The sequence below is a fragment of the Bdellovibrionales bacterium genome, from assembly GCA_019750295.1.
Taxonomy (GTDB): domain Bacteria; phylum Bdellovibrionota; class Bdellovibrionia; order Bdellovibrionales; family JAGQZY01; genus JAIEOS01.
Window position 1 is genome coordinate 1 of record JAIEOS010000021.1, and the last position, 57,671, is coordinate 57,671.

At 44.9% G+C, this 57,671-nt stretch carries 57 protein-coding genes (2 of these 57 only partly in view); 17 read left to right on the forward strand and 40 right to left on the reverse strand.

Annotated elements, in window-relative coordinates:
* A partial coding sequence (locus K2Q26_05840) for a catalase (GenBank protein ID MBY0315018.1) occupies positions 1–1,314 on the forward strand: 1,314 nt, incomplete at its 5' end.
* A 32-nt stretch (positions 1,315–1,346) separates the two neighbouring features.
* On the opposite strand, the gene K2Q26_05845 is transcribed toward K2Q26_05840, so the two are convergent.
* Positions 1,347–2,258 (reverse strand): hypothetical protein, encoded by a 912-nt coding sequence (locus K2Q26_05845; protein MBY0315019.1) that lies wholly within the window; start codon positions 2,256–2,258, stop codon positions 1,347–1,349.
* 216 nt (positions 2,259–2,474) lie between these two features.
* Between K2Q26_05845 and K2Q26_05850 the strand changes: the two genes are divergently transcribed.
* Together K2Q26_05850 and K2Q26_05855 are read left to right on the forward strand one after the other, a co-directional pair.
* Positions 2,475–3,395: an FkbM family methyltransferase gene (locus K2Q26_05850; protein MBY0315020.1), complete on the forward strand. Its 921-nt coding sequence runs from the start codon at positions 2,475–2,477 to the stop codon at positions 3,393–3,395.
* A gap of 81 nt (positions 3,396–3,476) precedes the next feature.
* The gene (locus K2Q26_05855; protein MBY0315021.1) at positions 3,477–5,006 is read left to right on the forward strand and encodes a hypothetical protein; all 1,530 of its coding nucleotides are present in this window, start codon (positions 3,477–3,479) and stop codon (positions 5,004–5,006) included.
* On the opposite strand, the gene folE2 is transcribed toward K2Q26_05855, so the two are convergent.
* On the reverse strand, positions 4,930–5,829 hold the full coding sequence (gene folE2, locus K2Q26_05860; GenBank protein MBY0315022.1) for a GTP cyclohydrolase FolE2: 900 nt from the start codon (positions 5,827–5,829) through the stop codon (positions 4,930–4,932). The two genes, K2Q26_05855 and folE2, sit on opposite strands and share 77 nt — an antisense overlap.
* 439 nt (positions 5,830–6,268) lie before the next feature.
* Between folE2 and K2Q26_05865 the strand changes: the two genes are divergently transcribed.
* Positions 6,269–7,672: an OmpA family protein gene (locus K2Q26_05865; protein ID MBY0315023.1), complete on the forward strand. Its 1,404-nt coding sequence runs from the start codon at positions 6,269–6,271 to the stop codon at positions 7,670–7,672.
* Here the strand turns inward: K2Q26_05865 and K2Q26_05870 are convergent.
* The 3 genes from K2Q26_05870 to K2Q26_05880 all read right to left on the reverse strand — a co-directional run bounded on the left by K2Q26_05870 (position 7,669) and on the right by K2Q26_05880 (position 9,069).
* Positions 7,669–7,974, reverse strand: a complete 306-nt coding sequence (locus tag K2Q26_05870) for a helix-turn-helix domain-containing protein (GenBank protein ID MBY0315024.1) — start codon at positions 7,972–7,974, stop codon at positions 7,669–7,671. The genes K2Q26_05865 and K2Q26_05870 overlap by 4 nt on opposite strands.
* On the reverse strand, positions 7,975–8,274 hold the full coding sequence (locus tag K2Q26_05875; GenBank protein MBY0315025.1) for a hypothetical protein: 300 nt from the start codon (positions 8,272–8,274) through the stop codon (positions 7,975–7,977). It abuts the gene before it with no gap.
* A 234-nt stretch (positions 8,275–8,508) separates the two neighbouring features.
* Entirely contained in the window at positions 8,509–9,069 is a 561-nt protein-coding gene (locus K2Q26_05880) for a hypothetical protein (GenBank protein ID MBY0315026.1), read from the reverse strand.
* A 133-nt stretch (positions 9,070–9,202) separates the two neighbouring features.
* Between K2Q26_05880 and K2Q26_05885 the strand changes: the two genes are divergently transcribed.
* Positions 9,203–10,012, forward strand: coding sequence for a TIGR02147 family protein (locus K2Q26_05885; GenBank protein MBY0315027.1), 810 nt, complete (start codon positions 9,203–9,205; stop codon positions 10,010–10,012).
* Here K2Q26_05885 and K2Q26_05890 read toward each other — a convergent pair.
* Positions 10,009–11,121, reverse strand: a complete 1,113-nt coding sequence (locus tag K2Q26_05890) for a hypothetical protein (protein MBY0315028.1) — start codon at positions 11,119–11,121, stop codon at positions 10,009–10,011. The two genes, K2Q26_05885 and K2Q26_05890, sit on opposite strands and share 4 nt — an antisense overlap.
* A gap of 108 nt (positions 11,122–11,229) precedes the next feature.
* Positions 11,230–12,759, reverse strand: a complete 1,530-nt coding sequence (locus tag K2Q26_05895; GenBank protein MBY0315029.1) for a hypothetical protein — start codon at positions 12,757–12,759, stop codon at positions 11,230–11,232.
* Positions 12,760–12,999: 240 nt separating this feature from the next.
* Between K2Q26_05895 and K2Q26_05900 the strand changes: the two genes are divergently transcribed.
* A complete protein-coding gene (locus K2Q26_05900) occupies positions 13,000–13,701 on the forward strand; it encodes a hypothetical protein (protein MBY0315030.1) in 702 nt (233 codons plus the stop codon).
* Between the two features lie 30 nt (positions 13,702–13,731).
* On the opposite strand, the gene K2Q26_05905 is transcribed toward K2Q26_05900, so the two are convergent.
* The gene (locus tag K2Q26_05905; protein ID MBY0315031.1) at positions 13,732–14,457 is read right to left on the reverse strand and encodes a pyridoxine 5'-phosphate synthase; all 726 of its coding nucleotides are present in this window, start codon (positions 14,455–14,457) and stop codon (positions 13,732–13,734) included.
* Between the two features lie 190 nt (positions 14,458–14,647).
* Here K2Q26_05905 and K2Q26_05910 point away from each other — a divergent pair, with 190 nt between their 5' ends.
* Positions 14,648–16,084: a GNAT family N-acetyltransferase gene (locus K2Q26_05910; GenBank protein MBY0315032.1), complete on the forward strand. Its 1,437-nt coding sequence runs from the start codon at positions 14,648–14,650 to the stop codon at positions 16,082–16,084.
* Here the strand turns inward: K2Q26_05910 and K2Q26_05915 are convergent.
* Complete coding sequence (locus K2Q26_05915) at positions 16,081–16,752, reverse strand: iron-containing redox enzyme family protein (GenBank protein ID MBY0315033.1); 672 nt, start codon at positions 16,750–16,752, stop codon at positions 16,081–16,083. The genes K2Q26_05910 and K2Q26_05915 overlap by 4 nt on opposite strands.
* Positions 16,753–16,878: 126 nt before the next feature.
* Here K2Q26_05915 and K2Q26_05920 point away from each other — a divergent pair, with 126 nt between their 5' ends.
* Entirely contained in the window at positions 16,879–19,083 is a 2,205-nt protein-coding gene (locus K2Q26_05920; GenBank protein ID MBY0315034.1) for a GAF domain-containing protein, read from the forward strand.
* On the opposite strand, the gene K2Q26_05925 is transcribed toward K2Q26_05920, so the two are convergent.
* The 4 genes from K2Q26_05925 to K2Q26_05940 form a co-directional block, all read right to left on the reverse strand.
* Positions 19,080–20,780, reverse strand: coding sequence for a HAMP domain-containing histidine kinase (locus K2Q26_05925; protein ID MBY0315035.1), 1,701 nt, complete (start codon positions 20,778–20,780; stop codon positions 19,080–19,082). The genes K2Q26_05920 and K2Q26_05925 overlap by 4 nt on opposite strands.
* 12 nt (positions 20,781–20,792) lie before the next feature.
* A complete protein-coding gene (locus K2Q26_05930) occupies positions 20,793–21,368 on the reverse strand; it encodes a hypothetical protein (GenBank protein MBY0315036.1) in 576 nt (191 codons plus the stop codon).
* A gap of 72 nt (positions 21,369–21,440) precedes the next feature.
* Positions 21,441–21,869, reverse strand: a complete 429-nt coding sequence (locus tag K2Q26_05935) for a SufE family protein (protein ID MBY0315037.1) — start codon at positions 21,867–21,869, stop codon at positions 21,441–21,443.
* A gap of 46 nt (positions 21,870–21,915) precedes the next feature.
* Positions 21,916–22,638, reverse strand: a complete 723-nt coding sequence (locus K2Q26_05940) for a YkgJ family cysteine cluster protein (protein ID MBY0315038.1) — start codon at positions 22,636–22,638, stop codon at positions 21,916–21,918.
* 158 nt (positions 22,639–22,796) lie between these two features.
* Between K2Q26_05940 and K2Q26_05945 the strand changes: the two genes are divergently transcribed.
* Positions 22,797–24,161 (forward strand): S8 family serine peptidase, encoded by a 1,365-nt coding sequence (locus tag K2Q26_05945; GenBank protein ID MBY0315039.1) that lies wholly within the window; start codon positions 22,797–22,799, stop codon positions 24,159–24,161.
* A 141-nt stretch (positions 24,162–24,302) separates the two neighbouring features.
* Positions 24,303–26,303, forward strand: coding sequence for a M13 family metallopeptidase (locus K2Q26_05950; GenBank protein ID MBY0315040.1), 2,001 nt, complete (start codon positions 24,303–24,305; stop codon positions 26,301–26,303).
* A 234-nt stretch (positions 26,304–26,537) separates the two neighbouring features.
* Here the strand turns inward: K2Q26_05950 and K2Q26_05955 are convergent, their stop codons facing one another.
* From K2Q26_05955 to K2Q26_05970, 4 genes are all read right to left on the reverse strand, one after another.
* Positions 26,538–27,353, reverse strand: coding sequence for a TIGR02147 family protein (locus tag K2Q26_05955; GenBank protein MBY0315041.1), 816 nt, complete (start codon positions 27,351–27,353; stop codon positions 26,538–26,540).
* Positions 27,353–28,510, reverse strand: coding sequence for a hypothetical protein (locus K2Q26_05960; protein MBY0315042.1), 1,158 nt, complete (start codon positions 28,508–28,510; stop codon positions 27,353–27,355). Before K2Q26_05960 ends, K2Q26_05955 begins: the two co-directional genes overlap by 1 nt.
* A 138-nt stretch (positions 28,511–28,648) precedes the next feature.
* Positions 28,649–29,173, reverse strand: a complete 525-nt coding sequence (locus K2Q26_05965) for a carboxymuconolactone decarboxylase family protein (protein MBY0315043.1) — start codon at positions 29,171–29,173, stop codon at positions 28,649–28,651.
* Positions 29,174–29,199: 26 nt separating this feature from the next.
* Positions 29,200–29,736: a peroxiredoxin gene (locus tag K2Q26_05970; protein ID MBY0315044.1), complete on the reverse strand. Its 537-nt coding sequence runs from the start codon at positions 29,734–29,736 to the stop codon at positions 29,200–29,202.
* 167 nt (positions 29,737–29,903) lie between these two features.
* Between K2Q26_05970 and K2Q26_05975 the strand changes: the two genes are divergently transcribed.
* A complete protein-coding gene (locus K2Q26_05975) occupies positions 29,904–30,854 on the forward strand; it encodes a LysR family transcriptional regulator (protein MBY0315045.1) in 951 nt (316 codons plus the stop codon).
* On the opposite strand, the gene K2Q26_05980 is transcribed toward K2Q26_05975, so the two are convergent.
* From K2Q26_05980 to K2Q26_06005, 6 genes are read right to left on the reverse strand one after another with little or no spacing between them, the layout of a single operon-like run.
* Positions 30,851–32,086 carry a threonine/serine exporter family protein gene (locus K2Q26_05980; protein MBY0315046.1) on the reverse strand — a complete coding sequence of 412 codons (1,236 nt, stop codon included), beginning with the start codon at positions 32,084–32,086 and terminating at the stop codon, positions 30,851–30,853. The two genes, K2Q26_05975 and K2Q26_05980, sit on opposite strands and share 4 nt — an antisense overlap.
* Positions 32,087–32,107: 21 nt before the next feature.
* A complete protein-coding gene (locus tag K2Q26_05985; GenBank protein ID MBY0315047.1) occupies positions 32,108–33,565 on the reverse strand; it encodes a PAS domain-containing protein in 1,458 nt (485 codons plus the stop codon).
* A gap of 2 nt (positions 33,566–33,567) precedes the next feature.
* Positions 33,568–34,254 (reverse strand): response regulator, encoded by a 687-nt coding sequence (locus K2Q26_05990; GenBank protein MBY0315048.1) that lies wholly within the window; start codon positions 34,252–34,254, stop codon positions 33,568–33,570.
* Between the two features lie 23 nt (positions 34,255–34,277).
* Positions 34,278–34,985 (reverse strand): phosphate signaling complex protein PhoU, encoded by a 708-nt coding sequence (phoU, locus tag K2Q26_05995; protein ID MBY0315049.1) that lies wholly within the window; start codon positions 34,983–34,985, stop codon positions 34,278–34,280.
* On the reverse strand, positions 34,978–35,694 hold the full coding sequence (locus K2Q26_06000) for an ATP-binding cassette domain-containing protein (protein ID MBY0315050.1): 717 nt from the start codon (positions 35,692–35,694) through the stop codon (positions 34,978–34,980). Before K2Q26_06000 ends, phoU begins: the two co-directional genes overlap by 8 nt.
* A gap of 10 nt (positions 35,695–35,704) precedes the next feature.
* Complete coding sequence (locus K2Q26_06005; protein MBY0315051.1) at positions 35,705–36,391, reverse strand: hypothetical protein; 687 nt, start codon at positions 36,389–36,391, stop codon at positions 35,705–35,707.
* A 129-nt stretch (positions 36,392–36,520) separates the two neighbouring features.
* On the opposite strand from K2Q26_06005, the gene dinB reads away from it, so the two are divergent.
* Positions 36,521–37,573, forward strand: a complete 1,053-nt coding sequence (dinB, locus tag K2Q26_06010) for a DNA polymerase IV (GenBank protein MBY0315052.1) — start codon at positions 36,521–36,523, stop codon at positions 37,571–37,573.
* Here the strand turns inward: dinB and K2Q26_06015 are convergent.
* From K2Q26_06015 to K2Q26_06085, 15 genes are all read right to left on the reverse strand, one after another.
* Entirely contained in the window at positions 37,545–38,354 is an 810-nt protein-coding gene (locus tag K2Q26_06015; protein ID MBY0315053.1) for a tRNA threonylcarbamoyladenosine dehydratase, read from the reverse strand. The genes dinB and K2Q26_06015 overlap by 29 nt on opposite strands.
* Entirely contained in the window at positions 38,341–39,081 is a 741-nt protein-coding gene (locus K2Q26_06020) for a TatD family hydrolase (protein MBY0315054.1), read from the reverse strand. The genes K2Q26_06015 and K2Q26_06020 overlap by 14 nt, the downstream gene beginning before the upstream one ends.
* A gap of 93 nt (positions 39,082–39,174) precedes the next feature.
* Positions 39,175–39,333 (reverse strand): hypothetical protein, encoded by a 159-nt coding sequence (locus tag K2Q26_06025; protein ID MBY0315055.1) that lies wholly within the window; start codon positions 39,331–39,333, stop codon positions 39,175–39,177.
* A 40-nt stretch (positions 39,334–39,373) separates the two neighbouring features.
* Positions 39,374–39,640 carry a hypothetical protein gene (locus K2Q26_06030; GenBank protein ID MBY0315056.1) on the reverse strand — a complete coding sequence of 89 codons (267 nt, stop codon included), beginning with the start codon at positions 39,638–39,640 and terminating at the stop codon, positions 39,374–39,376.
* A 179-nt stretch (positions 39,641–39,819) separates the two neighbouring features.
* Positions 39,820–40,275 carry a hypothetical protein gene (locus K2Q26_06035; GenBank protein ID MBY0315057.1) on the reverse strand — a complete coding sequence of 152 codons (456 nt, stop codon included), beginning with the start codon at positions 40,273–40,275 and terminating at the stop codon, positions 39,820–39,822.
* Positions 40,276–40,284: 9 nt separating this feature from the next.
* Positions 40,285–42,348: a sodium-translocating pyrophosphatase gene (locus K2Q26_06040; GenBank protein ID MBY0315058.1), complete on the reverse strand. Its 2,064-nt coding sequence runs from the start codon at positions 42,346–42,348 to the stop codon at positions 40,285–40,287.
* A 57-nt stretch (positions 42,349–42,405) separates the two neighbouring features.
* Complete coding sequence (locus K2Q26_06045) at positions 42,406–44,121, reverse strand: amino acid permease (protein MBY0315059.1); 1,716 nt, start codon at positions 44,119–44,121, stop codon at positions 42,406–42,408.
* Between the two features lie 70 nt (positions 44,122–44,191).
* On the reverse strand, positions 44,192–44,887 hold the full coding sequence (locus K2Q26_06050) for a hypothetical protein (GenBank protein ID MBY0315060.1): 696 nt from the start codon (positions 44,885–44,887) through the stop codon (positions 44,192–44,194).
* 141 nt (positions 44,888–45,028) lie between these two features.
* A complete protein-coding gene (locus K2Q26_06055; GenBank protein MBY0315061.1) occupies positions 45,029–46,189 on the reverse strand; it encodes a cyclopropane-fatty-acyl-phospholipid synthase family protein in 1,161 nt (386 codons plus the stop codon).
* Positions 46,190–46,328: 139 nt separating this feature from the next.
* Positions 46,329–47,174, reverse strand: coding sequence for a DMT family transporter (locus K2Q26_06060; GenBank protein MBY0315062.1), 846 nt, complete (start codon positions 47,172–47,174; stop codon positions 46,329–46,331).
* A gap of 86 nt (positions 47,175–47,260) precedes the next feature.
* On the reverse strand, positions 47,261–47,413 hold the full coding sequence (locus K2Q26_06065) for a hypothetical protein (protein MBY0315063.1): 153 nt from the start codon (positions 47,411–47,413) through the stop codon (positions 47,261–47,263).
* 1 nt (position 47,414) lies between these two features.
* On the reverse strand, positions 47,415–48,572 hold the full coding sequence (locus K2Q26_06070) for a hypothetical protein (protein ID MBY0315064.1): 1,158 nt from the start codon (positions 48,570–48,572) through the stop codon (positions 47,415–47,417).
* A gap of 65 nt (positions 48,573–48,637) precedes the next feature.
* Positions 48,638–49,606, reverse strand: coding sequence for a DUF3445 domain-containing protein (locus K2Q26_06075; protein ID MBY0315065.1), 969 nt, complete (start codon positions 49,604–49,606; stop codon positions 48,638–48,640).
* A gap of 4 nt (positions 49,607–49,610) precedes the next feature.
* Entirely contained in the window at positions 49,611–50,252 is a 642-nt protein-coding gene (locus tag K2Q26_06080; protein MBY0315066.1) for a GNAT family N-acetyltransferase, read from the reverse strand.
* 9 nt (positions 50,253–50,261) lie between these two features.
* Positions 50,262–50,813 carry an NAD(P)H-dependent oxidoreductase gene (locus tag K2Q26_06085; protein ID MBY0315067.1) on the reverse strand — a complete coding sequence of 184 codons (552 nt, stop codon included), beginning with the start codon at positions 50,811–50,813 and terminating at the stop codon, positions 50,262–50,264.
* A gap of 100 nt (positions 50,814–50,913) precedes the next feature.
* On the opposite strand from K2Q26_06085, the gene K2Q26_06090 reads away from it, so the two are divergent.
* On the forward strand, positions 50,914–51,237 hold the full coding sequence (locus tag K2Q26_06090) for a TRL-like family protein (GenBank protein ID MBY0315068.1): 324 nt from the start codon (positions 50,914–50,916) through the stop codon (positions 51,235–51,237).
* A gap of 68 nt (positions 51,238–51,305) precedes the next feature.
* On the opposite strand, the gene K2Q26_06095 is transcribed toward K2Q26_06090, so the two are convergent.
* On the reverse strand, positions 51,306–52,232 hold the full coding sequence (locus K2Q26_06095) for an EamA family transporter (GenBank protein ID MBY0315069.1): 927 nt from the start codon (positions 52,230–52,232) through the stop codon (positions 51,306–51,308).
* Positions 52,233–52,379: 147 nt separating this feature from the next.
* On the opposite strand from K2Q26_06095, the gene K2Q26_06100 reads away from it, so the two are divergent.
* The 4 genes from K2Q26_06100 to K2Q26_06115 form a co-directional block, all read left to right on the forward strand.
* Complete coding sequence (locus tag K2Q26_06100; protein ID MBY0315070.1) at positions 52,380–52,904, forward strand: hypothetical protein; 525 nt, start codon at positions 52,380–52,382, stop codon at positions 52,902–52,904.
* A gap of 318 nt (positions 52,905–53,222) precedes the next feature.
* Positions 53,223–54,386, forward strand: a complete 1,164-nt coding sequence (locus tag K2Q26_06105; protein MBY0315071.1) for an amino acid permease — start codon at positions 53,223–53,225, stop codon at positions 54,384–54,386.
* Positions 54,387–54,619: 233 nt separating this feature from the next.
* Positions 54,620–55,273 (forward strand): hypothetical protein, encoded by a 654-nt coding sequence (locus K2Q26_06110; GenBank protein MBY0315072.1) that lies wholly within the window; start codon positions 54,620–54,622, stop codon positions 55,271–55,273.
* Positions 55,274–55,333: 60 nt separating this feature from the next.
* On the forward strand, positions 55,334–57,671 hold the 5' portion of the coding sequence (locus tag K2Q26_06115; protein MBY0315073.1) for a class I SAM-dependent methyltransferase. The gene runs 29 nt beyond the window's last position; the window shows 2,338 of its 2,367 coding nt (coding positions 1–2,338); its start codon is at positions 55,334–55,336; its stop codon lies beyond the right edge, outside the window.
* Position 57,671 carries a 1-nt sliver of a hypothetical protein gene (locus tag K2Q26_06120; GenBank protein ID MBY0315074.1) on the reverse strand. 1,070 nt of this gene lie beyond the right edge of the window, so just 1 of its 1,071 coding nucleotides falls inside the window; the start codon falls outside the window, past its right edge; only part of the stop codon is in view: it crosses the right edge, with 1 base visible at position 57,671. The two genes, K2Q26_06115 and K2Q26_06120, sit on opposite strands and share 30 nt — an antisense overlap.

The window sequence follows — 57,671 nt, forward strand, 5'->3', positions numbered from 1 at the left end:
GACGAAGCTCAAAAAATAAACGGAAAAGATCCCGATTTCCATCGTCGTGATCTTTGGGAAGCGATTGATAAAGGCCAATTCCCGGAGTGGGACTTCTTCGCGCAAATTTTCGAAGACGACGGAACCGATTCATATAAAGGGGTCGACCTGCTCGATCCTACAAAAATGATTCCGGAAGAAGCGGCGCCACTTATCCATATGGGCACATTTGTGCTGAATCGCAATCCCGACAATTTCTTTGCCGAAACCGAGCAAGTGGCTTTCCATCCAGGTCATGTTGTCCCAGGAATTGATTTTTCAAACGATCCGCTTCTTCAAGGCCGCTTGTTCTCATACACCGACACGCAGTTGTCTCGCTTGGGCGGACCTAACTTCCACGAGATCCCGATCAATCGCCCCAAATGCCCAATGCACAATAACCAGCGCGATGGCATCGGTAGACAAGACATCGTTAAGGGCCGCGTGAATTACGAGCCGAACTCCTTCCAAAAGGGCTGCCCGATGAGCAGCCCCGAGGGATTTAAAACTTATGCCCAAAAATTAACTGGAACTAAAGTAAGAGTTCGCCCCGATAGTTTTTCGGATCATTTTTCGCAGGCCACGATGTTTTTTAACAGCCAAACGGAAACCGAAAAAAACCATATCATCGAAGCCTTTAGCTTTGAGCTCTCTAAAGTCGAAACTGTAAGTATTCGCGAACAAGCCGTGAGCAATCTCCAGTATGTGGATCAGGGTATGGCCCAGAAGATCGCAGAAAACTTGGGGATGGATTTTGCCAAAGTTTCTAAATTAGGTTTACCAAAAAACACAACGTCTCCCGCTTCTAAAATAAATGTAAAACCTATTTTAAAGAGCGCGGATTCTTTAAGTGCCCTTAAATCCTTTGCCGAGCCTGTACTCGAAGGCCGAAAAGTTTGCCTCCTCGCTTTGGATGACGCTGATAAATCAGCGGTGTTAAAAGCCAAGGCGGAGCTCGAAAAGGAAAAGATCACGGTCAAAGTTGTGACCTTTACTCCAAAGAAACGCAAAGAATTGAACGCGGACGAACTGATTCAGATGGCCACATCGGTCGAATTCGACGGAATCATCACGTTCGGTAAAAAAGCTCCCGAGGATAAAAAGCAAAAAATGCTCGGAAATGGATTTATCATGGAAGCATTCCAACATCTTAAGACTCTGTCGTTTGAGTCCAACGCTACAGTAAAAGCGTTGGAAGCCGATGACAAAGTTAAAGGCGATGGAGTGCAATTCACTAAGGCAACAAAAGCCTTCTTAGAAGATCTCAGCCAGCATAAACACTGGACCCGCGAGTAGTCCGCCATCCTGAGCGAAAGCGAAGGATCTCGCTACTCAGCAACCATCAAGCGCAGAGCTCGTGGCAAAGTTTTAACCACGAGAGGCGCCTGCATATGAAAAATCTCACCATCTAGGGCCACATTGTGGGACTTTCTTTTTGTATTGATTTTCATCGATTGAATACAAAACATCTCGACGTTCTCTTCAGCATCGATTTTTCCGACAAATGTATTGTAAATGATTTTAAAGATCGAAAAACGTGAGACATGTTTAAACATCACCACGGCGAGCTTCCCTTGCTGGATGCAATCTGCAACATCAAAGGAAAGATTTCTAAGCTGAAGATCATTGTTTCCGACAAAAATCATGGGCGTCTTGATATCCATTTTTTTATCCCGTGTGGATAAGTCCACATGGAAATTTCGATGCCGGGATAACAGAGTGAGCACCGTAGATACGATGGCCACTAAACGATGGCGACCGAATCGACTCGTATGCTTTTCGCGATTAATGATCGATTTGGCGTAAAGACCCATGGAAGCATTGATCAAAAAAACTTTTCCATTCACTTCACCTAAGTGCACATGCTTTTCGCGTCCCGTGAGCGCGGTACGCAAGGCCTGCTCAGGCTCCTCCGAAATTCCGTGGCCGCGAGCAAAGTAGTTAAATGTCCCCGTAGCTACTGCTCCAAAACGGACATCTTCTGCGACCGCCACCTGGGCCGCCGAACGAATCGTACCGTCACCACCCGCCGCAATTACAATTCCATTGTCACTTTTCGCACCTTGGACTGCACGCTGAATCTCTGCATCGAAATCGACACCGTCATGACCGGCATATACCACAAGCTGATAGCCCAACTCATCGCAAAGCTTTTGCGCCAATTCCGGCACCGTAGCCCCATTCCCTTTTCCAGACTTAGTATTTGCAATCAAATGAACTCGAAAGATTTTTTCAGACATAGAACTGCAAACATAGCAGAAAATCCCAGCGATTCACGGAGACTTTCCATTGCAGCGAGTCTTATTGCAAATTTTTAATCCCGATAAAACGCATTTCTTCCTTGAGAAATATACGGCGGATCGCAACTAGACCTACCGATAGCGCACGTCAAATCACATTATCTTGCGTCCTTAATTCCAGGTATATTTAAGCTTCAACACCGTTTTGAGGTCAACTTGACGAAAAATTATCCACTCGCGCAGTGGCCAGAGCTCCTTAAGAGCCTCACTTTAAAGTTACCCGTTCGACGATCGCAAGTTTCTAATTGGGGAATTCGCCTTTTAGGTCTTAATCACCCCTTCTGTGGTCGATTCATGGGCCAGCCGATCGAAGTTCATCCAATGGAGGCGGCCTCTCGATCGGCTTATTTTCTTGGTTTTTATGAGAGAGAAACCACGGCATGGGCCTTGAATTATTTTCGAAAAGAGCAACCCAAGGTTCTCATCGATATCGGCGCTCACTTCGGATATTTTATATATCTTGCTCTCGCTGAATTAACGGAGAGTTCGATTTACGCCTTTGAGCCCGACCCAAATAATTTAGCTTGGCTTCAAAGAAATATCTCAATGATCGAAACCAGAAACCACATCCAACTCGAGCCCCTTGCCGTGAGTGATCAACCTAGCATCGTTAGATTTACGACCTCTGATAGCGAAAAGCACAATAATCTATGGGCCGGAATAAGCACCCAGGACAAATCCACTGGGAACGAAATCGAGGTCCCAGCGGTCTCGCTCGATAGCTATTGCGAGGAAAAAAAACTTAGGCACGTCGACTTGGTGATCATGGACATTGAGGGTGGAGAGGGATTTGCCGTCGACGGAATGGCAAACGGGATAAAAAATCATCTCTACAAAAATGTTTTGGTGGAATTCCACCCGGAGTTTCTTAAGGGGAAACATTCTCCCGACCGAATTATCAAAAGATTTATCGATGCGGGTTACACAGTCTCCCACTTTCAGTCTCCCTTTGGCCTCGATGGGAGGAGCGACAAAACATCAGGCTTCTATGATCTCTCTTGGAAGGAGTCGTATCTCAAAGAAGTGGATGCGAACGTTCCCTTATCGGGCTGGGAGCACGTTCTATTTTCTATTTAATCCCTTAACCCAGACTAAAGGGTTGGTTTAGTTTAGAGGCGCACATCTACTGAAAATACCGTCGTCATGATACAAATAGGTATGCAGGCAATTCGAGCATACGCAGGACTTTTTCTGCTCGTGTGTTTTTTTATTTTCGGATATCTCTTTGACCAGACTGGATTTAAAACAGCGGCGCTCGTGTCCATGTCCTGCACCCTGTTTGCAATATTTTTTACCCCCATAAAATATTCCATTTCGTTAATTATCATATTCATTTGGTTTCAGGGATTCCTAAAAATTGTTTCTAATTATCATCCGGTGATCCACGTTGGTGCAGATCTCGTCATTATCGCTCTCGTTTTTAGAGTTCTATTCTCTCGCCTGGATCATCAAAAAAATGCACCACCACTGACATGGCTTTTTGCGATTCATTTTATCTGGATTACCATTTGTTTCTTTAACCCTTACTCTCTTGGATTCGTCCCAACATTAGCTGGTGCAAAAGTTTACATCACCATGTTTCTACTTTACTTTTTTGGATATTACTTTGTGAACAATATCAACACCGTTAAAAAAATGTTCGCCTTATTTGTCACGCTGTCGGCAATTCAAACTGTATTTACCATCTATCAAGGCATCGGAGGATCGGCCACCGTGCTTTCCCTCCACCCGGGCTATCGCGCTCAACTCGATCTTTATGTTGGATACGCCTTTCGCCCCTTTGGACTCACAAATCTTGCCGGCGGACCTTCTGTCTATATTTTTTTGGTCCTCCCGTTTATTGCCTATTTCATTTTTTCTTCGAGATCGGTCATTGTAAAACTAATCAATGCGACTTTAATTCCCGCCATGGCTCTGGCTTTGTTTTACTGCCAAGTTCGGTCTGCAATTGGAAAAGGAATTATTGCACTCTTGCTCTTTGTCATCGCTGTGAGTACGAGCCAAATCGCCGTCAGCCATCTTCGTCGATTATATTACTTATTTGCTTCTGCCCTGATCACTGGCGCCTCGGTCTTTAGCCTCAACTACCTGCTCTCACAAACAAAAGATCTGAGTGATGATCAACAATTGGCTCTTGAGCGAAGTCTATCTACTTTCGATGTGCAAGCGATGTCCAAAGCGCGGAAAGGCAATCTCAATCGATTTCTTCTGTACGCTCAGGAAGTTCCCTTTGGTGCAGGTTTTTCCCGAGTGGGAGCGTCCTCCGGTGCGTTTTTAGAAGCTAATAAAGCAGATATTTACTTTCCCAAGAATCATTTCTTTTCCGATAATTTGTTTATCAATATTGTCATCGAGGCGGGAATTCCTGGAGTGATCATTATCACTGCCCTGATTCTTGGAATTATCTATCTGGGATTCCAACTTTGGCGGCGCGAGGAGCGCAGCGAACTCATTGGACCACAGATGGCCATTTTATCCTCACTTGTCGCTATCGCTATCGGCTCTTACGGAGCCGAAGGTATTCTCTACAACCCAGAAAGCTGCTTCTTTTGGCTTTTTGCAGGAGTGATGATGGCAATGCGTGAGCCTGATTTTGAGACCGAAGAAAAGTCTAACGATCTCGTTTTCGAATCACGCCCGTCGCGTTATGAGCATGGAGACTCTCAAGATGCTCAGCTTTTATCTTAAAGTCTTTGATCTCACTAAAGTTGTCCAATGCCGTCTTCATTTTTCTGAGAGCATCTTCGACAAACATTAAATTTTCGCCATTAAGGCGAGCGAACTCTTGCTCGTCTTCGCGCTTCACGGCTGTCTGCACCGGAGTTTTTAGAACGCCTTCGAGAGCATCAATGTACTTTTCAAAATCAAAGGACTGAGCGCTGTCGTTCAACAAAATATGCACTATGGATCGGCTCCTTTGGCTGTGCGGAGAGGACACTTGAGTTTGACGGATCCAATTGGAGATTTCCTCAAGCTTGAGAGCTCGATCTGAGAAATGTTTTAAAAATTCCTTTTCCTTAAGCTGTCGAGCGAGCGCCGCAGAACACGGGCAGGTGCTCGAGTACAAAAGGGAGAATCCCATCTTAAACGAAACTTGGTCTTTGATCTTTTGCGCTTCGAGATGAAATGGATAGCCCTTCCAACCTTCGTACTCGCTCAATAAAGCCTTTCGCAACATCGGTTGACGCCATGAGATTCGGATCTTTGCGCTGTCTGCTAAACCACCCTGCGATTCGATCAATGCACTTAAAGCATTTCGTACCAAATCGACGGATAAGTTTTTTTGCGAAAAAATTTCGCCAATTTTTACATAAAGGCGAGACATGTGAATGCCCTTCGCACTGGGATCTAACACATTGACGTGCACATCCACTTTGGCAAGCGTGGTTTGACCGTAGAATTGGATAGGTAATTCTATGACATCCATACCGACCCAAGTGATCGTGCTACTAATAATAGAACTGGAGTGCGAAGTTACATCTGGCATTTCGCTTTTTGCCGTTTTTTTCATCAACATTCCTCACCTCGGGCAGAGTTATGGTATAACCCTTTCTTTGAGTTTAATCAAACGAGAACTTTTTAACTGATGATATATACAATAGTGAATAATTTCGAATATTTATCGATTAACAGAATGTTTACAGTTATTTGAACTAATTTAATTTTTTGGAGTTTTTGGCGGAGTGACAAATTCCCATAAAAAAAAGGGAGCTTTTTAGGCTCCCTTTTAAAGCAACACTATTGAAATTAAGGAGAACATCAATGGCAAAATCAGTATCGCACTACAATTTTAATTTCTCAAAGCATTGGGCCAAGCATTAGGACCTCAAAGTTAAAAATAATTTCACTGATACTCGCGCTAGACCTTGGTCTCGATGAGTTCAAACCCCGCTATATCTCTCAACATTTCAGGTCTAGTATTGAGGTAAATGAGAGAAGAGCGAGGCATCATGAAACGATCATGGATTTTATTGGCGCTGATATTATCAACACCCCTGGCCTTGGCCAACGTGGTGGGCGTTGATGCACAAAATTTTAACCCGACGACAAGTGGGTTAGACTTTGTGACAGTTCACTCCTCCAAAACTCTAGCGCCCGGCGTAACTAACTTTGGTTTGTTTTTTAATTACGCGCTAAATACCCTACCCAATTACGAAGACGCCACGCAAACTAAATTCGAACCCCAAGATGCGCTCACCTCCATGGATTTAAATATGGGGATCGGATTGTTAAACAACTGGGATATAGGGATCAGCCTTCCGCAAGTTCTTAACCAAACGGTGGACGAAGACAGTACGGTATTTCGTGGACAGTTCGAACAATCGGGCCTTAATGAGATTCGACTGAACAGTAAATATCGCGTTTGGGACGGAACCACTCAGGGCCTTGCGATCATCGGCTCGGTGAACTTTTTCTTGATCGAAGATTATCCTTTCACGGGAGTAAATCCAGGACCCACTTACAATATCGAAGTGGCTTACGATAACACTTTCGGAAATTGGACCTGGGGCGTAAATGCTGGCTATCGTATTCGGGATCCAGGAGATCCCGTGGGCGGCACTCCTCCGATCCCTGTGGACCCTTTTGGAAATATGATTATTGGATCGGCCGCACTCAGCTACTACTTTGCAGATTGGGATCTCAAAGTGATTGGAGAAGTTTTTGGATCCACTCCGACTGAGGAAACGCGCTTTTCCTCGGATCGCGAAATCTCTACGGGAGAAGTCCTCCTTGGTCTTAAGTGGGACGTGCTTCATAATGTGGCCGCACACTTCGGCGCCGGAACAGAAATCTTACAGGGAACTTCTTCTCCCGATGTCCGCGTCTATGCGGGCGTGAATGTCGCCCTCGGTCCTCTCTGGGGATCGACGGAGCCTCAACTCGCCTCCTCCTATGTTCCCGACGAACTTCCGCCACAGCCCGAAGGCACCCTCGATCAAAAAACTTTTAAATACATCGACGAAGAGCAAGCCTTCCTCGCTCCTCCGCCGGCTGCGGGCGCCGAAGAAACTTTCTTGGCGAAGAACATTTTGTTTGAATTTAATGGGACTCAGGTCAATCCTGACTTTCTTCCCTACTTAAAAAATCTTGCCGATTATTTAATGAAAGGCGGAGGCTTCCAACAACTGGTGGTCTTTGGACATACTGATTCCGTGGGAAGCGATGCCTACAACTTAGATCTCAGTTTGCGGCGAGCTCAGGCGGTTAAAGAAGCGGTTGCAAGCTTTCTCCCCCCAGAGCACCAAGGCAAACTTCAGTTTGAAGGCCTCGGGGAACGTTACCCCATCGCGAGCAACAACAATTACCAAGGCCGCGCCCTTAACCGTCGCGTTGAATTTTTCATTAAACGCTAAGCGATCTTAAATACGATTTTAGGATCGATTTTTTCGTTATATGAAATCAGCCTATCAGTCGAAACTTTGTCAATGCGGTGATTGACGATCTCGCTGACGCGAGATTGATCTATATCGAGCACCTGCGCCAGTGCCACCTGCGACAAATTATTTTCGACCATGTAAATCACTAGTTTTTGGCACAAATCCCAGCGAAATTTTTCAGCCGGCGAGGAGCTTGGGCCAACCATCAGGGTACCACTTGTTCTCTTGAGTTTTTTTAGAACTTGCTTTACTTTTTTTTGAGAAGGGTATCGCATCATTCATCTCCGGTAAGCATTGATCACTCCCACATAAGACTCTTCATCATGGAGTATCCAAATTAGTTTATAGAACTTTCTGCTATACTCCATGCGGTCATTCACAAAATAATCGAAACCTTGAGCATCTCGTATGACTGGAAAAAAGATTTTTTCATGCAACTGATCTACAAGAGCCACAATGATTTCATCTGTGACTGAGCCAGAATGCTTTTTTTCGTAGTGAGGATCGATCACAATTTTATTTATGCACCGATAATTAATTCTGATCCTCACCGGAAGCACTCTTCTCGTCGATGCCATAATCGTCTCATGCCTTGCAATATATTGCAAGTTTAATTAGGTATTTTAGTTAATAAACGAAGGAGAGTGTGCAACTTTCAGATCTATTAAAAGGCAAGGTCTTGCTTCAATGAGGCCACCAAATCCAAGATTAGGACAAAAAAACTCCGAATACCCAGACAACACAAAGACACGGCATAAAAAAAGCCACGGGGTCTCCGTGGCTTTTTTTATCTTGAAACGTAGAGCTAGTAATTAGTTATTACCGTTTCCTGCTGGATCAACACCTTGTCCTTGTTGAGCTTTTAAAGTTTTGTATTGCTCAGGAGTTAAGATTTGGATGAACAAAGCTTGAAGTGGGCTGATCGCTAAACCAATCGATTGACCACTGTAAAGTCCAAGCTGAAGAGAAAGACCGTTATCAAGACCCGTGCTTAATACAACTCCGCCTTCAACTGCAACTACAGTTGCGTTCGCGCTAGCACCGATATGGTAGTCACCGAAAAGCTCGTTAGGGTTAACAAGTCCAACAACAACAGAGTGCATCGTCATGTTCACTGGAAAGCTGATTCCAAGACCGATTCCAAGGCGAGTGATCACCATTGCACCTTTTTTAACAACATCTTTTTCGCCGGGAGCTGAGCAAGTGATCGTCACGTCGCTAGCTTCTGAACCACCAGCACTGAGGATAAAACCAAATTGTGCGCCAGACATATTTTCGGCGTGAAGTTCGCACGCCCAAATTGGGCCAGCTACTTTTGCTTGAGCCGCTGCACTGACTAATACCGCTGATAAAAACAATAAAACCTTTTTCATATATTCTCCCTTTATTAAAAGCCTCTTGGGCTTTGTTATGTTGTGCTTAAGAGAAATAGTCTAGACAAACTGGGAGCGATAGATTTATTTTATAAAATAATAAAGGATAATTAACTTTTTTATTAAATTTGATATGATACAAAACTACACAAACTACGTAACCTATCTCAACCACTGGATTAAATCGAATCCCGGTGGCGGGCATGGGGTTCGTAAAAAAATCGCCGAAGTCCTTAGAATGCAAACCAGTTATCTCAGCCAAGTGCTTTCCGGCACGGTCACGCTCAAAGAGGAGTACGTCATTCCCCTAGCGCGGTATTTAAACCTAGATCCTCTGGAGTCCGACTACTTTATGGCGCTTGTCGGTATGGAGCGCGCAAGCTCGGTCGAACTTCGCAGATACTATAAGGAAATTACCGAGCGACTGCGCTCAAAACTCCAACAAGCAGCTCTCAAAGGATCGTCCACCGAGGTCAGAGCCGGCGAGGATATTAGCGAATACTATTCGTCGTGGCATTATAGTGCGATCCATATGATGAGCCTCACCCGGCCGATCTCCGCCGATTATGTTCTGACACAGATTAAAATTTCTAAATCTAAAGTGGATCGCATTTTGAAATTTCTTCTGGCGAATGGCTTTGTCACCTATGAAAAAGGTTTATACAAATACACCCAAAAGAGCATTCACTTGGAACGGAATCACAAATGGGTGCACCAACATCATATCAATTGGCGACTCAAAGCCATCGACCAAATGCAGCTGGATACTGACAAAAACCTGCACTACACGTCGGTGGCCGTGTGTACGGCGAAAGATGCGGAAGTGATAAAAAATAGACTGCACGAGACCATTCGCGAGATTCGAAGAACCATCTCCGAAGCTCAGGACGAGGCTGTTTACGCTTACAGTATCGATTTTTATCCTCTTTTTGCAGAGGATTAATTCGTTCCGAGAAGAAACTGTTGCAGTTGAATGATGTGAGTATGTACAGCGGCAAAGGCTTGATTTTTTTCAGCCCCACAAAATGTCTGCTTAAACTTATTTGTATCGAGAATAAAAGATTCGATGAGATTCAACAAATAAACCACTTCCTCTTCCAGCTGATCTCCTTTGGAAACGGCCGCTTGAACTCCGATGGGATAATTAATCAGATTTTCGTAGAGGCGAGCTAAATTCTTATCGGAAAAGATTTGTACAAAGTTACTGACACTGCACCACTTTTCGGAATTGATTTCCACTTTATTTAAAATATCAAAGAAACGAACCTGATGAATGGAGGAGGCTTGCTCCTCATCAAAGTGCCAGGAGAACATTTTTTGTAAAGTGATGCACTCATCCTCTGAAAACTCGTACATGTGACCAATTTCATGAAGAAATAAAGCCATAATCTGATTCTGAAAGTGATCCACACCCAAATCGCTCAGCTTAGCGACATCAAAACACAGGACAGACCCATCCTGATTCGTCATAAACGACGCATGGGTGTGCGCTGGCAATTGATGAATCTTTGCGCAATCACCATAGACCCATTTCACACTCTTAAGTTTTTCGCGCAATGGGTATAAGTTGATTTGCTGGTAGATCGAGAACGAATCGTTTCCCACCACGGAAAGCTCATTAGAGGTGATTTTGCTATAGAACGAACGAAAAACTCCAAAGGGATCTTGCGCTCCCCCGCTTGAAAATTTCTCTTTATAAAACTGACTATTCCCGGGCTTTAACGGGAGCTCGCTTAATCGTCGAAATGAACGATAGAACATCAATCGCAATTTAGGATCAGATTCAGCTTCGCTAGTAAACGTCTTCTGAATATCATCAAGGTAAGCTTGCACGACTTGGGGATTGGCTTTTAGCGGTGAACCGCCGCCTCCACTGGACTCTCCTCCACCGTGAACGATACCGGACGGAGCGCCTGTGTTTTCATCAGATGAACACCCCACTAACAAACCCAAAACTAAAATGAAAAATAATTTCCCCAACATGGCGGCCAATGTAACAGAAACTTTGAGAAGAGCAATAGGCTCGCCAAAACTAATTCGAAATTGCCCCAAGCTTTTCGATTAAGTACTTTATTTCACAGGATTAATTTTAGACTGTGTAGAAAATAAAAAAGGCGCTGGGGAGCGCCTTCTTTATTGAGCTTGTCATTTTCTCAAAATTTATCTGCGATTACAGTAGTTGATGCGAATCTTAGAGTTCGGTTCGCAACCATCAATATAGATGTAACCATCGCGAACACGGTGCTGCACTTGGCGACCGTCAACATATACGCGAGTTCTGGTCATATCTAACTGATTGAAAGGAACGTTACGGCCATCGCGAGAAATTCTATAACGAGCTTCATCAAGGTTACCGCGAGTGTTCGTTAACTGAGCCAGTCTTTCAGCCGCGCTCGAGTAAGACATCTGTCCACCAGCGATCGCACCTAAGTCTAACGCTACACCTTGAGTTTGTTGGATCAATTCTAACATTCCGTGACCAACACCGTTATCGCCATCGCGTGGAACTTGTGTCTCACCTGTGTAGATATATCCGCTCACAAACACGGGCTTGTTCTGAGCAATGCGAGCTAACTTCGCCTTCACATCGGCGATGAAATCTTGACCAAAACAATGGTCACGATAAGCCGTCTTCTCAGAAACTGTAGCGTTGGCCGAAGGAGAGCAAATGTCATTCTCGTCGCCCATAAAGATCACGCCAAAAGCATTGTTATCTCCGAAAGCGCCGGCGCTCTTCGCCCATTCTAAACGCTCAGGATTTAAAGCAGCAGCCAGGTTATACATTAAGAGTTCTCCACCGTCAGATACGCCTGGAGAATTGTCTGTTCTCATCCCCATGACTTTCTCAACAAGGATGTCGGCCTGACGAGCGATTTGCTCTTGGCTCATGCGAGGAAGGAATTTTACGGTGTGAGGCTCGTTGCTCACTCTGTAGAAAAAGTTGTCCATGCGGTTCTGGAAAGTCACGGAGTCGCGGCTATGGCGAGAGTGTCCAGAGATCACAGAGAACGTTACAGGAATTCGGCGAGCAATCGCGCCCATATAATCATTGATTAACGCGCGAAGAGCTGCTGGTTTTTCGATCGGGAAAGATTTAGATCCATCCACAACTAACCAGATGTTCACGCCGCGAGTTCCGTAGTCAGGAACATACTGCGAGTGATCATAAGTGATTTCATGGCAAGGCTCTTCAGCCACCACTGGAGGGCGTTGAACCGGGCGAGGCTGAGGAATCGGAGCTGGTGGAGGAAGAGGACGAACCACATCGACGGGAGGATGAGCCGGTGGCACATTCACAATCGGTGGAGGTGGAAGAGGACGAGGTGCCGGAGCAGGAGGTCGCACATCAACGATCGTCGTTGTCGGCGGAGGATTCACAATCACAGGGCGAGGAGGAGGAAGCGGAGCCACGATGACTTCGCAAGGGTTACCGCCGCAACCCGTGTTGATGGGTTGTGATGGCACTACCGAAATCGGTGGTGGAGGTGGCAATGGACGAACCGGCTCATTGGGATAAATGGGCTGATTCGGAAATTGCGGACCCGGCTGTTGAGGGTACGGTTGCCTCTGTTGATAGACAGGTGCTGGGTTATTCTTCACCGCACTAAACTTTGATTTCGAGCACGCAAAAAGAAATGGCGTAACTACTAAAATCATTAGCGCGTTGGACGGTTTAAAGTTTTTCGGCATGACAAGCCTCCTATTTTTACAAGCAACTGCATTACAAAAGGTGTTCCAAAAAGAGATCAATCGTAAACTATTGAAATTACTTGGATTACTTATTGTTGGAACGAGCCTTGGCCGTGATTTGTCAGCACCCCTGGCAGTGGCTAACGTTTTTCGTCAGGCCAAGTAGATTTTACCGGGGGTATTGAATGTGACAAATCTTGAAGTATCTTACGAAAAAGGGTCACGGTTTAAGGGGTTTATTTGTTTCAGGGGTTATTACTTTCAATTGTTTTATTGAGCGTTCGAATCGCTTTCGCGGCGTCGCTGTGCCAGGATTTTTTCCTTAAGGAAGCTCCAGAGCCCTCCTTTACCGTGGAAGATCATCGCCTTCGATGGGCTCAAGAAAAGACCGCCGACGGATTACTCCCCATAGGATTTGGCAATTCGGGCAATGTCTATATCTATAGAGAAAGCTCGGGTGAGCTGAAGATTGCTAAAATCTATCACGCCGACCGTGCCCATCTCCTCGATCGAGACACAAGAGGTCTCCGTTTTGTAAAACAGCTCTTCGACACCGATCGCAGTCACTTCTCAAACCTTAAAGTCGTTTCTCCAGAAATTATAGAAAACTTTAATGGTGTTAAGGGAAATCGAGCCATGAGCACCCCGTATGTCGAAGGAATTAATCTCCATAAGTTATTGATCTCGGATGACTACCCAAAGTCTCTGCGCCTAAAAGCGACGGAGCTCTACCAAGCGTTAACTCTCGAGTTGATCAACGATATGCACATCAGGAACATCCGCTTTGAAGTCACTCCCGAGCGACCCGTTTATTTTATAGATAAGATGATCGATGGTTTAAGCATTTTGCGCATCGAGAGCGATCCACCGCTTCTGATCAAAACCGATAACTTAATTTATAATCCCGCAGATAATACATTAACTTTGGTAGATCCGTACTAGAGACGACGGTAGAGGCGGCCGATAGAACCGCTACTTAAGACACTGCAGATATTTTTGAACAGTCACTTGCCAGCCAAAATCTAAAGCATCGCAAACCAGTGCATGCCCAATAGAGACCTCTTTAAGAAAAGGAATGGCGCGAGCGAAAGTCGATAAGTTGTGTAAATTGAGATCGTGTCCCGCATTCACATCAAGCCCCATAGTTTGAGCCAGCTCGGCACACTGCTGATAGATTTTTAGAACTTCATTCTGCTGAGGAGTGCCAAAGGCCTCACAATAGGCCTCGGTGTAGAGTTCAATGCGATCCACACCCATGTCCCGCATTTCAATGAGCTCTTGAGTGGTGATCGTATAAGGATCCACAAAAAGCGAAACACGAATCCCGCGCTCTTTAAGGAGTGGAACTGCAGTCTGCAGAACTTTTTCATTCCCTTTCATTCTCCACCCCGCATTGGAAGTGATCACATGAGGAGAATCCGGGACCAAAGTACACTGCGCTGGCAAAATATCTGTCACCTTAATCAAAAACTCATTGGAGGGATAACCTTCGATATTGAGCTCCACAGAGATATGAGCCTTAAGCGCCTCGACATCCGTCCAACGCACATGACGCTCATCCGGCCGCGGATGAACCGTAATCCCCTGCCCCCCATAACTAATAATCTTTAAAGCCGCCTGCAAAACATCAGGCAAATGCTTCCCGCGAGCATTCCGCAAGGTCGCCACTTTATTCACATTTACGCTTAGGATGGCCATGGACCCTAATATATTCTTACAAGTCCATGAAGTGAAGCTAATTATCAAAAATATGTCTCACTTTTGATACACTCTTAAGATCAAATATCGAACTATCCAACAACCAGATGAACTCGACTAAAGTTCAAATTGCAATGCTATTAGCTATCATCATAAAGCAAAACTATCACTTATACCGACAAGCGTAATTATGCAGACTGCAAAGAAATTGAAGCCTTTAATGCCTGATATCCAAAATCGAGAGATCAAGCGACTCGAGATACGCCGAGGGGACGGACTTGAGGCTAATGCAAAAATAAATGAAAACTCGTCATATAAAGTCTCAATTTTCGATCTTAATCCCTTTGGAGCATGTATTAGTATTAATCCTGAAATGGCGGCAAGCCTAACAAAAGACGAAAAAATAGAAATAACAATACTACTCCCAGACAAATTATCGATCACTTATTTAGCAATTATAAAATGGATACGAACAGAAAAAAATAGTATCAAAGCAGGATTAGAATTTATCGAACAGTTTGAACCATATCCTTCGTCTATTCCCATCGCAGAGGAATCGTATTTTTTCAAAGTCCCTGAAGATTTTCAGATCACAGCGTTTTATTACAAACACTACATGTTCTTAGAGAGAGGAACCGCGAAAATAACGGGAATCTCAGAAAAAATGTGGAAAGTTGAATTGCGTGATTCTGAATCAATAATTTACAAATCTCAAATTATTAAACTTTGGTTTTTAGGATTCGAAAAACCCGTCGATGCCGAAGTTATTTCCATAGACAAGACAGAAAATTCGAAGGTTGAATTGCAGTGTTTAATTAGAGAAATACCCGGAGATATTTCATTATGGATTTCAAAACAATTAATTTTCGTTTGCGAACTGAGTCCACTGGATATCAGAAAGCTTGGGTTCAACATAAGCAAAGTAAGCAATGGGTTCAGATTCAGATTTGTAAAGACACAAAATGAGTACGAGGAGGTACTTAAGTTAAGGTTTAAAGCATATTTATACGCAGGCAAGGTGGATGCTTCTAAGTCTTATATCGACATGGTGGCGCCACTAGATGATAAAAGTAGAATCTTAGTCTGTTATCACGGCACAAGAGTTGTCGCATCCGTATCAATATCTTTTCCTTCCAGTGAACAAGACATACTGGATACGGAGCGAGCATTTCCCAATGGTTACCCTTCGCCCATTCCTAGCAAAAAAACAGTAGTTGAAATTGCACGACTCTGTACTGATCCAGAGTACAGACGAACAGACTTACTAAATAGAGTTTTTGAGTATACCTACAAAGCGACGATATGTGGGGACCGAGAATACATAATTACATCGACAGATAAAAAATTATGGGCATTATATAAAAAGCTAGGCTTCAAAAAGACTGGGATGAAATACCTTCACCCTTACCTTTCTGGAATTGAGCATGACATAATTATAGGACGGCGAGGTCAACCGGATTTCGCAGAACATATCTCACCATTGGCATGGAATTACTTATGGCGAGACATGAATGACTTTATGACAAAACGCGGCTTTATAACGTTGTCACTCCTGCAGCGTGTAAGAATAAATATCTACAAGTTCATCGGCAAACTTCTCAGAATTCAAATGGATAGGGAATATTAAATACTGAAGTTTTTTTCTCCATTTTCAAAAGCCGCCTCAAGTAACCGATTATGAAGAATCATCACATCATAAAGACAATCTTTGAATATTTTTAGTTCAGCGTCCGTATCTATTATCGTATCCATATACGTTTTCATCAATTTTAGATGGCCGGCATCCACGGTCGAATGCTCTTCCAAAAAAGTAAGCGCAGCAGAGGGCACTCCTTTTGTTTTTAGCATAGACATAATTGCTGGCCCATTCTGCATTGGGGTGAACTCGAGATGAAACAGGTACGCTAAATAACTTGCAGCCCCAAAACGTTGAATATTATAAACAGCGTTCGCGAAAAACGCCGATGTTTCTGGTAGAGGTCGACTATTTATAATATTATTTTGATCCACACCCAGAGTCTGAAGATCTGAAAGAGCTAAAGAATCGTGCCCGATCTCGGACATGGCATGCTGGAAGAACTTCTTAATTGTTTCTCGAGGCCGCCCCTTCACATACAGTGAGCAGTATCCCTGAAGTTGTGGATTCAAACCGGCATTATGGTAGGTTTCGATTAAAAATCCTTTATAGTGCGGAAGCCCCAAATCACCAGATGATAAACGCTTGGACCAAGGTCTAGTGCTCAAGCTTAGCGTTACGTCTTTCCAGATATTACCTGCTTGATCAAAAGTAGACATCGTACCTCCGAATATTTAATTAGAATGAACCAATAATTGATTCCATTCAATTGCTCAGAGGAGCCCTGGACGTAAGTCATCGGTTAAGAATTATACCAATGATGACGAAAGGTTATAAGGTGAACCATGAGCTTAGATTACAATCTAACTAAACAACATTTTAACGTTAAAATATACAAGTCGTATTTACAGTATATTGAAAAGCGATATCCAGAAATAAACTTATCGAATGTCTGTGAAAAAGCAGGCGTTCCTATAGATTATTTACTTAAATCTGATGGCTGGGTATCTATTGAATTTAACAACAGATTCATGACCGAACTCAAATCACACATTCAGGACCCAAATTTCGAACAGCGTGTGGGGGAATCTTCATTTTCAAAAGAAATTATGGGTCCAATCTATTTTCTAATGAAGAATGTGATTTCTCTAGAGGAAATATTTAATAATATTTGGAAGTTCCCGAAATATTTTAATAAGGTTACCAGCTTTACGGCCATTAAAAGAAACAAAGGAACAGTTGTGATATCTATTAAAGGTGTCACTCAAGACTTGAATTTACAAGAAATTGAAATTCTTAAAAAAAGTATGCCTGATATCATAAATAACTCACTGGGATTTTATTATGGATTTGCAAAGGCGAAAAAGTTTTCAGCAGTTGCGATTTCAACCACCCAAATCAATGATCTCGAGTACCAGATAAAAATTCGATACCCTATTGAGAAGATTGGATTGATTAGAGAGCTAGCGACTTTATTTTTCGTATCTTGCTTCGCCGGTATATTTACTAGCTTTCTAACATCAAACGTATACGAACTTGCAGCATATAGCATTTTACCCGCACTTATAATGAAATGCTACTTGGTTATAAGACAAAATAAATTCATGGTAGAAGCAATAAATGAATCGGAGAAAACACTTAATAATTTAGACAAGCAGTACAAAACACTCGTAGATACAAAACTGGTTTTACAGCGAAAATTAAGCGAAGCGAAAGCACTCAATCAGCTTACCAATACTCTCATCCAAACATCGAGTGAAAGCCAGATTTTACAAAGTGCGGCTGAAAATTTAACATCGGTTTTAGACTTTGATAGAGTTCTCATAATGATTAGCGATAAGGCGAATAAATATTTGGAAGTTCGCGCGGTCAGCGTATCAGACAATTCGCTTGTTGAGAAATTTAAAAATTTTAAACTTCCTATTGATATCGAAAGCAATGATAAAACAAAGGTTTCAAATATCTATAAATTCGGATCTCCGATTCTGATTTCTGATGTAAAAAAACATATATCAACACTGGGCGAGGAGTCCAGAATGTTATTACAACAAACCGGATCTAAATCTTTTGTTGGCGTCCCTATTCAATCGGCCACAAACAACCACGGAGTGATCCTAGCAGACACATTCTACACAGAGAGGGAAATTACTAACGATGATCTTGATATCCTCGCTCTTGCCGGTAGACAAATCGCAATAACGCTCGAGAAACAAAAGGCGCAAGCGGAAGTAGTGATGGCGTACGACGACCTCAACAAGCTAGCAAAATCCTATAGTAGATTTGTGCCTTTCAAGATTTTAAATCTGTTAGGATTCGAAAGCGTCTTAGACATCGATTTAAAATCCGGCAAAGAAGTTAATATGGCAATAGTATTCTGCGACATAAGAGGATTTACTTCGTTGTCTGAAACGATGGAACCATCAGAATCAATGGATTTTTTAAATTCTTATTTTTCAAGCTTGGCGCCTATCTTTGAAAGAAATAAAGGAATAATCGATAAATTTATGGGTGATGGGATAATGGCATTGTTCCTTGATACGAACGATGCAATCAACGCTGTATCTGAATTCCAAGGCGCCTTAGAGCTTTATAATCTAAAGCGTAAAAAATCTGACGAGCAATTGAGTATAAAAACGGGAATGGGAATCCATTTCGGAAAAGTTCTGCTAGGGGCTGTTGGTTACGAGGACAGGATGTCCATAAGCGTAGTCTCTGACGCCGTAAATCTGACCTCTAGGCTGGATGGCCTGACAAAAAAGTTTGGCATTGACATAGTCTGTTCCCAAGATGCTTTCAATCTTGCAAATGACAAAAGCAATTTTCGATTAATAGCCGAACTAGCTGTAGACGGCAGGAGAGGCCTTACGAGCGTTTATGAATATTTTGGACATGAGAATTGTGATACAAGGAGGATGAAGCAGTCTAACAAAGAAATAATTGAAAGGTTCATTCGAAACAAGCTAATCTCGCTAGACTCCGCTACAAACTTACATGAAGAGGATCCCGTACTACGATACTATTTTAACAAAAACTTCTCCCGGGCCGCCTAGCCTTTCTTCTTTAAAGAAAACTCGCAATAAAATCCCCGACCAGAGCCTTTAAAGTTTATCTTTCCGCCCCAAGACTCAACTTTTCTTTTTATAGAACTCAAGCCTGTTCCCGTGCCATTACTCGAGAAACCCCGATATCCCAACATATCTAGATTTTGGAATTGGCCACTTCCGTCATCCTTATAGGTTACCCTCATTCTTTCTAGCTCAGAATCAGCATCTATGACTATTTCAATTTTTTTTAATCCTACAGAGTGCTTCAATGAGTTATTAATTAGTTCGTTAAAAATAGAAAGATAATCTACATCGTTACAGAAGATTTGATTTTCGTTACTCCCATTAATTGTCAAAATAGAAAAATTCACATTTTTATAAATACTTACAAAATTGTCTACCTGAGATTCAAGTTTCATATTTAGAACATTTACTGCAAACCAATCTATCGAATCCGTATGCACTTCTAGTTTTGATAAGACAAAGTTTAATTGACTTAAAATTCTAGTAATCACAGCTCTAATTTTGTCTTCCGGAAGCGCAACTGCAAAACTCAAGCTCGTCACCGGAGATTTTATGTCGTGCAATATCTCTCTGTACTTCTCCTTCTGAAAATATAGATTTTTAGCAATTTCGACCTCAGCATTAAGACGAAATGCAACGTCCTGCATTTGAAAAATAATTGCGTTAACCTCACGCACTATTTTTCTGAATTTAAATGTAGAAATACAAATGACAAGAAGAGCCATTACAGACACACCTGTGCGATGCACATATGAGAGATAAGAAGTCATAAATCCAAAATAAAGGATCAGTGACAAAATAAACTTATCCAACATCGTACTTGGATTTAATTTTATATCTCTAATAATTAAATAAGTGAGCAAGACTAATGCTGGCAACACCGGTAAGTAAATCAATGATTGCATTAAATTTCTATAATCAATAGCCAAGTATGCAGAAACATATAGCACTACCAGAACTACATACTTTAAATAGTTTTGCTTGGGTTTTATCAGATAAGCAAAGAAGAATACTATCCCGCCCCAGAGTCCCATGACAACAGACGCGTGGCAGTACTCAATACTTGCGCCACCGAAAATTTCACTTGTTGCCATCAACATCACCCCCATAAAAAGGAGATCCTCTAGGACATAACTTATAACCTCCTCAAGTGGCAGTAATCGATAGATAATCGTCAACCCTACTATACCCAAGAACAAGCATGCAGACGCAGACAGTACGTAAAGATACTTAGGAAAAAAATAATAAAATGGTAATTTCTCAATGGATCTGGGATACGAATGAAGTACTGCAAAATATTTTAAATAAGAATAGAAATTAATTTTTAGAACCTTCACCTCTGATAATTTTTTACAACTTATATTCACATCGAGAAACATTGATCCTATTTGCCATCTTTTTTTTAATGAATTAGTTTCGATCAGCCGCGAATCCCCGTACAATTCGTACACTCCCATGTAGGGGTTATTTAGCACTACAGTTTGACCAGGATTATTCTTACAGTGCTGGCCTAAATTATGGCTTTGGATAGACATCCAATAAGTCTTATCAGGCAGCTCGGTCCAAGGTTGAACGATTTGCCAGTCAGGGTTGGGGTCTTTGGGAATGTCGGGGGTGCCGACGATTTGGGAGAGCAAAAGCAGTGCGGAAAATGCCAGTTGATCGAGGTACTCTAGCACTTCCCGCCCCTTTTACTTTTTCTCAGGCGTCGGAGATGGCTTTGCAGAGGGAGCCGAGGTGGGAGCTGGAGCTGCGGCCTTCGGTGCAGGAGTCGCTGCGGGAGTGGCGGACTTTATCGCTGGAGCAGCACTGTTCACTTCGATTTTGTTGTCTGGACTTTTGGGAACTGGACCTGGAGTGGGATTTGGAATGCGGCCCCCAGGGAGAGCGGCTGTGTTGATAAAATCTTTGCAAGCAGGGCTGAGTAAATCTTTGTTTTTCTGCAAACACGCGAAACGATCGCGACGAGCTTTAATGTCTTTGCAGTAGAGCTGGCGATCCGCTTTGCAAACAGCACCGGGACCATTGCCCCCGCCTTTACCCTTCCCCTTTTTACCTTTTTTACCTTCGCCTTTAGCGCCTTTTTTTCCATTATTATTTTTTTGCCCTTGAGCTTCGGATGTTGCGGCAGGTGCGCTGCTGGCCGCCGCCGGTTTTGCAGCCGGGGTCGAATCTGGAGTGGCAGTTTGCCCAGCGGCCAATCTTGGCAAAATAACCAAAGCGCTGACAGCTAATGTTGACAATAAACGATGACAGAACAAACTCATGGGGCCTCCAGAATATTTAGTATCCATAAATATTTCCACTCAAGAATCCCGCTGGGTCAATGAAATTGCGCTTTAGCTCTTCATCGCCTTGAAGGCTGCGGCATAGAGCATGATCTGCTTTACCATCGACATCAACCCATTGGCTCGACTCGGCGACAAGTGGGAGCGAAAGCCCAACTCTTCGATAAATGTGGGTGGGGAGCTTAAAATATCATCAGGCTCTGCTTCAGAATAAACTTTAAGTAGGATCGCCACCAACCCTTTCACGATCATCGCATCGCTATCGGCAAAGAGTTTCACCTGACCCTTCTCATCCAACTGCGCGTGCAGCCACACCTGCGATTGACAACCTTTGACTAAAAATTTTTCGTCGTAATAATCTGAGGGAAGCTGCGGGAGAGCCTTACCGATCTCAATCACTTTTTTGTATCGCTCTTCCCAATTTTGGAGTTTCGAGAACTCCTCGACCAATTTCTGCTGGCGCTGTTTGATTTGTGTCATGCCCATGAGGTACCAGGTTCTTTTTGCAGATGCGATACCCAATCGATTAGGTCGACTTTTTACACGTCGCTTCCGCAAAAGGTACCGGGTACCTTTGGGTGAGTAATTCCTGATGGAGATTGCGGCCGAAGTCGCCGATGATTTCGTTGGCCTCGGCTTCGCCGACACGTTTAACGTGCTCCCAGGCGGCACGGTAAAAGCCCCTGGCCTCGTCCCAGCTTTTAAATCTGAAGTCTTCGAGCTCCTTAAGCTTTACTTTAACGTCTGAGGAATTATCCAGGTAATGCTTGATCATTTGCACTTCATCGATGGTGTAACCTCGAGTGAAGAGAAAATCTTCGATCAAACTCCACTCCAAATGCCAGATGTAATCTTTGAATTTTTTCCAATAGTCCATCCCACTCTGCGCGTAAGTGCTCTTACAGAAGAACGAACGACAGACACTTGGCCGCGCCGGCCAGATCTCGCACCCTCGGTGATCGGTATTAAAAAACGTACAGAGCAGATTCGCATCGCTCCCGAAGCCCCAGCCTCCCTTGCTCATAAACTTTTTCCGATAATTGGCATTTGGAGCAGCTCCAACAATCAAGAGATCCCACTGTTCAAACCAGTTTTCCTTTAAAAGATGAAGACTGTCGGCATAGCCCACGAGGAAGTTCGAAAAAAAAGGACGATATGTGCAGCACTTAAAATCAATGGAGCACGCGGAACAGTCCACCGCCTTTTCCTTGAGCATCAATTGCTTTTGCACGTCGAAGTAAAAATGCATTCTAATGACCACTTATAATGCTAAGTTATGACTTTTTTCACAACGCAGCTAGTTATTGGTAGAATTTTCACACTGCCTGGGGTGAATTGCACTCAGCTCATGGTCGAGCGCTTCACTACAAGGACCGTAATCAATTGGGGTAACTTGGGGGGATCGTCGTGAAAAACTCGTCGAAACAGATATCTGTTCTGTTATCATTTTTATTCATCATCAACTCTGCATTCGCAGCAACAAGTGGAAACGGGTACATCGTTAAACTCAAAAAGGGTGCGAACACCTTCATTTACGAGACCGAAAATAACGTTAAACTGAAAGCTCTTGCCCCGAATGGTCTTTACCTCGCCCAGCCCAAAGCGGGCTCCGAAGTTTCGGCGCAGTCAGTGGTTAAAGCTCGCGGCAACAAGAATGTCAGCCTCGCTCAACCGAACCACACTGTCACCATTCGCAAAGGAATTCCCAACGACAAAGACTTTGCAAGACAATGGAACTACGATCTGAACGAAAGCACTTTTGGCGTCAATGCGATAGCCGCTTGGGATGAGTTTGGACACAAAGGTCAAATCCCTTACGGAGATGATATCGTTATAGCGGTGGTGGATGGTGGCTTTGACCCCAAACACGGGGACCTCATTGGCAACATGTGGATCAATAAGGGAGAAATCGCAGGAAACAATATCGATGACGATGGTAACGGTTACGTCGATGACATCAACGGTTGGGATATCGAATCCAACTCCGGCGAAATCCAAATGGACTCTCACGGAACTCACGTTGCCGGAATTATGGGAGCTCAGGGCGACAACACTATTAACGGCGCCGGCATTCACTGGAACGTCAAAATCATGTACGTGAGTGCAGGCTGGGGACTTGGTGACACTGCAACGACAATGAGCGCTTATGGTTATATCTTAAAACAAAAACAAATCTGGCTTGAAAGTGACGGCAAAAAAGGCGCCAACGTTGTCGCCATCAATTCAAGCTTTGGTATCGATCGCGCCGACTGTAACTCTAGCGAATACATCGCTTGGAATGACATGTTCAACGAGCTCGGCAAAGCGGGAATCCTCTCCGTCGCTGCCACGGCAAACTCGGCTTGGGATGTGGATGTGGTCGGTGACGTGCCCACAGCTTGTAACAGCCCTTATGTGATTTCTGTGACCAATACCGACATCGCGGGAAATCGTAATGACGCCGGCTTCGGAAAAACAACGATCGACCTTGCAGCTCCTGGCGAAAATATCTTTTCGACTCTTCCCGATAATGACTTTGGCTCTATGAGCGGAACATCGATGGCAACGCCGCATGTGACTGGATCTGTTGGATTCCTTTACAGCGTCGCGAGTGTGGCCTTTATCGATCGCTCGCTGGCGAGCCCCGGTGAAGCCGCTCTCGAATTAAAAGAGGCTTTACTGAGCACTGTCACAGCTCGTCCCGATCTTAAAAACGAGACGGTCTCTGGAGGAATCTTGAATCTGGCCGCTGCCAGCCGCGTCTTGGCCACGTACGCCCCTCGCTGTAACTAAAATTTTTCAGATAAGATGTAAGAATCACTCAAGGCACCAGGAATGGTGCCTTTTTCTTTTGCAAAGAACCGCACTGCTCACTCGTAGACTCATTTGCCCTTTTATGATTAATTCTTCGGGTTTTCATATCAAGGAGTATTCATGAAGTTCATTTTAACGGCATTACTTTGTATTCCATTATTCGCTGAGGCAGTGGCTGCGGATAAAGAACTCACCCGCGAAACACTCATCAAAGGATCCACAGTCCCGGAAAAACGAGAGTTCCCTTTGAGCACAAAAATCAGTGCTTGCGAAAATTTTCACGACTACGTTTGCAAAGAAGTTGAGACCAAATTTAAACTTCCTGCGGATCGTTCGCGATGGAATTTTTCTTTTACCGATATCTACGAGCGATTACTTTACGCCAAAAAGCAGTTTTTTAAGAACATCACCCACTTCAATCCCAAAACCAACAGCGGCCAACAGATCAAGGACACCTACTTGGCCTGCATGGACGAAAAAACATCCAAGTCCGAAGAAAAATCTCGGGTCGAATCCGAAAAGAAACTCATCGAAAGTTTAAAAACTTGGCAGGATCTTGCCGATCTTTCGCAAAAGCGACTGGATGGTGGGGATACAAGTTTTGTTCAGTTTTTTATCGAAGCCAATAGCCAAAATCCACTGCGCAATGACGCCTTCTTAATTGCAGATGCGCGAAGCCTTCCGGAGCGCAGCTATTATGAAAAGAAAGACGTCATGGCTGACTTCGAGAAATACTTAGTCGATTTCTTTAAGACTATTAAAATGGATAAGCCTGAGCAACGTGCAAAATGGGTGATCGAATTTGAAACCGCCCTTGCGCAAAAGTATCCCCTTCCCAAGGAAGTTCGCGAACGCTTTACAGAAAAACGCACCATCGACAAAAAAGAATTTCTTAAAAAATATCCAAATCTCAAACTCGAGCGTTTCATGGCCCGACTCAACGAAAAGTCTGAACTTCGCGATTTTGTTCCCGAGTCGGCCGAATTTATTAATAATGCACTAGCGACGATGCCCCTCGATCAGTTGAAGTCCGTGTATATTTATAACTCTCTTGATAATTATCTCGATGACGCCTACCCGGCTCATTTTGCAAAAGGTTTTGAGTTTCGCAAAAAACATCTCGGCGGGCCAGCAAAGCGCCCCGATCGCCAAGAGCGCTGTACGAAGCTAGCCATGGGCTACTTTGGAATGGAGCTAGATCAAGAGCTCATGCCGATTCTCTTCCCGAATTTTCCCGAAGAGCGCGTCGTTGCTATCGGCGAAAACATGCGAAAAACCATCGTCAAAGGTTTAAAGGAAAACACTTGGCTGACTCGAACCGCTCGCAAAGAGGCGATTAAAAAAATTGAAAATGCAAAACTCTTTTTAGTCAAACCGCAAAAAGAGGCGGACTGGGATTTAATGCCTGTAAAGAGTTACAGCGATAAAAATCGATATGCGAACAGCAGACTTTACTCCAAGACCCGCACTGAAAAATATATTGATGAGCTTAAAGGTGATCGTCTGCAGTCTCGCTGGGACATGAATCCGCTTGAGGTCAACGCGTACTACAATCCTCCGGATAACAAATTTGTTCTCCTCCAAGGTATTCTTCAGTACCCCTTCTTCGACCCAGAATCGAGCGATATCGAAAACATCGCGGCTATCGGCACAGTCATCGGTCACGAACTCGGCCACGGCATCGATGACGAAGGGTCTAAGTTTGATTACGAAGGCAAAGTTCGCACTTGGATGTCGACGAAAGATCTCAACGCTTTTAAAGAGCGCGGAAATGTGTTCGTGGCTCAGTTTGATAAGATTGGTCATGATGGAAAGCTCACCCTTGGAGAAAACATTGGAGATCACGTCGGTCTGACATTTGCCTACAACACGGCTTTTCCGGATGAAGCCAAAGCCTCTGTCGATGACAAAAAGAAATTCTTCGTCGCTTACGCACGCATGTGGTGCAACGTAGCGACTCCCTCTTACGAGCAGATGCAGTTAAAAACCAATCCTCACTCCCTCGGTCGTGAGCGCATCAATCAGCAAGTGATTCACCAAAAGGGGTTTTACGATGCTTTCAGCTGCAAAGCCGGGGACAAAATGTTTTTAGATGCAAAAGAACGCGTTCGCGTTTGGTAGCGTTCAACTTACGGCAGGCTTGAACTTGCCGATGAGGGCAAAAAAAAGAGGCTAACTTGCGTTAGCCTCTCAAAAAAGGAGAGTTACGTATGTATAACTCATCCGCAGTTATAAGGCTTCCCGCCGAAAAATAAAGATTTTCTTAACATTTGAGGGATTAAACGTTTGCACATTGCGTACGATAGTCCATTTTTTACTATAGGCTAACCCACTGAAAATCCTAAAAAATAAGCACTATTCGTTTTGGCGGCCGGTGGAGAGTGGAATAAAACTAAGGCCTAACTGGTAGAGTTCATCAGGCTTCTCACGAGCGCCAAACTCTTCGACGAGCTCTTTATTAAAGGCGGCAATCTTTTGCTTGATCAGAGGAATATCTTTTTTACGGCAGGTCAATAATGAGTGGGTGATCTGACGGGACTCTACATCCAAATCATCGGTTCTATACGTAAGGTTATCTTCGATCTTTTTAAGGCAGGCCTTGTGGAAGGAGCGAATTTCGGTGCGAGATATCTTAGAATTAAATTCGATAAACTTGTAGGCCTTCACCCAGTGACCCTTTTCGTTCTTTACCAGATACCCATTCACCTGAAGCTCGGTAAAAGCCGTCTCCACTGTCATAAAATCGAGATTCAGTTGATCTGCGACATATTCTACAGTTCCGTCGTAGTCAGATAGTAGCGTACAATCAAGAATCGGCATATAATGAGAATTGCGAATCAAATTAATTTCGCTCTTCGAGATTGCGCGCCAGTTCCTCTTATCCTCGGTAATGATTTTTTCTTTTTCCAAAGCGGACTTCGCATTGTTTCGCAAGAGACCTTTTTTTGCGAAAAGCTGATTGATTAATCGATCCTTCGAAACATCGTCCACATCTAGGACCTTACAAATCTCATCAACGATGGAAAGTGGCGGAGTTCGATCCCCTTTAAGAATTTGATGAGTATACGATTTACTTAAAGAAAGTTTTTCAGATAAAGATTTAAGAGAAAATCGAGGATTATCTCTTTTTTTAATTTCGTAAAATTTAGAAAGAACTGTGGGTGATCTCATTAGTAATCCCCACACAATTCTTTGAGTTGGGCCTCCGATTCGACATGAGAAAGTCGAAAAGGCAATACTAGTTTTGCTTCGGAGTCTAAGGATTGGGACTTCGATTTTCTCAATGACGTCAAAGTGTCCAAGTTGGGTTCTAGTTTAAGGCAACGGAGATTTGCGGGCTGACCTCTCATTTTTTTAAAAATCGTTTCTTCCGCGTTAGCGTGAAGATAGTTCCCGTTTTTAGAGTTCCACTGCAGAATTGTGTAGTTTTTAGAAAATCGTAGGGCACGCTCAAAACTCGAAGGCGAGATCGAAGTATACACCAGAGACAGCATATTTGTCGTTTTTGAAATAAAATAGCGAGTCTCTGACAACTCGACGAAATTGAGACGTACGCGAAGACTCACAAGATCAATTAAAAAAGCCGTGGTGTCCGTGTTGATGGCAGACGAATTCCTCATGAAATGGGTCATGAAGTGATTCAAAATTTCTCTTTTAAAAAAGATATCGTTGCTGTCTCCGCCATTGCCAACACTACTCCCACCGTCCGGCAGATGAATCTTATTGTTCGCTTCCACCATAGTGACGAAGGGCCTCGCCCCACCCGTATGCCTCACATACTGATTCATCGCATTTAAAAGAAGAGTTTTTAACAGCTTCCTTTTCTCGCGAGCTGCTGCGGGATCTATAATGAATGCGAAGCTCAAATCATGACTCACATTTAAGTAAGCATCAATGAGGAGGGCTAGCTGGTATTCAGCATCATCAATTCCCACATTCATAAAAAACTCATGCAGCGCTATGGGACGAAGAAGCTTATTAATCATTGGATCATACGCATTAATAAAAATAGTTCGGTTCACAGGATCGCTAAAAGCCGAAAAGCGATTTGCAGAATCTGGTTTTGCTATGTACGGAACAGTGACAAAGCGGATTTGGTTAGATCTAACGATGTGTAATAGATCAGGAATAGAAACGCGCTGCCCGCGTCGACTGCCCAGATGAAAAATTTCATCCTGCATGAGAGACTCTAAAGCGTTAGAGATGGATGCGCTAAAATTATGAGGAGTAACAACTCCTTCTCGGGTGGTGGCGCTTGAGGCAGATCCCAAAGTAGTGAACGAAAAAACAACGGTGAACCACATTAGCTGCAGGGCATGTCTCATCATCAATCCTTTCGAGAGCCGCCATTGTATCCATCGCAGACTATGTTTCAACTGTAATGATTTTGACAGTAAAGTAACAATTACAAAAAACCACTCCGGCACCAATGTGCCGGAGAAAGTGCTAAAGTGAATATAAACTCTCTACGCTAGAGAAACTGCAGTTTTCGCAGCGTTGATCACCGACGCGATACGAACCGCGGACTGAATGCCCTCATTACTGACGCCCGCTTTTTTTACTTCTGCCACATGGGAATTAATACACATTCCACAGCCAGAAATCGCCGACACCGCTAAAGACATGAGTTCAAAATCCACTTTATCAATGCCCGGTCGACCGATCACATTCATTCTCAATTTCGCAGGCATTTTTGAAAACTCTTTGTCTTCGGAAAGATGCAGAAAACGATAGTAAATGTTATTCATACCCATAATCGTTGCCGCCGATTTCGCGGCGGTCACGAGCGTAGGATCAACGGTGGAAAAATGCGCCTCAATATTTTGACTCAGTTCTTTATCCAAGACCGCGTAGGCGCAGGCGAGCGCCACGCCTGCTATCTGATTCTCAGTTAAACCCGGCGCTCCCGCTGTCGTGAGAACTGTCTCTAAATTGAGTCGTATATCTTTCCCGTAATCGGGGATTTTATCTATAATTTGATTTAACGACATAAAAGCTCCTTAAAAACTATTCTGAATTAGACCTGAATAGTTTCTTCACCTTTCTGCCAATTGCACGGACACAATTCATCCGTTTGTAAACCATCGAGTACTCGTAGAACTTCTTCAGGGTTACGTCCGACGCTCAAATCCGTCACGTACACAAAACGAATAATTCCATCAGGATCTACGATAAAAGTCGCTCTCTGAGAAACACCTTCGTTATCGTCAATAATCCCTAATGCGGTCGAAAGCTCACGCTTGACGTCCGCTAACATAGGAAATGGGAGGTCCTTAAGATCCGGGTGATTTTGTCTCCATGCCATGTGTACGAACTCCGAGTCGACACTCGCCGCTAGTACCTGAGCATCACGGTCTTTAAACTTTTTATTGAGATCGCCAAATCCTTTGATTTCCGTGGGGCATACAAAGGTAAAATCCTTGGGATAAAAGAATAGGACGAGCCATTGCCCTTTGTACGTGTCCTGAGTGATTTCTGTGAATGCCGTTTTCGGATCTGTGGAAATTGTTGCTTTGACTTTAAAGTTGGGAATTTTTTTTCCAATGCCTAACATGTTTTGCTCCTTCTAAGAACGTTACGTTTGTATCTCTCAAAAAAATGACTTGAGAACATACCCCATAATCGGTAATATAAATAGAAAAGTAAAATTGATTTATATTATCGATCGATTGATATTATAAATCATATAAATGATTCAATAGATTAAACGAGAGGGGCGTCATGACCACCCTAGCACAGATCGAATACGTCTTAGCTGTGGATAAATATCGGCACTTTGGTAAGGCGGCGGAGGCCTGCCGTGTGGCTCAACCCACACTCAGCTTGCAAATTCAAAAGCTCGAGGACGAGCTCGGAATTATTGTTTTCGACCGAGTGCAAAAGCCGATCGTCCCTACACCTGAGGGCGCCATGTTCATAGAGCAGGCCAAGGTGGTTCTTAAAGAGCATCAAAAACTGATTCAAGTGAGTAAGACTCACAAGGGGGAAGTCAGTGGTGAGTTCCACTTAGGTATCATTCCTACGGTCTCAACATATATCATTCCGCTGATCGTCTCGAAAATCGCGGCCAAATATCCTCTTGTTTCGCTTTTTATTGAAGAACTTAAGACTGCGACCATTTTAGAAGATCTTAAAGCTGATCGTATTGACGGAGCTATACTCGCCACTCCGACCCACGTCCAAGGTCTCAAGGAACACCCTCTGTATTACGAGCCCTTTTATCTCTACCTTTCTAAAAACCATCCACTACTTAAGAAAAAAATCATCACCGATAAAGATATTGATCAATCACAGCTATGGATGCTTCAAGATGGAAACTGTTTTAAAGATCAGGTGGCGAATTATTGCTCGCTCCCCGACACCGAAACACCGGTGTTGGCTAATATTCACTTTCAAAGTGGTTCCTTAGAAACTCTAAAGCATGTGGTTCAAAAAAATAGTGGGTACACGATGATTCCCGCGATGATGGCCGATTACTTTTCTTCAGAAGATAAAAAATATATTCGTGAGTTTAAAACACCAAGCCCCACGCGCGAGATCAGCTTTGTTTACCGACGGGATCATTGGAAGATTGATGTGATCGATGCCATCAAAAAAACGGTTCTCGAAGTGGTCCCCAATGAAATGAAAGCGTTCGACAAAAAACAGTATATGCGTCTTGATTTTTGCTAGAAACGTTCGGGATGATAGTCGTCGGTTCCGAGCGAGTTATAGACTCGAAAGGGCATACGTGCCGAGAAGAGCCCAAAGACAATGGCTCCTGCCGTCAAAGCCACTCGATACGCCGGATTGCCCTGAACCATTCCTCCGCTCACGTCATAAAACGTGGAAAGTGCAATGAGCCCCGGAACCAATAAAAGAATTCCTGGCGTTGAAAAAACCTGACTGGGCCAACGATACAATCGTCCCAGAAACAGGCTCGCCATGCCCACGGTCAACGATGCTAAAAAAGACGCGAGCACAAAGATCTGCGGATCAGTAAACTGATCGAGTACGACAACACTCAACAGACCGCAAACGATGGCACCCGGCAAAGCCTTGTAAGGCACATGAAAAAATATGCAAAAGGAGACCGAGAGAAATATCCGTCCCACCATTGTAAAGAATGGGCTTTCTAATAGAGGAAATGTTGGCGGAACCATGGGCTGCACTGTCTTGGCAACATTGAGCAGAGTGATGAGATTATCCACGATGACGTAAGAAACTCCCATAGCGACGATGATGAGCACCGCCTTCACCAGCTTTACCGTCCCCGAAACAAAGTTGTGCTCGGCCAACTCACTGATCGCTGAAGTCAGCGTGAGTCCAGGAACAATCAACACCAGACTTCCAATCACCAGCATCGGAGCGGGAATGGAAAAGAGAGTTCCCAAGACAATGGCCAAAAAAAAGGAAAGCAGGCAGCCCACAAAGTCCGTGAAGACACCGCTAAACTTTAAATGGCCTGCAAGTGGCCGACTGATCAGATAAACCATGGCCGTGATTATCCCCGAAATAATTCCCGCACTAAAGACTCCATAACGGAGAAAACTCGCAAAAAAGCCAATCAGCCAAGAAGACAGTGCTACCAGCCAAAATTTATATTTTTGCGAGGTAAAATTATTGAGTTGCTCTTTCACCAATGGCAAATTGGATTTGCTTTCACTCAGCAAACGTAAAAGTTTATCGAAGAACAGCATGTCCGTAAAATTTGTCTCGTTGTCTTTAATGCGCTCAAGAGCGGTAACCACATGATCATCTTTTTTCGCAGAGATAAAAAGCGCTGTCGGTGTGGCGTAGGATTCGGTTAAAAAACCATGGGTGAGACCCGCTTGAGATAGCTTTTCTTCCAAACGCGCCGTCGGTCCATTAGAGGCCATGTAGCCGCGCCCACACTGCCCACTCACTTTTAAAAAATCGTTCATCTCAGGAGTCATAGGATCATTTTATACATTTTTAGGAAAATAGCATGTAAAGACAGTGCCACGTCCTGGCAAACTGTCCACCTCCACACGACCGCGATGGCGGAGCATGCAGTTGCGAACAATCGAAAGTCCTAAGCCTGTCCCTAGCACACCACTCTTCACTTTTCCATTTTGGACACGATAGAAGCGCTCAAACACGCGGCTTAAATGTTCCTCACTAATCCCAGGACCACTATCAGAAACCGTCAGCGTATTAAACTCCCCACGGGTTTCCCAAGTGACCTTTACTAGAGCATTTTCGTCGGCGTATTTAGCCGCATTTTCGAGCAAGTTAGATAACACCTGACTCAGCATAATTCGATTGGCTCGAAGGGAAACAATCTTACAACTCACTTCGACTTTTTGTTTTTTGTTTTCAAAAAGAGTTCGGATCTCTCTCACCGCTTCGTCGGTAAAAGGCTCAAGCTCGATATCTTCTTTGGTGGTCTCGCCGGAGGAGTCCAGACGAGAGAGGTCGAGCAGATCCTTCACCAAATTATCTAGACGTCCAATATTCCGATGAATCACCTTGAGCTTTTCTTGAGCGGCCGCGATATTCTGATCCTCGAGATCTTTCTCCAAAGCTTCGGAATATCCCTTGATGGAGGTGATCGGAGTTTTTAGCTCGTGAGAGGCGTTGGCCACAAAGTCGATTCGAACCTCTTCGACCTTTTTGAGTTCGGTGACGTCATGAAAGACGGCAATCACTCCGTCATTGAGTTGCTTGTCACTGCGGACCGGTGTGACGATCACATCGTAGATGTGATTTTCTTTTGTCTTATGAGGGCGCATCTGAATTTGCATGCGCTTGGGCTGGCCACTTTCGGCGACCTCTTCCACAGCTAACGTCAACTTTGGCGCACGAAATACTTCATCAAGAAATGCTGGGGGCGACAAAGGATCAAACTCTTTGCCTAAAATCAAAGCCATCTGGCCATTAAAAAACTGTACCTTCTTCAAAGGATCAATGGCAATAATCCCGTCGGAAACGGCTCCCGCCAGAGATTCAATCTCAATCTGGCGTCGTTTACTCTCCTGCTTGTACTTAGTCAGCTCACGATTAATTTTATTGAGAGTGAGCTCAAGCTCGTACCACTCTCCAATATCGCGAGTGGCGTGAAACTCCTCATCCCACTCTTTCTTGTAAGTCCCACGTTTGATTTTGCGAGCTTTCACCAGCAATCGACCCAAGGGGTAAAAGTAAAGGTAGGCCACAAGAAGCGTGTAGATAAATCCGATCAGAAGTAAAAACCAACCCAGATTTAAAACAAAAGCATCAAGCTCCGTGGATAGCTTTAAAAATTGAGGTTCGCCCGTAAACTTAGCTCCCACAAAATGGCGGATGGACAATACGACAATGGCCACGCCACAAAACAAATAGAACGATTGATTCAATATAAATCGTCGAGCCGCTTTAATGGGGAAAAACTTAAGATTCAAGTCTAGGCCTCTTCTTTAATGCGATATCCTACGCCACGAATCGTCTCGATGAGGTCGCCACTCACGCCCAGTTTTTTTCGAAGACCAAAGATGTGGGTATCCACCGTACGTCCGATAACACTCACTCCCTCACCCTGCACTTCGTTGATCAAACGTTCGCGAGTCATAACGCGCCCCTTGCTCGACATCATCGTCGCCAGAAGCTTAAATTCAGACGGTGTCAATTCAATGAGTTCGTCATGGATCATCACCTGATAGGTTTTTAGCGACAGGCGAATGGGACCTAGCGTGAGATCTTCCGCCTCAATCTCTTTCGACTCTACAAACTGCTCTCGCTGGGAACGTCTCAGTAAAGCAGAGACTCTCGCCCAAAGAACGTTATTCTCAAAAGGTTTAACAATGTAATCGTCGGCACCCGCCTCAAGCCCTTCGACAATATTCTCCGGCTCTCCCTTTGCGGTGAGCATAAGAATACCTAGGGCTTTCGCATTCTCCATGCCGCGAGCCACTTTGGCCACCTGAACACCCGAAACTCCCGGAAGCATCCAATCGAGGAGAAGCAAATCAAATTTTTTGTCCTTAATTGCTAAGAGGCCATCTTCACCACTCGCAACACAGGTCACATCGTAGCCCCGTCCGTTGAGATTGAACCGGAGAAGCTCGCGAATATCATCTTCGTCTTCGACAATTAGAATCTTACCCTTTGATGGAATCATTTTCTCTCCCCTTTGTTGACATCATTCTTGCTTATATCGGGGTGCCTAATGTCGGACCCCGTTAGATAAAAAATAATTTCTTCTGCAATGTTGGTGGCATGATCCGCTAAACGCTCTAGATTCCTCACCACGGAAAGTAGAGACATGATGGACTTAAGATCCATTCCGGTCTCTTTAATCTTTTCCCGCAATTGGGTGCTCATCTGGTTACGAAAGGTGTCCACCGTATCATCCAGTTTTAGGATCTCTTCGGCCTTCTTTAAATCACGATCCATAAAGGCATCAAACGAGTCCCGCACCATACGCATCACCGTGGTGGCCATTTGCTTGATACTCTGAACAATGATATCGGGCTGAGCTTCGAGATAGTCTTTAATCGCATAGGAATTACTGCAAGCCAAATCCCCCATCCGCTCTAGATCCACATTCATTTTAATGATCGCGAGAATGAGTCGGAGATCGGTGGTCACCGGCGACTGACATGCTAAAATTTTAAAACATTTCTCATCAATTTTTTTGTGGAGAGAATTCACTTCGAATTCAATATCCGCAATCTTTGCCAATTGAAGGGGATCTCTTAACACTAACGCCTTCATGGAGAAATCGACCATTTCTTCGATGTAGCCCGCCATCGTTAACACTAAAGCTCGGAGCTCGTGAAGCTTTTGATCCAGTTTTGGATTTATATTGAGCTCGTTAAACATAAAATCTCCGGCTGAGAAAATTTTCGGTCTCGGAGCTCACCGGCGTCGTAAATAACACCTCGGTCGATCCATACTCGACCATTCCACCACTTTTCAAAAATAAAAGTGTATCAGCCACACGACCCGCCTGCTCGAGATCATGAGTCACCCAGATCACTGCCAACTGCTTTTTAAGTCCGTCAATCATCTTTTCAAACGCACTCGTCTCCACGGGATCTAATGACTTGGTGGGATTTTCAAGAAGTAAAATTCGGGGACGAAAAATGAGTGTCCGCGCCAGATTGAGCCGACGCTTTTCGAAATCTGATAACGTCGATGTGAGGTGATGAAGTCTGGGCTTCATTTCGCTCCACATCTCTACCGCGCGCAAGGAGGCCTCGACCGCCTCCGCTAAATGGGTTTGCGACTGAATACCTACAAAATTGAGGACCAGCGACAAGTTTTGAAATACAGTGAGTTCGTCTATACAGTTGAGTGAGTCGGAAACATAACCCAATTTAGCGCTTCCCGCGAGCACAACCTCACCCTCAATTTTATGGCGCTGAAGATCGCCCAGAAGAGCTCTTAAAAGTAAATCCTGACCCGCATTGTTTGGTCCAATCACGCACATGATTTCGGAATCATACAGATCAAAAGTCACATTTCTTAAAAGTGGAAAAAGACCTTTAGAGATTTTTAACTGAGAGACCGCTAAAAGTTTTTCTTTCATGCTCATACCCTTAGGCCGCCGTATCCGGGCGGTAAGCTAACAAGTGAATGCTGATAATCAAACTCAGAAATAAAATAAACGCGTCTAAAGAAAGGCCCGCATTCACTAATCGAGGAACAATGATTTTAAAGTCCGAGGCGACAAAGATAAAAGTCAGAGGAAGTAAGACCTTCTTCAGTGCGAGAAAGAAATACGCATTAAAAGCGTTAAAATAAAAAGGTAGCAAAACGTAGACCGACTTTAAAAAGCCGATTTTGTGAAGTCGAGCAAAAACATGCATATTTTTGATCGGACCATGGATCACTTTAAGCCAGTAATCGACAGTGGCGATCACCATCGCCATCGCCAACCAAAACACCCACTCCCCTAAAGTCAAAGTGCGATAAAAAATGGCGATCGAAAAAATAAAAACATCCACAAAAGCAAAAAAACTCAGCCGACGAAAGAAAGATTGCAGGATCGGCGTGACGCTTTCGGAGACAAAAACGTAAAAAATAGACATGAGACTTAAACTTACGAATTGAGTGACTGCGGTCGCGAGGATAATGATCAAACAGCCCCGCAAAATTGTTCTTACAAAATACTCATCGGTCGGGTTTCGAAAGTCTGCCAAAAACATAACTGCCAAAATCGTAAAGAACGTTAGTATAGGGACCAGGGATAATACTGCGGAGAACTTCTTAATCACTTTAGACACAACATCCCTTGGGCCCGTATAAGATAGCACCAAAACTGAAAGTTATTGTTTGAATTGGGTTAAGATGCATTGAATCCTTAGATACCATCCCACCCCTCGATGGTGTAGTCTATTCTAGTTATGACTCCAGTGAAAAAGATCATTCATATCGATATGGATTGCTTCTTTGCCGCGGTCGAAGTGAGGGACAACCCTCAACTGGCGACTCAGCCGGTAGCGGTCGGCGGGAGCTCCGACCGACGAGGGGTCATTGCCACGGCGAATTATAATGCCCGTAAATTTGGAGTCCGGTCGGCCATGCCGACCAAAAGAGCCCTTCATCTTTGCCCCCATCTCGTCGTGGTCCCTTCCAATTTCGCCAAATACAAAGTGGAAAGCCGTAAAGTCCGCGAAATCTTTTCGCGCTATACGGATCTCGTCGAGGCCGTCTCCCTGGACGAGGCTTATCTCGATGTGACAGACAGTCCCTTCCACAATGGAATTGCCACTTTGATTGCCAAGGAAATTCGCCAGAAGATCTGGGAAGAAACTCAACTGACCGCTTCGGCGGGAATTGCACCGAATAAATTTTTAGCAAAGATTGCGAGCGAGTGGCGCAAACCCAACGGCCAATACACCGTGGCCCCGGAAATGATCGCGGAGTTTATCAAATCCCTGCCTGTTCAAAAAATTCACGGAGTCGGCAAGGTGACAGCTCATAAACTGAACTCCTTGGGCATCCACACCTGCGAAGACATCCAGAACTACGACACTCTCGCGCTCATTCGACACTTTGGGAAATGGGGCCCCGTTTTAAAAAATTTAAGTCACGGCATCGATCACCGCCAAGTGCGCACCGATCGCGTGCGGAAATCTCTCGCCGCCGAAATCACGTTTTCGAAAGATTTGACCACCGAGGACGATATTCGGGACGGCTTTAAAAAAGTATACTCGCGATTTGTCGAACGTTTAGATGCTAGTCGCACCCCCGACGCGGCGATTAGAAATTACTCCATCAAAATCAAATATTTTGATTTTGATTTAAAGACGAGCGACCGTAGAATTCTTGGAAGAAAACCCACCGAAAAACAATTCATCGAACTTCTTCTCTCACTTTGGAAATCCAACCCACTCCCCTTGCGCCTCATTGGTGTCGGTGTTGGTCTGGGGGAAGTCACTCCGCAGATGTCTTTGCTTGAGTGAGTTGATGGATCACGTAAGACGCTCCGAAAAAGCCAAAGGTGGCACTGATATGAGCCGCAGTGCCGAAGCCCGTCTCGCAATCCAGAGGTTTTAAAAACGAATCGGGTTTATCTTCGGTCACGCAACCATCGTCCTGCATGTACACGGGTTTCTCGTCGGAGTAGACGCACGGAATTTTAAACTTTTTGTCCCCTTTTTTAGGGAAATTAAAATGCTGTCGCAAGTTTCTGCGAACGTATTTTAAGAGAGCGTCATCACGACTTTGAGAAAGATCGGCGATTTTAATCTTTGAAGGGTCTTTGCGACCACCCGCTCCCCCCATTGTGATCACAGGAATTTTTCGGGAATGGCAAAGTGATAAAAGTAGACATTTGGCTTTAATGCTATCGATCGCATCAACGACGTAGTCGAATTTTTCCGATAAAATCTGCTCCGCCGTATCGTCACCAAACATTTCGGCATGAATAGTCACCTTGCACTCTTCGTTGATCTTTAAAATTCGCTCGCGCATGACTTCCACTTTAAATTTTCCGACATTGCCATTGAGCGAATGAATTTGACGGTTAAAGTTGCTCACGCAAATATCGTCATGATCCACTAAGGTCATTTGACCAACACCTGAACGCGCCAGGGACTCCACGACCCATGAGCCCACCCCACCAATTCCCACCACCAGAACGTGCGAGGACTGTAGGGCTTTAAGCCCCTCTTTGCCGTAAAGACGAGCGATTCCAAAAAATCGATCTGAATAGGAGGAACTAAACGTGTTATCCAATGTCAAAAACCTCGTGAGCCGTGCGACTTGTGACTTCAAAAACTTTTTCTACAGGAATAGAGCGGATCTCTGCTACTGTTTCTGCGACTTTTTGTAATATTTTATCAGGATATTCATTGTCTTCGAAGGTGGAATCACTTTCGATAAGAATTGCTTCCAGGGGGAGCTTTTTAACCGCTTCCTTAAGACCATGATATCCTGAATGATAAACCCCTCGCCCTACAGAGATCTTGTAACCCAGTTGAACATACCTTTCCGCAACTTCGAAAGATCCCGAAAAGCCATGAGCGATCCCGGTGAAATTTTCTCGTGTTAAGAGATCAAGGAGAGGACCGTGAGCTTTTACACAATGGAGTACAAGTGGTTTGTTCCACTGGCGATTCAGCTCCAAATGCCGAAGAAAAATCTCCTCCTGCAGATGCGCTTTTTCTTTTTGAGGATCTCGAAAAAAATCGAGTCCTGTCTCTCCGCAGGCTTGCGCGTGAATAAGATTTTGCTCAAGCCAGCGCATCTGCTCCTCGATTTCATCTTTCGTCATTTCGAGAACTCGCCACGGGTGAAGACCGAAGCAGCTAACAACCGATTGAGGATGGCTTTTCTTGATCTCCATCTGTCGAATCCAATCGGGCTGATCATAACCCGCCATAATCGATTTTTTCCCTGTGGAAACAAGAAACGACTCGGCCTCGGCCTTCGGGAACATCGAAACATGAACATGCGCATCGACTCTCATAGAATGTCCTTATCAAGGATTAAGAATAAAAAAAAGGGTGCTTTAAACACCCTTTTTCAAACAAACTTTAGATATTAAATCTAGTTGCTTTAATTACTCTGCAGGAGCTGGCTCAGCTGGAGCTGGTTCAGCAGGTGCAGGAGCAGTTTGCTCCGTCGTAGTTTCTGTAGTTGTCGTTGTCTCTTCTTTTTTAGAGAATAAGCAAGCTGATACACAGATAGCTGCTACGATAGCGATAATAATATTTTTCATGATGTCTCCTCCGTTGTAAGAATAGCCTACAACAGTTTAATTACTTAGTCATTTCGTGATGAGCGTCTTTAGCGTCTTTTTTTACTGATTCTGTCGTTGTTTTAGCTTCAGTCTTAGCTTTATGAGCCATTCCTTTAGCGTTGTTCATAGCTTCTTTGCCAGTCTCTTTAGTTTTAGTCACAGTTTTTTCAGTTGTTGTTGCTGCTGTGTCTGCTTTATGAGCAGCACCAGTTGCTGTTGTATGATGATCAGCAGAGCTGATAAGTGGCATAACGGCTACGATAGCTGCGATAAGAATTGCTTTCATATTATTCTCCCTTGAGGCCCCAGTGGGGCTTTATTTTATGAGGCTGGAACTCAACCTACACCTCGTGATTAAAAAGGTGTTTTGAAAAAGTGTCACCAGATTCCTGAGAGGTTGACAGAATGCAGTGACAGTGTGGTTTTGACTCCACATCTGTCTCTAGAAAAGTACCACTTTGGAACTTATTGCGGAGCGGGAGCGGGAGGAGTTGGGGTTGGAGCTGGATTTAACTCGGGCTTGGCGAACTCGGTACCACATTCTTTCTGAAGAAGTAAGCGAGCGTTAAAGAACGTCCCGCTCTTATCCAGATTCCAAAATGGATATGGGAAGATTTTCGCTTCCACACAAATTCCTTTTTGCACGACGGCCCACTGACGATCCGTGCTTGTGGCCGTGTGGATGACTCCCGCCTTATCCTTGATGGACACCGTGAAAGAGTAAAGAATATTGTTGTCGGCCGTTTGCACCTGGGTGCCGACGATCATCATCGGCTGGGTCACGCGTTCGATCCCGAACACCTGACCATCAATCGTTTTTGCAAAAATATAGCTGTAATAATTAATGAGAATAAACCCAATCAGTGCCACCACAGCGAGGGAAACAAATGAGTAGAATATGCTTTTGAGTCTGTTTCTCATATAAATCTCCTAGCCACCAATGGTAGCGATAAGTTGAGCGATCAACAGGGAGACAACGGACATCACCTTAATTAAAATCGCGACACCTGGGCCAGACGTATCTTTGAACGGATCGCCGATGGTGTCACCAACAACTGCGGCTTTGTGAACATCAGAGCCTTTAGCATGCCCTGGCATTCCGCCCTTTTCGATAAACTTCTTCGCGTTATCCCAAGCACCACCCGCATTCGCCATAAAGAGCGCCATGGTGGCTCCCACCGCAAGGGCTCCCGCCAATGTTCCCGCGAGGGCTTGTGGTCCTAAAAGGTAACCCACACCCACCGGAGCAAGAACGGCAATCAGCCCTGGAACGATCATTTCGTACAGTGCTGCTTTGGTCGCAATATCCACAATCTTCTTAGGCTCAGGCTCAGCTTTTCCTTGAAGGAGTCCTGGTATCTCTTTGAATTGACGAGCGATTTCTTCAACGATCGCCCCTGCGGCTTTACCCACAGCTGTCATCGTTGTTGAACCAACGAGGAAAGGAAGGATCGAGCCCAAAAGAATCCCGATCAACACACCCGAAGACGTAAGATCGAGCGACATCGCCGCAAGGCCTTTACTAATCCGCACGTGATTCACTTCCATATTGAAGGCTGAGAACAGCGCCACCACGGTCAGAATCGCCGAACCAATGGCGAAGCCTTTTCCGATGGCTGCTGTGGTGTTTCCAACCGCATCGAGCTCATCAGTGATGTCGCGCACGTTTTTACCGAGACCGCTCATTTCAGAAATACCGCCGGCGTTATCCGCAATCGGGCCGTAAGCATCGACGGTCATGACCACCGCGGTCCCCGCGAGCATACCCACCGCAGAGAGAGCGATTCCATAGAGACCCAAAGCTTGATCCGCCACATAAGCCGCAATCGCCACAACTAATGTTGGAATCGCTACGGACTCCATACCCACCGCAAGACCACGAATCACACCGGTCGCTGGCCCCGTTAAATTGGCCTGAGCCACCAAACGAATCGGACGAGCAGCCGTGTAGTACTCAGTCACTAGCCCGATGAGAGCTCCACCAAATGCGCCCGCGGCAAGTGCGACGGTCACAGATTGTGAAATTCCAAAGAGGGGCAAAATCACTGCGCAGGCCGCCGTTAAAAGAATGGGGGGCACAATCAAGCTTGTTCTTAAAACCACAGCAGGTCGTGCCGAAGAGAACATCCGAGCCGCAAAAATCACGATAATAGAAATCGCTAAACCCAGAGCTGATAATAAAAGAGGAAGCAAAATACTAGTAAAACGGATATCGACGCTGGTGTTTTCAACAAGAGCCGATAGTTTCTCTGTAGGGATTGTAAGAGCGATCGCCATTGCTGCAACAATCGCAGCCACCATGGACTCATAAATGTCTGCGCCCATTCCCGCAACGTCTCCGACGTTATCGCCGACGTTATCTGCGATCACACCTGGATTTCGAGGATCGTCTTCGGGAATTCCTTCGATCACTTTACCTGCGATATCCGCTCCGACATCGGCCGCTTTCGTATAAATACCGCCGCCGATCCGTGCGAAAAGCGCGATGGAACTGGCACCGACCGCAAAGGAGTGAAGCGCCGTGGGCAAAATTTCATCGCCACGGAATTGCAAATACAAAGCCCCTAAACCTAAAAGTCCAAGACCTGCCACCGCAAGACCCATAACTCCGCCGCCGTCGAGGGCCACTAACAGGGCTGCGCCTTTAGAACCCGTAGACGCCGCTTGAGTTGTGCGAACGTTGGCATACGTTGCGGCTTTCATTCCAAAGAATCCGGCCAACAAACTTAAGAAAGCTCCCAAAACAAAACACGCCGAGGCGATCCAACCGAGCGTCAATCCCAGGGCTACACCGACAACTACGGAGTACACTGCAAGAACTTTGTACTCCCGCACGAGGAAAGCCATAGCTCCTTCGCGAATGTAAGATGCGATACGATTCATTGTTTCGTTACCCGCCGGCTGCTTGATCACGCGAACATAGAGCACTAACGCAAGAACGAGACCGATGGCCCCAGCAACGAGGGGGGATAAGACGAGGCTTTCCAACGTCATAAAGACAACTCCTTGAACAGTTTATTAAAAGGTTAGATTGATACTGATATCGACAAGTTATGTCAATTTCGTCCTCAATGCGCTTCGCTTCATTCCATATAAAAAATAGATCGCAAGGCCGACGAGTAACCATGCCCCAAAGCGGATCCAATTCACATAGCCGAGCTCGGTCATGAGATAACTACACGTCGTAGCGCCAAGTACGGGAATTAATGAGAGTTTTTTTCTAAAGGACCACACGACAAGGAAGATTAAAAATATGATATAAAAATAAGCAATCATATGGTTGGCAAAGTTTTCATGCTCGAAATTGAATGGATTTAAAAGTTCAGGGCGAGACGCCAACATAAAATATAAAATGCCGCCAGCGATCACCGGGAAAATCCACTGACTATTAATATACCAGATTTTAAAACGGGCGTTGGTGTTGTCGACAAGCAACGTTCCAATGCAGACAATGAGAAATGCAAAGAGAGTTCCGATACTGGTGAGATCCGTCACTTCCGTCAGATTCATAAAAAGGCAGGGAATTCCCACGACAAATCCCGTGACGATGGTCGCAAACCACGGCGTTTTATATTGAGGATGAAGTTCTCCAAAAATTTTTGGGAGTAGTCCATCTCTCCCCATGACCATCCAGATGCGCGGTTGTCCCAATTGAAAAACCAAAAGGACGGAGAACAAGGCAACGATCGCACTCCCCGCCACTAGCGATGACACCCACGGAAGATTTGCACCTTGTGGCCCAAACACATAGGCCAATGGATCTCCCACATTCAATGAAGTAAAGGGAACCATTCCGGTGAGCACTAATGAGATCAGTACATACAATACGGTGCTAATGAGTAACGAAAAAAACATCCCTAACGGCAAATCTCGCCGAGGATTTTTACACTCTTCGGCCGTCGTCGAAATGGCATCAAAGCCGATGTAAGCGAAGAACACGCCTGACACCCCTTTGAGAACCCCAGAAATTCCATTGGGCGCAAACGGCACCCAATTTGTGGGGTGAATATAAAACGAACCGACAACGATCACGGTCAACACCACGATAATTTTGAGCAAGACCATCGCATTGGCAATTTTTTTGGACTCGCGAATCCCGATATAAACAATCCAAGTGCAAAGCACATTGATCATTAGGGCCGGAATATCCATCACCACAGGGATGTTAAACGCTCGTGGCGCCATCACATAGGCGTTATAGGCATCCATCACGTAGTGGGTCTGCTGCTGAGCGACCGCCTCCAACGTTGATCCTTGAGCCAGAAGTGGACTTACGGCTTCGAAGCCCCGCTTCGCCGTCAGAAAATCCATACTCAGATAATTGGGAAATGGAATGTGATACTGGTGCAAAAATGCAGTGAAGTAATCGCTCCAAGAGATGGCCACCGCAATGTTCCCGATCGCGTACTCCATCACCAGATTCCAGCCGATGATCCACGCCACGAGCTCTCCGGTGCTTGCGTAAGCGTAGGTGTAGGCCGAGCCCGAAACAGGAATCGTGGAAGCGAATTGAGCGTAACAGAGCGCCGAAAAACCACAGGCAATCGCCGTAAAAATAAATAGGAAAGAAACTGCCGGGCCACCATGAGAAGCCGCCGTGCCGATCGTCGAAAAAATACCGGCGCCGATAATGGCCGCGATACCAAATGATGTGAGATCCAGAACTGTCAGCGATCGGGTCATACCGCTTGAATGACTTTCATGATCACTATCGACCATTATTTTGTCTATCGGCTTCTTTCGCAAAAGTTGTGAAAAATCCATCATTCCTCAATTCGTAAAGGCTTGAGTTCTTAATTCAAATTGAGGAGTTTGTAAAAGAGATTTGCCCGCGAAATTATCGAATCTGCGATAAATCCTGGGTTAAGCGGTTTTTAAAACTTTCGAGCGCTCTACTTTTAGCCTCCGCAAGATAAAAGGCATCTCGTTTTTTCCATGCCGGCACATACTCATCACTCAATTGCCCTTCCGACGATGAGCTCATATACAACATTTCGTTTCTCACATCCCACATCGCCGAGTTGACGACAAACAAACTCTCAATCGTGTTTCCGGGAACAAAAAATGCCGGGAGAAGGAGGACGTAGGTTCCGCTCAGGGAGTTCATATCTGTTTTGACTGCACCGACACCTTCGATCACCAGAACCGCATCCGCGCGGGCCTTCGCCGCAGCGGTGCGGATATCTCGAAGATCTGGATCGCGCACCAAATGAGAATTGAGTTCGAAAATACTTGCCACGCGATCCTTGGGAGCATTGGCCCTTAAGAGATTTAAAATGCTGTCTCGATCCTCTTGGGACCAGCGCCAATCGCTTCCGTTGTAAGCTTGAGAGTGCTTAAAATAGACGGCCAACTTAAATTGAGCCGGTAAGTTTGCTTTCCGAGCGAAAAGTTCTTTAATTTCTTCGTCGTTATACTTGGGCGTTTTGATTTCGGAATAAGAGGTCAAGTCCTCGCTCACGTAGGATTTGTACGAGGAACATCCAGTCAGACCAAAAACAAAAACCATAAATAAAAAAACTGAAGTGCGCATAGGCTCCTTTGGGTTGTAATTAGCTTTACGATAACAAAGCTATTCACCCTGCCTACTGATCGCTCGCTCAAAAGCGAAAGATCGAGACTGAATGGCTCGACCTCACTGAGCTATTTCACTGAGCTATATCCTTTGGCTATCTCACTTTGCCAACGCAAATTGACCGACGTCGATGCGTTTAGCGAGGAATGCACCTTCGCAGTAAGAAAGGTATAAGTTCCACAGGCGAATAAACTTATCATCGAACCCCATGAGCTTAAGTTGTGGAATCACCCGATTAAAATTCTGCCGCCACTGATTTAATGTTTGGGCGTAGTCATGACCAAATTCAAAGACATCCACAAGCTTCATTCCTTGCTTTTGAGGATGTTCCGAAAATGTATTTTTCGTCGGGAGCATTCCTCCGGGGAAAATATATTGCTGAATGAAATCCGTTCGATTTTTGTAGCTTGAAAAAAGATCTTCACGAATTGTAATGCCCTGTATGAGGGCCTTCCCATGGCTCGTCAGTGACGAATTGATTTTTTCGAAATAATCTTTCCAATACTTTTCGCCAACGGCTTCGATCATCTCGATGGAAACTACTTTATCGAATTTTCCCTGAATATCTCGATAATCTTGTTTCACGAGATTCACATGGGACTTCATTCCTTTTTGATCGATTAATTTTTCGTTGTGGCGGGCTTGCTCGGCGGAATTCATCACCGCGGTGACTTTGCATCCCGTCTTCTCCACCGCGTGACTAAAGAAGCCTCCCCACCCACAGCCGATCTCTAAGACATGATCGCCCGGCTTGATATCTAAAACCTCAACGATCCGATCGAATTTTGCTTTCTGCGCCTCCGCCAACTGAGTGGCACCCTTGCTATAAATGGCCGCGGAGTACGTCATCGTTGAATCTAACCACAAATTATAAAAACCATTTCCGAGATCATAGTGAGCACTAATGTTTTTTTGCGATCCACTGCGATCATTGCGATTTAGAAAATGACGGAGTTTTGCCAAGAATGTGCCCTTCCAAGTCCCGTGGAGGGCTTGGGCTAACGATTGATCATTTTCGCAAGCCCAACGAACCAGCGCCGTGACGTCATCGACCACAATCGACTCGTCAATGATCGCTTCAGCCAATCCAATGTCGCCTTTACTAAAGATCAGATCCAATGCACTCCACTCTTTAACTTCGACTCGAATGAGAGGATCTCCATGTCCATAAAGTTCCGTCTTGCCGTTGGGCAAAAGTAAATCGACAGTTCCGAACTGAGCATTTTTAAGAATCTTTAAAAAAACTTTTCCGCGAATCATTTGAAAACATCCTTTATTTGAGAGCTCTGTCTAGCATAATATAAAAGACATTGTTGCACGATCAACAAATTGCGAGAGATGAGTTTTCGTTAAGAAATGAGGCTGTTAGCCTAAATTAATGTCAGTCTTCAGCCATAACTTAGGCTAAACGGACAATAAGAATCCCTGCGAGAATCATGGCGACACCAAAAATCTTTCTCAGATACATGGGTTCCTTTAACACATACACCCCGAGAAGCGTTGCAAATACAATGGAGATTTCTCTCAGCGCCACGATGTAAGGTGCGGGCGCCTGCGTGTAGGCCCAAATCACGATGAGATAACCGACCGAGCCGGCAAAGCCCACCCAAAATCCCTGCCACTTGTAATATTTTAAAACTTCGACAATCTGCTTTTTACGACTTTGATACAAGAACGGGAACGCAAAAACCGAAGCGGCGACGTTCATCACTAAAACATAAAACACAATCGGAATCTTTTGCGCACCTAAACTATCAACAACGGTGTAGGACGCCACAAGTAAACCGAGCAAAAAAGCGAGAATTAATCCCTGCCGTGCTTTTTTATTTCGAATTTCGTAACTTCCCAGAGCCACCGCACCCAGCACCACCAAGCCAATTCCAAGAATCCCCGTGGGTGAAAGTTCATTAAGGCCAAATGCCGAGATCACGAGGGCTGTAAATGCAATGCTTAGGCCTCTTGCAATCGGAAAAACTAAAGATATATCCGCAACGGCATAAGCACGGGTCAGAGCCAATAAATAAAGTCCCTGCGCGATCCCCGTCGACAAAATAAAAGGCCACCACGAACTTGAAAACTGAATATTCAACGCGAAGTAACTGATCGGTGTAGCGATCACACCAAAAATAAACCAGCCCACCATTAAAAACGAGGCCTTATCCGCTGAGGTTTTTTTTAAATGGAAATTCCACCACGTTTGAAAGAGGGATGAGGCGATAACGACGAAGAAGACACTTAAGGACATAGCTGGAGTTTCCCCAATTTCACCGGGAAATACAACGTTATTGAGAGACCCACGGTTAAAATGGAGCTTTAGAAAATTTTCCGACTCTAGAAGAAAGTATACACAAAAGGAGAGAGGGCTGTTCCCTGGGTAAAGAATATGAGGGTCCCCAAAAGGAAAAACACCACAAACACGGGAATCATCCACCACTTCTTGTTGTAGATCAGAAACTCTCCGAATTCTTTAAGGATACTCAACATACTACTCTTCTCCGTCTTTCAATTTAAGATCCGTTACTAACAGATCCGCCAATAGATTGTGGCTCGCTCTATTCGGATGACTGTCGGGAAGGAGAAAATCTCCTTCGATATAGTCCGCCAGAGGAAATTTATTATAATCGAGAACATCAAGCTGATGCCTCTTAAAAGTGGACACCAGCGCTGCATAATCCATGGATTTGTACTCGTCGGGGTAGATCAGCACAGTAAAAGGATTCTTTGCGCCAAACTCCTCCTGGTACTTTTGTTCAAGAACTTTGAGGAAGCGAGCGTATTGGTCCATTTCGCCCTGACCAACGATCGGATAATTGATATCAAAAAAATCGATGACCTTAAAAGAGGAGAGCAGTTTGGCGATAAGGGTTTGCACGGGTTTGCCCGAGGTTTGATTGCCACGGAATTCAAACTCGTAAGGCGATAGTTCCTCATAATAGGCCGTGACATGATCCTTCGCTAAGCGACGAAAATTGCCGACGAAGCGATTGATATGGTCTTTATAAAAAACATAAATCGCTCTCCCACTCCTGGGTTGTACTTCAGAGAAAAAACCATCAAACTCTATTCTCGCCAGCACATCAGCGGCCGAGTACCCCGGCCCCCCTAGGTTATAGGAGAAATAGGTCTTTTGCTTCTCATTCAATAGCCATGGAAGTGTGTCGCTATCGGTGAGCCAATCGCCCCAGACAAATGAACATCCCATGATCAGGAGGTGCTTCGCTCGCGGAGGACTCGCTGGATCTCTCGGTGCTGAAAGCCGGCGGGACCAACCATCAGTGCTTTCCACGGTCGAATACTGAATTTGCTTCGACCCGGCATAAGTCACATCTAACCTCTCGGTGACGTTGGGTAAGGGCTTTAGTATTCCCTGGGGACTACGCTCAAAGTTGGATCGTTGAAGTGGCACAAGATCATGATATTCTGGATAACTTTTTTCACTCTGGCGACGCTGGAGAAACGGATATCGGGCTTCGATTGTTTTGCGCTCTTCGGCAGAGACTTGCTGGTAAAGACGGGGGTCCTTCTTAAGCGTGGGCGGTTTCATTCGCCACTGGGAGTAAATTTCGATGACCCCTATAAATGCGACAAGCGAAACTCCAAGAGTTAGAGCTGTAAAAACAATTTTCTTTTGAGTGCTCAACATAAAAAACTCATTTGAGAAACCGCCCCCAACAGAGTATCGAATTTTACAGAGAGATCAATCCGAATTTATTTACTATTAAGCCACTGGACAAGATCATCAAAGCACTGATCAACACCTTTGTAGACTCGCGACGCCGGGGTCATCGACTTTAAGGCCGATGTGAGCTGATGTCTTTTCTGCAAATCCTCTTTGATTTCGAGTCCCGACCAAAATGAAATTTTAATACTAAACAGAGCGGCATCGACGTCGGAAAAACCCTGAGTCACTTGGCGCTCCACGCGAAGAAAAAATGGATTCTCTTGAGAAAGATCAAAGGTGCGCCCTTTCCAAAGCTTAGGATCAACTCCCGGAGGAGGAACGGGATGATGGTTTAATCTTTGGTCCGTCACAAACGACCACACAAATCTCACATAGGGCCCGCGCTCAATCATGGCCTCAACCATTTTGTCAGAGACGGTCAGTAACCGATCAATGCCCGGGACCGGCTTATGAATATCAAAAAAACTCAAACCAATCTTGTCCTCTGCGGCCCAGTGACTTGGAGAGCAAAGGTGGAGGGCGCTGAGCCACTCGCCTTCCGGGCGTCGAATCAATACTGCCAAATCTTCGGGCACCAAAAGCGCCAATCCATCCCACATGGACTGGGGCAAAGGATCCAAGGCCCCCCGATAATTCAAAAGCTCGCCTTTATCAGAAAAATAAAAGGTCTCTTGGGTCAAATGGGAGGTCAAAACATTCCGCCCCCCTTGAGTCTCTAAATGAAAATGCTCCGGCCATTCGCGAGAGAGCTTTTTGGCAATTCCCATCACCACACGCGCTTCCACCTCTGGTAAAAAATTTCGCTGGGCTAAATATTTAGAGAGTCTTTCTTTGCGACACTCCAATTTATTGGAACGATATTTTAAGAAATCCTCTTCAATTTGAAAGGCCTTTTGATCCAGCTCACCGTTTCCAAAATCGGTCCCCAGCGGCTTCATGCCGGCCGTGACTTCGTAAATGCCTTTGTCGATCGGGAAATATCGTGACAACTTCATAGTTTTACTCGAGGGACTTCTCCATCTCGATCCGTAATTGATTGTCCTTAGACAAATAAGTTTTCGTAATCTTAAATCCATGCTTGAGATTTAAAATCATCATTTCTGGAAACTCGTTTCGGGTTTTTGTGCGCAAACTTTTGTAGCCTCGCGCCCCACACCACTCCACCAGGGTCTTCATCATGAGAGAGGCCAATCCGAGCTGGCGGTATTCCTTTTTAACCCCACCCAGCCAACTGTAAAAAATCTGCTGATCGATTTCGTAGCCGAGTTTAAAACCCACTGGGAGATCGTCGATATAAACTACGACTAAGCAAGGGTTCCGAACCGTTTTAAGTCTCTCTAGGTCATCTTCCCCGTCCCAACGAGAAAAAATGGTTGCGGCAAGATCCGAAACAATTCGAGACTCAACCTCAGAAATCTCCAGGGAGACCACCACCCGGTGCGATATCGGAGCAAACCTTGGAACTCGATTTCCATTCCACTCAATGTCTTCAAAAAACATAGGACGAGGGCGCACCCACAACGACCCTAAGGCGTTGGGATAGAGAGCCTCGTAAAGCACCAGATCCTCGAGCGATTCACTGTGTTTGACAACACCCTTGAGTTTATAGAGTTTGTTTTTGTAGTGCCTGTAAAGATTCATAGGTCTCCGTTAGCCATTGAGCTTCGCCACGAAGGCCAGATAATTCGTCACAAGCTCGATCAGCTTTTTATGCTGATTCGGATCGATGAGAGTTCCGTCCTTTAAAACCTCATGAGCCTTCGCGAGAGCAAAGGTCTGCGGATACACATACGCACCCAGCGTCGCGAAGGGAATCGTTGAGGAGGTCAAGGAGCGAATCGCGCCAAATCCACCGGGAGATGCGCCTAATAATAAAATTGGCTTCTTAAGCAAAGGCTGTGGTCGCAATCGAGAAAGCCAATCGATGGTGTTTTTTAATGATCCCGCCATGGCGCCGTTGTACTCGGGGCTAGATATGATTAAACCTTGGGCTTTAGCAACGGCCGCACCCAACTTTTGAACACCTTCTGGGATTCCACTCTCTTCGATGTCTCCATCATAAACCGGTAAAGACAGCGCTTTAAGATCTATCACGTGGGCGTCGACGTCAGGAATGGTTGTACATATGTCCTTCGCGACCGCAACAAATTGTTTGTTGAGTGAAGCGACCCGTAAACTGCCAGAGAACAGCAATATTTCCATTTCAAATCCTCCGTGGAGATCTCTCCACAAAAAACACCACTATTGACATCTAAAACATTTTTTGAGTTGATTGTACTTACAAACCAACCGAAAGGCATTTATGCGTATTATGTTATTTTCTGTTTTAGCTATTATCACTGCAAGTCTTATGACAGCGTGTGCTTCTGTTCCTAACCGCGCCGGCATGGGCATTTTGTACACTGATGTTAAAGATTTCACAAACGTTGAGTACATCAACCTCGGAACGTCTAAAAAAGGTGTTGCTTGCGCTAACAATATTTTAGGCATGGTTGTCACCGGAGATATGTCTATCGAAGCGGCTAAGAAAAAAGGTGGAATCACTAAAGTTGCCACTGTTGATATGGAAGGTAAATCCATCCTTGGCGTTTACTCGACAGTTTGCTTAGTTGTTCGCGGAGAGTAATCATCATCTTTAGATGATTTGTCTTAAAAAGACCCCGAATTCAGGGGTCTTTTTCGTTGAGGCGGAGTTTATTCCGCCGCCGGTGCCGGCACAGGAAGCGGCCCCGCCTTTTTCTTCATCACTACAAAATAGATTCCCAAGATGACCAGGAGAGTGAAAAGCACGGTCGTCAGTGTCACCGGTTCGCTCATAAACAACCAGCCCAACCAAATGGCCACCACAGGATTGACGAGCGCGTAGGTACTTACAATTGTCGGTTCACCATGACGATTGAGCCAAAGGTACGAGCTAAAAGCCGCCACCGAACCAAAAAGGATCAGATAGATGAGGGCCATCACCGAAGAAAACGTGACGGCTTCCGGCTTAAAACTATCGAAGCCTTCAAACACCGACCAAATCACCAACATACAAACCGCGCCCACACTCATCTGCACAGAAGAGAATCGAAATAAAGAATTCTTCTCTGAGGACTTTCTTTGAATCAGTGTCCCGAAGGCCCAACTCACTGTCGCGGTGGCCAATGCCAACCACGAAATCAAAGTCCCGCTGCTCTCCGCCACCGCTTGAGACTGAGTGAGTAGAAAAATTCCAACAAGAGACAAAAAGATCCCCGCCACTTGACGAAACTGAGGGGGCACTCCCTCGAAAACTTGCCAATTGAGAAGCATAATCCAAATCGGCAGTGTGCCGCAGACCACAGCCACCAATCCCGAGGGCAAGTCGGTTTCTGCGAGACACACCAAGGCGTTCGCCAAAACCAAAAGCGTTCCACTGAGTGCGGCGATTTTAAAGTCCACCTTGTGCAGAGGTTTTTCTCGTCGAGCCCGACTCATTACGTAAAGAATTAAACTTGCAAAAACAAATCGAACGGAGGCCATAAAAAATGGGGGAAATCCCACAATGGCATATTTGATGGCAAGATAGGTGGAGCCCCAGACTAAGTAAATACAAGCAAAATTGAGTATGATCTTCCAACGAGCGACAGCGGTATCCATCTAAAATCCTTATGAGAGACTTCGGAACTTATCACCGAGGGCATTTCCAGCTCAATTTGTAATTTAGATCATGAAGTTATTCCAAGAATTCAAAAAAACTTCAAAATTTAGGCTCCCTTTCGAGGGGACTTATGCTAGTTTTGCCTCATGGATTCACAGACCTGTGTCACATGCTTAAAGCCCAAAGCCACCCATCAGTGTGGGCATTGCCACTCTTCCGTATGTAAGAAGTGCGCGCACTTTTCTGATGTCGATGATTTTGCATTTTTAAGAAAAATTCCTGCGACCCTTCAGCACAGCGCTTACTGCCAGACTTGCTATGACAATGTCGTCATTCCCGAAAAAGAAAGTTACAACAAAATCCTGGAAGCCGCTCGTAACATTTATGTTTTCTTTAGAGGACAAGGTAAAGAAGTTCGCCAGCTTTTTATCAAACGACCCGAAATCGTTTATGAGGTGGAAGGTTGTGCGGATTACGATGAAACAATTCTTCGTATGGCCTTCTATGCCGTTCAAGATAATTTTAATGTGCTCGTGGATGTAGAAGTGGACTCCGATAAAAAGTACAGCGGCTCCTACCAGACTCTCAAATGGCACGGGAAAGCCACCCCATCCTTTGCCGATCCGGAAAAGCTACAACGACAAGTAGATCCTAAGTTTTCAAAGTGGTAGTTAGATTTTGTTTTTTTTAATCGAACGATGAGCCGTGATTTTTGCTTGAGGTTTTATGGGCGCGCAGTTTTGGAAGGCGGCTCCAAACATCATCGACACTAGAATCATAGAAACTAAGAACGCCGCTTTTTTCAATGAACCCCTCACAGGAATATTTTCTAGCGTAGCATAAAAACTATTTTGTGAAAGAAAATCCTCTCCTCACCTTCAAAAAAAATAATGTATGTCTCATATTGGAACCGCCAAAGGTCGAGCGATTCCCATGCCATCGACCGCAAATCGATTTGCTTTTTGAAATTCCTCACATATAACTTGGTCATGTTCTCCAAAAAACGCGCCGTTTTACTTATCGTTGCAAACTCCGTCGGTACCGGAATTTTTACGACCACAGGATTTGCTCTGCGGGATCTACAGTCCCCTTGGCTCACGCTATTGGTTTGGTGTGTCGGCGCACTTTATTCTTTTCTCGGGGTCTACAGTTATGCCGCCCTTCATAGAAAATTTCCCGGCTCTGGAGGCGAGTACCACTTTCTCAGTCTGGGAATTCATCGCTATCTCGGAGTCATCAGTGGCTTTGTCTCTATGGTCGCTGGCTTTACCGCGCCCTTGGCGGCCGCCGCCATCGGATTTTCGGTTTATTTTCTTCGCGCGATACCCCTCCCCGTCTCTTCGCAAGTGGTGGCCTTTGTGGTCCTTACACTTATTTTTTTAATGCACTATTTTTCCCTCCAGCGCGGGATGAAGTGGCATGATCATTTTGTTTTTTTAAAATTAGGCTTATTCGTTTTACTTTTGCTCGCTGCTTTCTGCGTTTCGGAGTGGCGCATTCCCGAGTTTTCTATGAAATTTGATGCACTGACGTTCTCAGGATCATTTTTCTGGATCGCCTATGCTTTTTCAGGATGGAACGCGGTCTATTACGTGGCGAGCGAACTTCTCAGTGACGAAAAAACCGTGAACACCGCTTCTTACCATGGGACTCTCTTGGTCAGCCTCCTGTACATCCTTATGAACATTCCACTTCTGTTTGGTGTGGATTGGCAAAAGCTGAGCGGCTCCACGGAAGTGGTCGCGGTGTTTTTTGAGGTCAATACCGGGTACTCGGTCGAGCGTTGGGTGTCCGGGCTGATCGCTCTCGGATTACTATCGACAGTCTCGGCTTTCCTCGTCATCGCCCCTCGTGTTTATTCGAGAATGGCTGAGGATCGCGTGTTGCCAACCTTCTTCCTGTTTAAAGCAGGAGAACACCCCCGCCACGTCTACTTATTCCAATATCTCATCACTCTTCTCTGCATCGCTTTAACAAGCTTCGAATTTATTCTACGTTATGCAGGATTTGCTTTAACTGTTTGCTCATTATTTTCCGTCCTCGCGCTTTTTATTCATCGAGAAAAAAACGCGCCGCTGAGCTTTTATTTTCTTCCAACAATTTATGTTTTACTCACGACACTTCTCGTTGCCTACGGTGGTCCGTGGTTTTAATCCACGACCTTGCGCCAGAATTGACTGATCGAAGATTCAAATAAAAATTGGTACCAAAACAGAACCGCTCAAAAAATACGTCTGCAATTTCGGTGATTTGAAAAATGCATTTTGAAAATCAAGAATCGAAAATTAAAAATAATAGAAACCACCGGATTTATTTTTTTTAGACATATCCGTTCACGTCTCCCAAACTAAACGAACCGAAAACTAAAACCACTCATGGGAGGAATATGAAGAATATTTCATATCTGTTGATCGCATTTTGCTTACACTATTCAGAATCTGTCTTTGCAAACCCCAAAGAAGGGATTCAAGAGGACAGATATTTGGTTTACCAGGTGACCGCCAACTCTAAGATCAACGCTCGAAATTCGACGAACACGTTCGCAACATCAGCATCTCCTCTGTTGATCGAGGAAAATACTCACGTCATAGTTTTAGAAAAAACAAACGACATCCGTGAAAATACCTGGGTCCACGTTGGTCTTGAGCGCCCTCATGACGAGGAGACTTTCGAATCAGACTTTTGGATACTTGAAAAAGATTTAATGTCGTTGCCCCTCCGCCAGATTGAAGACGGCGTGCTCCGCATGACCTATTGCTATAGGTATGTGAAACGATACTTACTTGAGCACGGCATCGTCGATGAGTACTTGCCCGGAGCCTCCGCGTACATGGCCGCCTCTATTCTACCCAAATATGGCTTTTATAAAACAGGCCGATCCCCTTCACAAGCTATCATCCTTGACGTCTGTGTTTACAAGGGGGGACCCTCGGGACATGGTCACATTGAGATTATGACTCCTTCGGGCTGGTATTATGGGTATGGCTACAAATCTCAGCCCATAAAAAACCGGGTATTGATTTCTTGCTTTCATAAATAAAGTCCTCGTAAAATTAAAGAGCTCCATTCACGGGGCTCTTCCGAGGAGAAATAGCAGCTCATGTTTATATTATTGGCACTATCTTCTTTTTGTGTCTTTAGCTATTTCACTCTTCTCAATCCCATTTTAACAACCGTCTTGGCGGGTTGGCAGCTTCACATTATTTTTGCGGGACCGCTTTTGGCCTTTGCTGCGGGCAATCTGGCCTCGTACTTGTTATTGAAGACGCCAGCGAGAGCCCTCACTCCTAAATGGCTTTGCTACGCTTCGGTGATTGCCGTCCCCATCAGTCTTTGGCTGATCCGTACGCAACAATTGGCCTTAGACCAAGAGGCTCTGCTGCAGTTAAAAGCCCTCGATTATTTGTTAATAGAAAATGTCCTCCACTCCCTTTTTAAATCATTGCAATTCCGACTGCTCTTTCTCGCCTCGATTCCCTTTATATTTTATGGAATCTTCTTTAACAGCCTCTTAAAAGTTGTAAAGCCTGAGGACGTGAACCTTTTCTATGCCGTCGAGATTTTAAGTTTGAGCTTTGGGATTGTGTTTACAGAAGTGATGCTTCCTCGAATTTCACTTCAAGGAATTGTGTCCCTCCAACTGCTCTTGTGTTTTTATTTCGCTTTAAAAGAGGATCAGAGATTGAGACATCCCATCATTGCGATGGTGTCCCTTCTCCTCCTTGGGATCAACCTATTTCCCAATTATCTTGAGCCTGCACGCAATTTAAATTGGTCCGCCCGAGATTTTTCGCAAAAGTATAAAGTGACTGAGAAGAAACGAACTTGGACCAGTTACGCCAAAGTCCAAACCCTCCACATCGCCGGGCCCGACGGAAACTCGAGAATAATTTCCATTGGGGACGGAACTGGCCATGCTCGACTCCTCACCCAAAAAGACGGAGCTCCGCAGACGGTTAAGACTCATACCGACTCCATCACCATGGCTCTCCATCCCCAAAAATTACTGGTCCTCTTCTCAGGAGGCGGCAGCGATATCATTACAATTGGTCGTCTCTACCAGAACCCCCCGGCGATCACTGCCGTCGAACTCAATCCTTACGTGCTGGAACACGCCATGGAGGCCACCTTATCGGCAACTCCCGATTTTTTAAAGACCAGCGGCACCCAAATGCACATCACCGACAATCGCGCGTTCCTCGAGACGACGTCCGAGAAATTCGACACCATCCTTTACTCTTGGTCGGGGGCGTCCTATGCCCATTTCTCCGGAGCCATTCTCCACACGACTCAATACACATTTACTCACGAAGCTCTGGCCACAGCACTTCAACATCTTAACGACAATGGGTCATTGGTGATTTTTGGAGCGAATAAACTGAATCTCCTCTTCTCGATTCATAAAATTAAAGATCAGTTTGGCATCGTACCGGAAAAGTCTTTGGCCCTCTTTGCCGCTAAAGGTTCGGAGAAGAAGAGTTGGCGAGAAAATTGGACGATCTTCGCACTGGTGATTAAAAAGGGAGCCCTCAAGAAGGAAGAGGTTCAAGCGATCGAAAAAAGCCTGGAAGACAAAGATTGGGTCACCCTATACTCTCCCTTCCACTCGGATACTCCCGAACTTCTTCCTTTTTCCAGAGCTGTGAGAGCGAGCACCTCCACAGAGGCTCAACACATCATTAACGAGGCGTGGGGACTTTACCCCGAGGCCCATGGCGATGATAAGCCTTTTTTATATAACTTTTATGGAACTCAAAATCCTCTTTCACCTTCGTTTTGGACTTCGGCCTTTGAAGAGCTTCAAAGCTCACCTTGGAGAGCCTCTCGGCAAGCTCTTACGATTTTGTTTTTGCTTGTTTTAGCCTGTGGAATTTTAGCTCTGCTCTACCAAACGCGGAGTTCGAAATCCGTGGGGTCGGTGTTAATAAATATTGGGGTGGGTACACTGACAGGATATTTTTCCACATCGATGACATTACTTTTAACCTACAAAACTATTCTTTATATCGGAAATCCCTCAAGAGCGGCGTGCGTGGCCCAACTGAGCTTTATGATCGGGGGATTAGTGGCCGCCTTTTATTATAGACTCCAAAATGGCGTAAAATATTTAATACTGGCCTCCGGTGCTGTGCTCGGGTTTTCAAGTTGGATTCTTTTTTCCAAAACCCAAAACTTAATCTTTCACTTCCCGATCAATTATTTGACGTGCTTTCTCGGACCGTTACCTTTCTTTTTCGTAAGCACTTCGCTATTTCTTTTTTCAATTCAAGACGTGAAAAAAAAGAATGAGGCCGCTCTGCCGCTGTTTGTATTTATCAATTCAATGGCGGCAGTCATTGCGGCGATGATGACACCCGTCTGGGTAGAAAGTTACGGCGTTCGCCATTCGTTTATAGCTTCAACGGTACTCATTTTTTCTTTCTTCGCTTTGTGTACAC

What these genes read in the sequence shown, in the direction of transcription:
- K2Q26_06110 (MBY0315072.1), top strand. Translation starts at nt 54,620, where the DNA reads ATGAAGAATATTTCATATCTGTTGATCGCATTTTGCTTACACTATTCA.
- K2Q26_06070 (MBY0315064.1), bottom strand. Translation starts at nt 48,572, where the DNA reads ATGTTGAGCACTCAAAAGAAAATTGTTTTTACAGCTCTAACTCTTGGA.
- K2Q26_06030 (MBY0315056.1), bottom strand. Translation starts at nt 39,640, where the DNA reads ATGAAAGCAATTCTTATCGCAGCTATCGTAGCCGTTATGCCACTTATC.
- K2Q26_05895 (MBY0315029.1), bottom strand. Translation starts at nt 12,759, where the DNA reads ATGCCGAAAAACTTTAAACCGTCCAACGCGCTAATGATTTTAGTAGTT.
- K2Q26_05910 (MBY0315032.1), top strand. Translation starts at nt 14,648, where the DNA reads ATGCAGACTGCAAAGAAATTGAAGCCTTTAATGCCTGATATCCAAAAT.
- folE2 (MBY0315022.1), bottom strand. Translation starts at nt 5,829, where the DNA reads ATGAAAAAAACGGCAAAAAGCGAAATGCCAGATGTAACTTCGCACTCC.
- K2Q26_06065 (MBY0315063.1), bottom strand. Translation starts at nt 47,413, where the DNA reads ATGTTGAGTATCCTTAAAGAATTCGGAGAGTTTCTGATCTACAACAAG.
- K2Q26_05940 (MBY0315038.1), bottom strand. Translation starts at nt 22,638, where the DNA reads ATGCATTTTTACTTCGACGTGCAAAAGCAATTGATGCTCAAGGAAAAG.
- K2Q26_05865 (MBY0315023.1), top strand. Translation starts at nt 6,269, where the DNA reads ATGAAACGATCATGGATTTTATTGGCGCTGATATTATCAACACCCCTG.
- K2Q26_05855 (MBY0315021.1), top strand. Translation starts at nt 3,477, where the DNA reads ATGCAGGCAATTCGAGCATACGCAGGACTTTTTCTGCTCGTGTGTTTT.
- K2Q26_05885 (MBY0315027.1), top strand. Translation starts at nt 9,203, where the DNA reads ATGATACAAAACTACACAAACTACGTAACCTATCTCAACCACTGGATT.
- K2Q26_06035 (MBY0315057.1), bottom strand. Translation starts at nt 40,275, where the DNA reads ATGAGAAACAGACTCAAAAGCATATTCTACTCATTTGTTTCCCTCGCT.
- K2Q26_06060 (MBY0315062.1), bottom strand. Translation starts at nt 47,174, where the DNA reads ATGTCCTTAAGTGTCTTCTTCGTCGTTATCGCCTCATCCCTCTTTCAA.
- K2Q26_06025 (MBY0315055.1), bottom strand. Translation starts at nt 39,333, where the DNA reads ATGAAAAATATTATTATCGCTATCGTAGCAGCTATCTGTGTATCAGCT.
- K2Q26_05975 (MBY0315045.1), top strand. Translation starts at nt 29,904, where the DNA reads ATGACCACCCTAGCACAGATCGAATACGTCTTAGCTGTGGATAAATAT.
- K2Q26_05960 (MBY0315042.1), bottom strand. Translation starts at nt 28,510, where the DNA reads ATGATGAGACATGCCCTGCAGCTAATGTGGTTCACCGTTGTTTTTTCG.
- K2Q26_05955 (MBY0315041.1), bottom strand. Translation starts at nt 27,353, where the DNA reads ATGAGATCACCCACAGTTCTTTCTAAATTTTACGAAATTAAAAAAAGA.
- K2Q26_05970 (MBY0315044.1), bottom strand. Translation starts at nt 29,736, where the DNA reads ATGTTAGGCATTGGAAAAAAAATTCCCAACTTTAAAGTCAAAGCAACA.
- K2Q26_05920 (MBY0315034.1), top strand. Translation starts at nt 16,879, where the DNA reads ATGAGCTTAGATTACAATCTAACTAAACAACATTTTAACGTTAAAATA.
- K2Q26_05965 (MBY0315043.1), bottom strand. Translation starts at nt 29,173, where the DNA reads ATGTCGTTAAATCAAATTATAGATAAAATCCCCGATTACGGGAAAGAT.
- K2Q26_06080 (MBY0315066.1), bottom strand. Translation starts at nt 50,252, where the DNA reads ATGAATCTTTACAGGCACTACAAAAACAAACTCTATAAACTCAAGGGT.
- K2Q26_06055 (MBY0315061.1), bottom strand. Translation starts at nt 46,189, where the DNA reads ATGATTCGCGGAAAAGTTTTTTTAAAGATTCTTAAAAATGCTCAGTTC.
- K2Q26_06100 (MBY0315070.1), top strand. Translation starts at nt 52,380, where the DNA reads ATGGATTCACAGACCTGTGTCACATGCTTAAAGCCCAAAGCCACCCAT.
- K2Q26_06000 (MBY0315050.1), bottom strand. Translation starts at nt 35,694, where the DNA reads ATGAAAGAAAAACTTTTAGCGGTCTCTCAGTTAAAAATCTCTAAAGGT.
- K2Q26_05915 (MBY0315033.1), bottom strand. Translation starts at nt 16,752, where the DNA reads ATGTCTACTTTTGATCAAGCAGGTAATATCTGGAAAGACGTAACGCTA.
- phoU (MBY0315049.1), bottom strand. Translation starts at nt 34,985, where the DNA reads ATGTTTAACGAGCTCAATATAAATCCAAAACTGGATCAAAAGCTTCAC.
- K2Q26_05980 (MBY0315046.1), bottom strand. Translation starts at nt 32,086, where the DNA reads ATGAACGATTTTTTAAAAGTGAGTGGGCAGTGTGGGCGCGGCTACATG.
- K2Q26_05930 (MBY0315036.1), bottom strand. Translation starts at nt 21,368, where the DNA reads ATGAGTTTGTTCTGTCATCGTTTATTGTCAACATTAGCTGTCAGCGCT.
- K2Q26_05870 (MBY0315024.1), bottom strand. Translation starts at nt 7,974, where the DNA reads ATGATGCGATACCCTTCTCAAAAAAAAGTAAAGCAAGTTCTAAAAAAA.
- K2Q26_06050 (MBY0315060.1), bottom strand. Translation starts at nt 44,887, where the DNA reads ATGCGCACTTCAGTTTTTTTATTTATGGTTTTTGTTTTTGGTCTGACT.
- K2Q26_05845 (MBY0315019.1), bottom strand. Translation starts at nt 2,258, where the DNA reads ATGTCTGAAAAAATCTTTCGAGTTCATTTGATTGCAAATACTAAGTCT.
- K2Q26_06020 (MBY0315054.1), bottom strand. Translation starts at nt 39,081, where the DNA reads ATGAGAGTCGATGCGCATGTTCATGTTTCGATGTTCCCGAAGGCCGAG.
- K2Q26_05880 (MBY0315026.1), bottom strand. Translation starts at nt 9,069, where the DNA reads ATGAAAAAGGTTTTATTGTTTTTATCAGCGGTATTAGTCAGTGCAGCG.
- K2Q26_05875 (MBY0315025.1), bottom strand. Translation starts at nt 8,274, where the DNA reads ATGGCATCGACGAGAAGAGTGCTTCCGGTGAGGATCAGAATTAATTAT.
- K2Q26_06090 (MBY0315068.1), top strand. Translation starts at nt 50,914, where the DNA reads ATGCGTATTATGTTATTTTCTGTTTTAGCTATTATCACTGCAAGTCTT.
- K2Q26_06095 (MBY0315069.1), bottom strand. Translation starts at nt 52,232, where the DNA reads ATGGATACCGCTGTCGCTCGTTGGAAGATCATACTCAATTTTGCTTGT.
- K2Q26_06045 (MBY0315059.1), bottom strand. Translation starts at nt 44,121, where the DNA reads ATGATGGATTTTTCACAACTTTTGCGAAAGAAGCCGATAGACAAAATA.
- K2Q26_05935 (MBY0315037.1), bottom strand. Translation starts at nt 21,869, where the DNA reads ATGACACAAATCAAACAGCGCCAGCAGAAATTGGTCGAGGAGTTCTCG.
- K2Q26_06040 (MBY0315058.1), bottom strand. Translation starts at nt 42,348, where the DNA reads ATGACGTTGGAAAGCCTCGTCTTATCCCCCCTCGTTGCTGGGGCCATC.
- K2Q26_06075 (MBY0315065.1), bottom strand. Translation starts at nt 49,606, where the DNA reads ATGAAGTTGTCACGATATTTCCCGATCGACAAAGGCATTTACGAAGTC.
- K2Q26_05950 (MBY0315040.1), top strand. Translation starts at nt 24,303, where the DNA reads ATGAAGTTCATTTTAACGGCATTACTTTGTATTCCATTATTCGCTGAG.
- K2Q26_05905 (MBY0315031.1), bottom strand. Translation starts at nt 14,457, where the DNA reads ATGGCCATCCTAAGCGTAAATGTGAATAAAGTGGCGACCTTGCGGAAT.
- K2Q26_06105 (MBY0315071.1), top strand. Translation starts at nt 53,223, where the DNA reads ATGTTCTCCAAAAAACGCGCCGTTTTACTTATCGTTGCAAACTCCGTC.
- K2Q26_06085 (MBY0315067.1), bottom strand. Translation starts at nt 50,813, where the DNA reads ATGGAAATATTGCTGTTCTCTGGCAGTTTACGGGTCGCTTCACTCAAC.